44 protein-coding genes and 1 tRNA gene (1 of these 45 only partly in view) are annotated in these 44756 nt (G+C 69.8%); 19 read left to right on the top strand and 26 right to left on the bottom strand.

The features are described from left to right. Positions 1 to 254 precede the first annotated feature (254 nt). The 4 genes from ON31_RS15540 to ON31_RS15525 form a co-directional block, all read right to left on the bottom strand. Positions 255 to 1103, bottom strand: coding sequence for a TAXI family TRAP transporter solute-binding subunit (locus tag ON31_RS15540; RefSeq protein ID WP_255222123.1), 849 nt, complete (start codon positions 1101 to 1103; stop codon positions 255 to 257). Between the two features lie 516 nt (positions 1104 to 1619). Next, positions 1620 to 3215: a sensor histidine kinase gene (locus tag ON31_RS15535; protein ID WP_039814349.1), complete on the bottom strand. Its 1596-nt coding sequence runs from the start codon at positions 3213 to 3215 to the stop codon at positions 1620 to 1622. Further along, positions 3216 to 3878, bottom strand: coding sequence for a response regulator transcription factor (locus ON31_RS15530; protein ID WP_039814347.1), 663 nt, complete (start codon positions 3876 to 3878; stop codon positions 3216 to 3218). A 104-nt stretch (positions 3879 to 3982) separates the two neighbouring features. Then, on the bottom strand, positions 3983 to 5383 hold the full coding sequence (locus ON31_RS15525) for an MFS transporter (protein WP_039814345.1): 1401 nt from the start codon (positions 5381 to 5383) through the stop codon (positions 3983 to 3985). 199 nt (positions 5384 to 5582) lie between these two features. On the opposite strand from ON31_RS15525, the gene fadD11 reads away from it, so the two are divergent. Next, a complete protein-coding gene (fadD11, locus tag ON31_RS15520; RefSeq protein ID WP_039814344.1) occupies positions 5583 to 7400 on the top strand; it encodes a fatty acid--CoA ligase FadD11 in 1818 nt (605 codons plus the stop codon). A gap of 29 nt (positions 7401 to 7429) precedes the next feature. On the opposite strand, the gene ON31_RS15515 is transcribed toward fadD11, so the two are convergent. Next, entirely contained in the window at positions 7430 to 8326 is an 897-nt protein-coding gene (locus ON31_RS15515) for an alpha/beta fold hydrolase (protein ID WP_039814343.1), read from the bottom strand. 195 nt (positions 8327 to 8521) lie between these two features. Then, positions 8522 to 11485, bottom strand: coding sequence for a crotonase/enoyl-CoA hydratase family protein (locus ON31_RS15510; RefSeq protein ID WP_255222122.1), 2964 nt, complete (start codon positions 11483 to 11485; stop codon positions 8522 to 8524). A 193-nt stretch (positions 11486 to 11678) separates the two neighbouring features. Here ON31_RS15510 and ON31_RS15505 point away from each other — a divergent pair, with 193 nt between their 5' ends. Then, positions 11679 to 12257: an NADPH-dependent F420 reductase gene (locus tag ON31_RS15505; protein ID WP_081592469.1), complete on the top strand. Its 579-nt coding sequence runs from the start codon at positions 11679 to 11681 to the stop codon at positions 12255 to 12257. A gap of 18 nt (positions 12258 to 12275) precedes the next feature. On the opposite strand, the gene mshC is transcribed toward ON31_RS15505, so the two are convergent. The 5 genes from mshC to ON31_RS15480 form a co-directional block, all read right to left on the bottom strand. After that, positions 12276 to 13514 (bottom strand): cysteine--1-D-myo-inosityl 2-amino-2-deoxy-alpha-D-glucopyranoside ligase, encoded by a 1239-nt coding sequence (gene mshC, locus ON31_RS15500; RefSeq protein ID WP_039814342.1) that lies wholly within the window; start codon positions 13512 to 13514, stop codon positions 12276 to 12278. A gap of 246 nt (positions 13515 to 13760) precedes the next feature. Further along, complete coding sequence (locus ON31_RS15495) at positions 13761 to 14534, bottom strand: SCO1664 family protein (RefSeq protein ID WP_039814341.1); 774 nt, start codon at positions 14532 to 14534, stop codon at positions 13761 to 13763. A gap of 4 nt (positions 14535 to 14538) precedes the next feature. Next, positions 14539 to 15123, bottom strand: a complete 585-nt coding sequence (locus ON31_RS15490; RefSeq protein WP_029927805.1) for a DUF3090 domain-containing protein — start codon at positions 15121 to 15123, stop codon at positions 14539 to 14541. 35 nt (positions 15124 to 15158) lie between these two features. Next, positions 15159 to 15902, bottom strand: coding sequence for a histidine phosphatase family protein (locus tag ON31_RS15485; protein ID WP_029927803.1), 744 nt, complete (start codon positions 15900 to 15902; stop codon positions 15159 to 15161). A gap of 39 nt (positions 15903 to 15941) precedes the next feature. After that, positions 15942 to 16880: an undecaprenyl-diphosphate phosphatase gene (locus ON31_RS15480; protein ID WP_039814340.1), complete on the bottom strand. Its 939-nt coding sequence runs from the start codon at positions 16878 to 16880 to the stop codon at positions 15942 to 15944. Positions 16881 to 17117: 237 nt separating this feature from the next. Between ON31_RS15480 and ON31_RS15475 the strand changes: the two genes are divergently transcribed. The 6 genes from ON31_RS15475 to ON31_RS15450 all read left to right on the top strand — a co-directional run bounded on the left by ON31_RS15475 (position 17118) and on the right by ON31_RS15450 (position 21982). Continuing rightward, on the top strand, positions 17118 to 18077 hold the full coding sequence (locus tag ON31_RS15475; protein WP_039814339.1) for an aldo/keto reductase: 960 nt from the start codon (positions 17118 to 17120) through the stop codon (positions 18075 to 18077). A 20-nt stretch (positions 18078 to 18097) separates the two neighbouring features. Then, complete coding sequence (locus tag ON31_RS15470) at positions 18098 to 19129, top strand: heme/hemin ABC transporter substrate-binding protein (protein ID WP_039814337.1); 1032 nt, start codon at positions 18098 to 18100, stop codon at positions 19127 to 19129. 53 nt (positions 19130 to 19182) lie between these two features. Then, positions 19183 to 20271, top strand: coding sequence for a FecCD family ABC transporter permease (locus ON31_RS15465; protein WP_051037305.1), 1089 nt, complete (start codon positions 19183 to 19185; stop codon positions 20269 to 20271). A gap of 197 nt (positions 20272 to 20468) precedes the next feature. Continuing rightward, positions 20469 to 21314, top strand: a complete 846-nt coding sequence (locus tag ON31_RS15460; RefSeq protein WP_039814336.1) for a heme ABC transporter ATP-binding protein — start codon at positions 20469 to 20471, stop codon at positions 21312 to 21314. A 147-nt stretch (positions 21315 to 21461) separates the two neighbouring features. Further along, the gene (locus ON31_RS15455; RefSeq protein WP_039814335.1) at positions 21462 to 21671 is read left to right on the top strand and encodes a hypothetical protein; all 210 of its coding nucleotides are present in this window, start codon (positions 21462 to 21464) and stop codon (positions 21669 to 21671) included. After that, a complete protein-coding gene (locus ON31_RS15450; RefSeq protein ID WP_039814333.1) occupies positions 21668 to 21982 on the top strand; it encodes a hypothetical protein in 315 nt (104 codons plus the stop codon). Before ON31_RS15455 ends, ON31_RS15450 begins: the two co-directional genes overlap by 4 nt. Positions 21983 to 21994: 12 nt before the next feature. Here the strand turns inward: ON31_RS15450 and ON31_RS15445 are convergent, their stop codons facing one another. The 3 genes from ON31_RS15445 to ON31_RS15435 all read right to left on the bottom strand — a co-directional run bounded on the left by ON31_RS15445 (position 21995) and on the right by ON31_RS15435 (position 25065). Then, positions 21995 to 24097, bottom strand: a complete 2103-nt coding sequence (locus ON31_RS15445; protein WP_039814331.1) for an MMPL family transporter — start codon at positions 24095 to 24097, stop codon at positions 21995 to 21997. 3 nt (positions 24098 to 24100) lie between these two features. Continuing rightward, positions 24101 to 24637: a WKL family lipoprotein gene (locus tag ON31_RS15440; RefSeq protein ID WP_029927784.1), complete on the bottom strand. Its 537-nt coding sequence runs from the start codon at positions 24635 to 24637 to the stop codon at positions 24101 to 24103. A 74-nt stretch (positions 24638 to 24711) separates the two neighbouring features. Next, positions 24712 to 25065: a hypothetical protein gene (locus ON31_RS15435; RefSeq protein ID WP_244961943.1), complete on the bottom strand. Its 354-nt coding sequence runs from the start codon at positions 25063 to 25065 to the stop codon at positions 24712 to 24714. Positions 25066 to 25225: 160 nt separating this feature from the next. Here ON31_RS15435 and ON31_RS15430 point away from each other — a divergent pair, with 160 nt between their 5' ends. From ON31_RS15430 to ON31_RS15420, 3 genes are read left to right on the top strand one after another with little or no spacing between them, the layout of a single operon-like run. Further along, entirely contained in the window at positions 25226 to 26242 is a 1017-nt protein-coding gene (locus ON31_RS15430) for a YncE family protein (protein WP_039814329.1), read from the top strand. Beyond that, positions 26242 to 26502, top strand: coding sequence for a DUF5703 family protein (locus tag ON31_RS15425; protein ID WP_029927778.1), 261 nt, complete (start codon positions 26242 to 26244; stop codon positions 26500 to 26502). The genes ON31_RS15430 and ON31_RS15425 overlap by 1 nt, the downstream gene beginning before the upstream one ends. 14 nt (positions 26503 to 26516) lie before the next feature. Beyond that, entirely contained in the window at positions 26517 to 27599 is a 1083-nt protein-coding gene (locus tag ON31_RS15420) for a quinone-dependent dihydroorotate dehydrogenase (protein WP_039814412.1), read from the top strand. A gap of 275 nt (positions 27600 to 27874) precedes the next feature. Here the strand turns inward: ON31_RS15420 and ON31_RS15415 are convergent, their stop codons facing one another. The 3 genes from ON31_RS15415 to ON31_RS15405 form a co-directional block, all read right to left on the bottom strand. Further along, positions 27875 to 28282: a hypothetical protein gene (locus tag ON31_RS15415; RefSeq protein WP_174385107.1), complete on the bottom strand. Its 408-nt coding sequence runs from the start codon at positions 28280 to 28282 to the stop codon at positions 27875 to 27877. Between the two features lie 112 nt (positions 28283 to 28394). Further along, on the bottom strand, positions 28395 to 28679 hold the full coding sequence (locus ON31_RS15410) for a hypothetical protein (RefSeq protein WP_039814327.1): 285 nt from the start codon (positions 28677 to 28679) through the stop codon (positions 28395 to 28397). After that, positions 28676 to 28969 (bottom strand): hypothetical protein, encoded by a 294-nt coding sequence (locus ON31_RS15405; protein ID WP_039814325.1) that lies wholly within the window; start codon positions 28967 to 28969, stop codon positions 28676 to 28678. Before ON31_RS15405 ends, ON31_RS15410 begins: the two co-directional genes overlap by 4 nt. 441 nt (positions 28970 to 29410) lie before the next feature. Here ON31_RS15405 and ribA point away from each other — a divergent pair, with 441 nt between their 5' ends. From ribA to ON31_RS15385, 4 genes are all read left to right on the top strand, one after another. After that, positions 29411 to 30067 (top strand): GTP cyclohydrolase II RibA, encoded by a 657-nt coding sequence (gene ribA / locus ON31_RS15400; RefSeq protein WP_051037299.1) that lies wholly within the window; start codon positions 29411 to 29413, stop codon positions 30065 to 30067. 76 nt (positions 30068 to 30143) lie between these two features. Beyond that, positions 30144 to 31667 carry a carbohydrate kinase family protein gene (locus ON31_RS15395; protein WP_051037297.1) on the top strand — a complete coding sequence of 508 codons (1524 nt, stop codon included), beginning with the start codon at positions 30144 to 30146 and terminating at the stop codon, positions 31665 to 31667. Between the two features lie 143 nt (positions 31668 to 31810). Continuing rightward, the gene (locus ON31_RS34700) at positions 31811 to 32740 is read left to right on the top strand and encodes a GTP cyclohydrolase II (protein ID WP_255222124.1); all 930 of its coding nucleotides are present in this window, start codon (positions 31811 to 31813) and stop codon (positions 32738 to 32740) included. Positions 32741 to 32881: 141 nt separating this feature from the next. Next, positions 32882 to 34714, top strand: coding sequence for an AMP-dependent synthetase/ligase (locus ON31_RS15385; RefSeq protein ID WP_039814324.1), 1833 nt, complete (start codon positions 32882 to 32884; stop codon positions 34712 to 34714). Positions 34715 to 34802: 88 nt separating this feature from the next. Here the strand turns inward: ON31_RS15385 and ON31_RS15380 are convergent, their stop codons facing one another. The 4 genes from ON31_RS15380 to ON31_RS15365 form a co-directional block, all read right to left on the bottom strand. Then, on the bottom strand, positions 34803 to 35339 hold the full coding sequence (locus ON31_RS15380) for a YbhB/YbcL family Raf kinase inhibitor-like protein (RefSeq protein WP_039814323.1): 537 nt from the start codon (positions 35337 to 35339) through the stop codon (positions 34803 to 34805). A gap of 19 nt (positions 35340 to 35358) precedes the next feature. Beyond that, on the bottom strand, positions 35359 to 36708 hold the full coding sequence (locus ON31_RS15375) for a M20/M25/M40 family metallo-hydrolase (protein WP_051037294.1): 1350 nt from the start codon (positions 36706 to 36708) through the stop codon (positions 35359 to 35361). 69 nt (positions 36709 to 36777) lie between these two features. Further along, complete coding sequence (locus ON31_RS15370; protein WP_051037292.1) at positions 36778 to 37992, bottom strand: hypothetical protein; 1215 nt, start codon at positions 37990 to 37992, stop codon at positions 36778 to 36780. Positions 37993 to 38222: 230 nt separating this feature from the next. After that, positions 38223 to 38582: a winged helix-turn-helix transcriptional regulator gene (locus ON31_RS15365; RefSeq protein WP_029927757.1), complete on the bottom strand. Its 360-nt coding sequence runs from the start codon at positions 38580 to 38582 to the stop codon at positions 38223 to 38225. A gap of 139 nt (positions 38583 to 38721) precedes the next feature. Between ON31_RS15365 and ON31_RS15360 the strand changes: the two genes are divergently transcribed. After that, the gene (locus ON31_RS15360) at positions 38722 to 39591 is read left to right on the top strand and encodes an NAD(P)-dependent oxidoreductase (RefSeq protein WP_039814322.1); all 870 of its coding nucleotides are present in this window, start codon (positions 38722 to 38724) and stop codon (positions 39589 to 39591) included. A 184-nt stretch (positions 39592 to 39775) separates the two neighbouring features. On the opposite strand, the gene ON31_RS15355 is transcribed toward ON31_RS15360, so the two are convergent. Both ON31_RS15355 and ON31_RS15350 read right to left on the bottom strand, forming a co-directional pair. Continuing rightward, on the bottom strand, positions 39776 to 40999 hold the full coding sequence (locus ON31_RS15355; protein WP_051037290.1) for a hypothetical protein: 1224 nt from the start codon (positions 40997 to 40999) through the stop codon (positions 39776 to 39778). Then, complete coding sequence (locus tag ON31_RS15350; RefSeq protein ID WP_039814321.1) at positions 40999 to 41220, bottom strand: hypothetical protein; 222 nt, start codon at positions 41218 to 41220, stop codon at positions 40999 to 41001. Before ON31_RS15350 ends, ON31_RS15355 begins: the two co-directional genes overlap by 1 nt. A 152-nt stretch (positions 41221 to 41372) precedes the next feature. Between ON31_RS15350 and ON31_RS15345 the strand changes: the two genes are divergently transcribed. Then, a complete protein-coding gene (locus ON31_RS15345) occupies positions 41373 to 41873 on the top strand; it encodes a nitroreductase/quinone reductase family protein (RefSeq protein WP_218007327.1) in 501 nt (166 codons plus the stop codon). A gap of 44 nt (positions 41874 to 41917) precedes the next feature. Here the strand turns inward: ON31_RS15345 and ON31_RS15340 are convergent, their stop codons facing one another. Together ON31_RS15340 and ON31_RS15335 are read right to left on the bottom strand one after the other, a co-directional pair. Further along, positions 41918 to 42232 (bottom strand): hypothetical protein, encoded by a 315-nt coding sequence (locus ON31_RS15340; RefSeq protein ID WP_029927746.1) that lies wholly within the window; start codon positions 42230 to 42232, stop codon positions 41918 to 41920. A gap of 107 nt (positions 42233 to 42339) precedes the next feature. Then, positions 42340 to 43185 (bottom strand): tetratricopeptide repeat protein, encoded by an 846-nt coding sequence (locus tag ON31_RS15335; RefSeq protein ID WP_039814319.1) that lies wholly within the window; start codon positions 43183 to 43185, stop codon positions 42340 to 42342. Between the two features lie 378 nt (positions 43186 to 43563). Between ON31_RS15335 and mihF the strand changes: the two genes are divergently transcribed. Both mihF and ON31_RS15325 read left to right on the top strand, forming a co-directional pair. Further along, positions 43564 to 43878: an integration host factor, actinobacterial type gene (gene mihF / locus ON31_RS15330; RefSeq protein WP_029927743.1), complete on the top strand. Its 315-nt coding sequence runs from the start codon at positions 43564 to 43566 to the stop codon at positions 43876 to 43878. 194 nt (positions 43879 to 44072) lie between these two features. Continuing rightward, positions 44073 to 44157 (top strand) — tRNA-Leu (locus ON31_RS15325). 77 nt (positions 44158 to 44234) lie between these two features. Here ON31_RS15325 and ON31_RS15320 read toward each other — a convergent pair. Next, positions 44235 to 44756 carry the 3' end of a BCCT family transporter gene (locus ON31_RS15320; protein WP_255222121.1) on the bottom strand. 1119 nt of this gene lie beyond the right edge of the window, so 522 of the gene's 1641 nt are visible here — the last part of the coding sequence; the start codon falls outside the window, past its right edge; it ends in the stop codon at positions 44235 to 44237.

The following is a 44756-nucleotide window of genomic DNA, read 5'->3' as shown; positions in this document are numbered from 1 at the left end:
CCCCGCACGCGGCGTCGGCATGTGCCGTTCGGGTCGGCGCTTCCCGTGTGCCCGCCGCCGATTCGGCGGAGATCGCCGCACGGGTCGCCGTCGCGCCCCCGGCCGTCGCGTGGGCGGCGTGTGGGTCGTGTTCGGGCCTCGACCGGTGATGTGCGCCCTGCGCGGATGCCCCCTGTCTACGGTCCGCGCTCACCCGTGTCGGTCGCGGTACACCCGCGCCGCGCCCGGATGCAGGGCGATGCCGGCGGTGTCGATCAGGGAGCGCACGTCGAGGAACTGGGTGCCCGCCGCCTCGGCGGGCACCAGTGCGTCGGCGTCCCGACCAGCAGGTCGGTCAATGCCGCGGTCGCGGTGTCCGACAGGGTCGGGGCGGCGACGAGGAGGTTGGCGATGCCGATGGTGCGCACGGCTGGGGTGTGCGGGTAGGCGTCGGCGGGTACCAGCACCGGGTCGTAGAGGTAGCCGAAGCGGTCGCGCATGGCGGCGGTGACGTCGGCGAGGTCGACCAGGCGCATGGTGGCCGGAATGTCGAGGGCGGCCGTGGGGACCCCGCCCGCCCACAGCAGCGCGTCGAGCCGCCCGGCGACCAGCGCGGTGGCCGCGTCGGACAGCGGCAGGTGGGTGGCCGTCACCTCGGTCGCGGGGTCCACCCCGGCCGCGCGCAACAGCTTCTCCCCCGACGCGGTGGCCCCGGAACCGGTGTTGCCCAGATTGATCCGCGCCCCGCGCAGATCCGCGACCCGCCGGACCGGACTGTCGGCCCGCACCACCAGTTGCAGATAGTTCTCGTACACCCGCCCGACCGCCAGCGGTCCCGGCGCCGCGGCGACCACCGAATCGGCCAGTGCCAGTGCGGTATCCACCTCCCCGCGCATCAGCAACTCCAGATTCGCCAGCGACCCGGCCGTGGTCACCGGTTCGATCCGCACCGTCCCCGCCCGCTCCGCCGTGGCCGCCAGCAGCCGCGCGAACGCGTCGTAGAAACCGCCCGGCTCCCCCGCCGCCATCCGCACGGTCGGCACATCGCCGCCCCCGCACCCACCCACGGCGGTGAGCCCGACAGCGACGGATACGGCGGTCAGGAATCGCCGCCGCGTGACCATCACGGCACCTCCCACTCGAGCATGGCCGCATGCGGCCGGGGTGTCAGCCGGGAAGTCGGTTGCGGGAGGTGGCGCGTGGACATCACGGCACCTCCTGCTCGAGGCGCTCACGTGTGCCCGGGATGTCACTCGGAGTGCGGATGGCGGCACGTGCGCGACGGTGGCCCCCGTGCGGGGGAACTCTCGCCGCCGTGCCGTGCGTGTCGCACCCGGCCGTGTGGGTGTCGCTGGAAGTAGTTGAGCCGCGCGCGAACTTCCGCTGGAGCGCGGGCATCGTCGAGGCCGTGACCGTGCCGATGTCTGCCGTATCGGTGCCGGGCCCGCTGGACGCGGCCGTCGAGGTCGGTCGCGGCAGGTGGCCGCCTGGTGTGCCGCACGTGTCATCGCCGGGTACGGCGGCCGCGATCCACGTGCGTCTCCCATCCATCGCCGGATCGAGCCGTGGAGCGGCAGCGGGAGCAGCGGGGCGGGTGGCCGCGCCGCTGTCGTGTTCCGACTTCGTCTGGTGGCATCCGGTCATGGGCGCACCGCCGTCGGGAAGCTGACCGTCAGCGCCAGGCCGTGTGGTTGTTCGGCGGTGATGGACAGGGTGCCGTGGTTGGTTTTCGTCAACGCGGCCGCGATGGGCAGGCCGAGGCCGGAACCGCCGGTGCCGCGGGCGGATTCGCCGCGGAAGAAGCGGGTGGTGAGGCGCTCGAGTTCGCTGTCCGGCACGCCGACACCGTTGTCGGCGACAGTGACGCTCACCCGGTTCGCGGGTGGGCCGTCGGTGCGCGGGGGCATCGTGGTGCCGAAACGAAGAGCTTCGGGGCGAAGGGATCCGGTACGAAGAGATTCAGGGTGAGGAGACCCGGCGCGAAGGGATTCAGGGCGGCGGGAGCTGCGGTGGTGAGAGCTGCCGGGGCGCGAATCGAGGCCGTGCGTGTCCAGCCGGTGCGGGTCGATGGCCGCGTCGGCGTCTGTCGTCACCGTGATGCGGGCGTGTGCGCCCGCTCCCGCATAGCGGCACGCGTTGCTCAGTGCCACATCGAGAATCTGTGCCAGCGCCGTGGCGGGGACGGCCGCCTCCGCGGCGGCGGGGACGTCGGCGGTGAGGGTGAGCCCGGCGTGGTCGAAGGCGGTGTGCCAGGCGTCGACCCGATCCCGCACCACCTGCACCGCGTCGCAGGCGGGTGCGTCGGCGGGATCGAATTCGGCTCCCTCGGCGACGGCCAGGCTCAGCAGGTCGTCGAGCAGTCCGGTCAGCCGCTCCACTTCCCGGCTCGCGCCCCGGAAGGTGGCGGCCGCCGCGTCGGGAATCGCGGGCTCCAGCGAATCGAGTCGAATAGTCAAGGCGGCGAGTGGATTTCGCATGGCGTGCGCGGTGTCGGCGATCAGGCGGTGCTGTGCCCGGATGGAGTCGCGCACCGCCGCGGCCATGGTGTCCACCGATTCGGCCACCGCGCGCACCTCGGGCGGTCCACCGTAGCGGCGGGTCATGGGTGCGGCCGCGCGGGGTTTGGGCAGACTGGCGGTCAGCGCGGTCACCGCGTCGGACAGCCGCGCCAGCGGGCGCAGCACCCACCGGCTCACCACCAGGGCCAAGGCGGTGAACACGGCCATGGCGAGCAGCGCCCCGGCGGCCACCAGCAGCCACACCCGGGTGATGTCGGCGCGGGCGTGCGCGGTGCTCGCCACGATCACCACCGCGCCGTTCACCTGCGCTCCGGTGCCGACCGGCCGGGCGATGAGCAGTTCCTCGGGCCCCCACGGCGCGAGTCGGCCCACCAGTGGCGGTCGCTGGTTGCGCCGCGCCTCCACGGCCGTGGCCGCCAGCCGTGGGTCGTCGAGATCGGCGCCCGCGTTCACCACCGGCTCACCGCGCGCGTCCACGATCAGCACCGCCTCGCCGTACAGTTCGCGGTAGCGCAGCGCCTCACTGCGCAACGCCCGCGCGTCTCCAGTGGCGGCGGCGGTGTCGGCGAGGGTGGCGAAGCGGTCGGCGTCGCCGGTGCGGCCGAGGATCAGCCGCTGGGTGCTGCTGGTCGCCGCCGTCACGCACAGCGGTATGGCGAACGCCAGCACCGCCAGCGTCGCGAAGACGGTGAGCGCGATGAGCAGCCGTCGCCGCATTCACGCACCCCAGCGGTAGCCGTAGCCGCGAATGGTGGTGATGAGTCCCGGCCGGTCGAGTTTGGCGCGCAGCCCGGTCATGTGCACATCCAGGGAGCGAGAGACGGCGACGAACGCGTCACCCCAGATACGGTCCATCAACTGCTGGCGGCTCACCGCCGCCCCGGGCCGCTCCACCAGCGCTTCGACCAGCTCGAATTCCTTGGTGGTCAACGCGATCGGCCGCCCGGCCACCTCGACGCGCCGCGCGGCCAGATCCACCCGCACATCCCCGGTCTCCACGAGGTGCGGCGCGGGTTCGGCGGCGGTGAGCGCGGCGCGGCGGGTGACGGTCTCCAATCGGGCCGTCAGTTCGGCGATGCGCGGCGGTTTGATCACGTAATCGTCCGCGCCGCCGCGCAATCCGCGCACGATGGAGCGTTCGTCACTGCGCGCGGTGAGGATCACCACCGGCACCGCGGACACCTCGCGCAGCTGCCGCAGCACCTGGAGCCCGTCGGCGTCGGGCAGTCCGAGGTCGAGGATGACAGCGTCGTAGCCGCGGTGCGCGGTGAGCAGGTCCGCGCCGCGGCGCATCCGGTCGGCGGCGTGCCCGCGGGCATTGAGGGCCTCGACGAGCGCGTCGCCGACCCCGTCGTCGTCTTCGACCACTGCCAATCGCACGGATCCGATTCTCTCCTGAACGGGTGGGGCACCGAGACTGTGGGGTCACGGGATGCGGAGTCGCCGGGCGGTGAGAGCGCCCGGCGACACCGCGGTCGGCCGATCTAGCGCGCGGTGACGGTGGCGCGAGCGGATGCGACCGGCCCCTCGGCGGCCTCGTGGGCGTCGAGGGAGTTTTCGGTGGTCTCGGCGTCGATGGCCTCGGCGTCGATGGTGGACGCCGCGGAGGTCTCCCGCATGAACCAGTAGGTGAGCAGCGACAGGGCGATACAGCCGGTCACGTACCAGAAGTACACCGACTCGTGGCCCGCCTTCTTCAACGCCAACGCGATCATCTCCGCGGTGCCGCCGAAGATCGCGACGGTCAGCGCGTAGGGCAGCCCCACCCCCAGCGCCCGGATGCGGGTCGGGAACAGTTCCGCCTTCACGATCGCGTTGATGGAGGTGTATCCGGTGATGATCACCAGCGCCGCCATCATCAGCCCGAACGCCGCCACCGGATGGGTGGTCTGCCCGAGCACGGTCATGATCGGCACCGTGCCCAGCGTGCCCGCCACCCCGAAGAAGATCAGCAGTCTGCGCCGCCCCACCCGGTCCGACAGCGCGCCCGCGATCGGCTGCAACACCACGAACACCAGCAGTGCGGCGAAGTTGATCCAGGCCACCGTCGACTTGGAGATCCCCGAGGTGTTCACCATGAACTTCTGCATATAGGTGGTATAGGTGTAGAACGCCACCGTCCCGCCCATGGTCAGGCCGACCACCAGCAGACATTCCCGCGGATACCGCAGCAGCACCCGCAGGGAGCCGCGCTTCTCGGAACCGGCGGCGGCAGTGGCGTTCCGGGCGGTGGCCTCGGCGCGGAACGACGCCGACTCGTCCATACCGCGCCGCAGCAGCATCACCACGACGGCGCCGGTCGCGCCGATCACGAACGGAATCCGCCAGCCCCAGGCGTGCATCTGCTCGGTCGACAGGAATTGCAACAGCACGATCTGCACACCGAGCGCGGTCAGCTGACCGGCGACCAGGGTGACGTACTGGAAGCTGGAGTAGAACCCGCGCCGCCCCGCCGAGGCCACCTCGGACAGGTAGGTGGCGCTGGTGGCGTACTCGCCGCCGACCGACAGCCCCTGCAACAGCCGCGCCAGCAGCAGAATCACCGGCGCGGCCAGGCCGATGGTCTGATATCCGGGTGTCAGCGCGATGAGCAGCGATCCGGCCGCCATCACCGTCACCGACAAGGTAAGCGCGCTGCGGCGGCCGAAGCGGTCGGCGTAGCGGCCCAGCGCCCACCCGCCGATGGGGCGCATGAGGAAGCCGACCGCGAAAACGGCAGCGGTGGACAGCAATTGCGCGGTGGCGTCGCCTTCGGGGAAGAACGCTTTCGCGAAGTACACGCTGAATGCGGCGTAAACGTACCAGTCGTACCATTCGACGAGATTGCCGATGGAGCCGCGCAGTACATTGGCGACGACCCGGCGTTCGTTGACGGGTGAACTCACGGTGGATCTCCTTCTCGGGGATGCCTCATCACATCCCGACCGTGAACCACTGTGTCGGCAGCCACACCCGCGACGGGAGGGGTGCGGCCGTTTCCTAACGCTCCCTTAGGACGATCGCCGATGTACGCAAATCGGTCACGCGGGGGCCGGGCTCGCTTTACGGTCAGGGAAAGTCGGGCCGAGCGAAGCGAGATGTGTGATGGCCGAAGCGAAGACCTCCTGTGCCGCGTTCCAGCGGGTGGCCGCCATCGATCCGGAGGCGGTGGCGGTGCGTTCGGTGGGCGGGACGCAGACGTTGACGTGGCGGGAATACGCCGACCAGGTGCGGGCGGTGGCGGCCGGGTTGTCCGCGCTGGGAATCGGGCGCGGCGACACCGTCGCGCTCATGATGGCGAACCGGGTGGAGTTCTATCCGCTCGAGGTGGGCGCGCAGCACACGGGGGCCACCTCGTTCTCGGTGTACAACACGCTCTCGGCGGAGCAGTTGGCGTACGTATTCGCCAATGCGCGCAACCGGGTGGTGATCTGCGAGGAACAGTATGTGCGGCGGGTGCGGGCGTCGGGGGTGGATATCGAGACCATCGTGTGCGTGGACGGGACCCCGGAGGGCACCATCGGGGTCGCGGAGCTGATGGCGTCGGGGCGCGCCGATTTCGATTTCGACGCCACCTGGCGGGCGGTCGGCGAGGACGATATCGTCACGCTCTGCTACACGTCGGGGACCACCGGCAATCCGAAGGGCGTGGAGATCACGCACGCGAACCTGGCGTTCGAATGCGAAACCTACGCATCGGTCATGCCCATCGAATTCGGCGACCGGATCACCTCGTATCTGCCGACCGCGCATATGGCCGACCGGGTGACGGCACTGTACCTGCAGGAATTCCGCGGCACCCAGATCACGGTGGTGCCGGATCGGACCCAGCTGCCCGCGGCCCTGGCCGACGTGCATCCGACCATCTGGGGCGCGGTGCCGCGGGTGTGGGAGAAACTCAAGGCGGCCGTGGAATTCTCGGTGGCCAGCGAAACCGACGACACCCGCAGGGCGGCCTTGACCTGGGCATTGGAGGTGGCCGGACGCAAGGCCGCCGCCCAGTTGGCGGGCACCTCCCTCGATGAGGTGCAGGCCGCGGAATGGGCGAAGGCCGATGAGCTGGTGCTGTCGACACTGCGCGCGAAACTCGGCCTGGATCAACTGAAATGGGCGCTGTCGGGGGCCGCGCCGATTCCGCCGGAAACCCTCGGATTCTTCTACGGCCTCGGCATTCCCATCTCCGAGGTCTGGGGCATGTCCGAACTGACCTGTGTGGCGTCGGTGAGTCCGCCCGAACAGGCGCGGCTGGGCACGGTCGGAAAACTGCTGCCGGGTCTGGAGGGACGCATCGCCGAGGACGGTGAGTACCTGGTGCGCGGACCGCTGGTGATGAAACGCTACCGCGACGAACCGGAGAAGACGGCCGAGGCGCTCGACGCCGACGGCTGGCTGCACACCGGCGATATCGTCACCGTCGACGACGAGGGATATCTGCGGGTGGTGGACCGCAAGAAGGAAATCATCATCAATTCGGCCGGAAAGAACATGTCCCCGGCCAATATCGAGAACACCGTCAAGGCCGCCACCCCGCTCATCGGAGCCATGGCGGTGATCGGCGACAACCGGCCCTACAACACCGCCCTCATCGTCCTGGACGCCGAATCCGCCGGACCCTACGCGGCCGGGCGCGGTCTGGCCGACGCCTCCGCCGCGGCCCTGGCCGTCGACAAGGGCGTCATCGAGGACATCGCCCGCGGGGTGGCGGCGGGCAATGCCAAACTCTCCCGCGTCGAACAGGTCAAGCGGTTCACCATCCTGCCCACCTTCTGGGAGCCCGGCGGCGAGGAGATCACGCTCACCATGAAACTGCGCCGCACCCCCATCGCGCAGAAGTACGCGAGCGAGATCGAACGGCTCTACGCCGACGAACTCGCCGAACACGTCCACGAACCGTCCGACCCCCACGCGGCCACCATGCCGTAGTCGCGTGGTCGGTCGGGCCGGGCGTGCGGTCACGGGGTGGCGGCGCGCAGGTGCGGCAGCAGCTGCGCGGCCACCACGTCCGGCCGTTCGGCGTGCAGGAAATGCCCGCAGTCCGGCAGTTCGGCGTGGGTGACCCCGGCGCGTTCGGCCAGCACACGCTGCAGGTCCGCCGACAGCGCGCCGTCGCGCGCACCGGCCAGTGCCAGGGTCGGCAGCGCGGGCAGCGGGGCGAGCAGCAGACGGTGGAATTCGCGGGTGGCGGACCGGTGCACGGTGACCAGCGACCGGTAGTAGCGGGTCGCCGCCCAGGCCAGCAGGGGGTCGGTGAAAACCCTTGCGGTGGGCGCGAACTGGGTCTCGCTGAAATCCCAGCCCGGTGACCAGCGCCGCCACAGCCGCCGCACGAACGCCGCGTCGTCGCGCACCAGCAGCCGCGGCGACGCACCCGACTGCATGAGCGGAATATAGGAGGACATGAGCAGCTGGCGCGGCAGCAGCGGCAGCGACCGGCCGGCGAATCCGCCGCCGAACGGCGGTATCGCCAGTACCGACAGGGAAAGCCACTGGCGGGGATACTGTTTCGCCAGCACCAGCGCGACGAAAGCGCCCCAGTCGTGCCCGACCAGATGGGTGCGCGGCGCGCCCAGCGCGTGATACCAGGCGGCGATGTCCGCACTCACCGCCATCAGGTCGTAACGTGCCGACCGTGCCGCCGAACCCGGCGTATATCCGCGCAGCCACGGCGCGAGCACCTGAAATCCGTTGTCCACCAAGGCCGGAATCACACCGTCCCAGGTGTGCGGTGTATCGGGGAACCCGTGCAGCAGCAGGACCAGCGGTGCGTTGTCGGGCCCGGCGTGCCGGGCCGACAGCTCCAGGCCGTCACGGCGCAGGGTCAGGGTGCTCTCGGGGATGGACGATGCCATGAACCAACCTCTCATCGATACGCTCCGGCCGCCGACAGCGCGGCCGGGAACGCCGCCGACGGACCACCGGTCCGCCGACGGCGGAGAAGTTCGTGGCCCCCAACCGAGCCAGGAACGATACGAGTGTGCCGCGTCCCGCTCGGCCCCGGCAGCGGATACGGGGGCGCCGCACGCACCGACGGCGTACGCCTCCGGTCAGCGACCCCGCCACACCGGCGGCCGCTTCTCGGCGAAGGCGCGCACCCCTTCACCCGCGTCCTCGCTGGACAGTGCTGTGGCCGCGATCCGCCCCTGTCGGTCGAACGCTTCGTCGCTGGGCCAGTCCGGGCTCTCGTCGATGATCCGTTTGGAGGCGGCCACGCTCAGCGGGGCGTTCACCGCGATCCGTTCCGCCAGCGCCAGCGCGGTGTCGAGTGCGCGGCCGGGTGCGGCGATCTCGTTGATCAGACCGAGGTCGGCGGCGCGGGCGGCGGTGATGGGGTCACCGGTGAGCGCCATCTCCATGGCGACGGCGCGGGGAATGCGCTGCGGCAGCCGCAGCACGCCGCCGCCGACGGCGACCAGACCGCGCTTGACCTCCGGAATGCCGAAGGTCGAATCCTGCGCTGCCACGATGAGATCCGCGCACAGGGCGAGTTCGCAGCCGCCCGCCAGTGCCGGACCCTCCACGGCGGCGATGAGCGGTTTGGCGGGCGGTCGGCCGACGATGCCGAGGATGCCGCGCTGCTCGGTCACCGGCACCTCACCGCGCGCGGCGGCCTTGAGATCCATTCCGGCGCTGAAGAATCCGCCCGCCCCGGTGAGCACGGCGATGCGCGCGTCCGGATCGGCCTCGTAGGCGTCGAGGGCGCGTTCGATACCGAGCGCGGTGGCCAGGTCGATGGCGTTGCGGGCGTGCGGCCGGTTGATGGTGATGACGGTGATGTGGCCGCGCCGCTCCACCAGCACCGGCGCGGGCGGCGGTGCTGGCAGCTGCACCCGGGTGGTGTCGGTGACCTGTACCGAATCCCCGGAGACGGTGACCGGCAGCCCCAGCAGATCCCCGTCGGTGAGCTCGGTGAGCAGCCGGGAGTCGGTGCTGCGCACCAGCACTCGCGCGCCCTCGGGGGTGAGCAGCGACAGGATCGCCGCCTCCGGCCGCCCGTCTCGGTCGTAGGGCAGCGTGTACGCCTCCACCACGGCTTCCCCGTCGTAGCCGGTGCGGGCCGGACGCGCCGGCGGATGGTCGATGACGGGTGTCAGATGCCGGTATCCGGCGCTCGGCGGGGTGGTCGAGTACACGCCGACCGCGTGTTTGGTGAGGTACCAGCCCAGCGACGTCGCCAGCCCGAAACTGCCGGGTTCGGCGCGCAACCGCTCCACCAGCGTCGCCACCGCGTGCCCGCCGTAATTGTTGCCCGGCCCGCCGCCGAAGGTGAGACCGCCGGTCACCGACAGCGGCCGCTTCGGGTCGTCGACGGGCAGGCCGAGTTCGCGGGCCGCGATCTGCACGGCCACCGGGAAGCAGGCGTACAGGTCCACGTGCGCGAGGTCGTCGGCGGTGATCCCGGCATGGTCGAACACCGCCGCGCCCAAGGTCCGGATGGCCGGGGAGGCGGCCAGTTCCGCGCGCTCGCTGACGAACCATTCGTCGTGCCCGGACGCCCCCGCGTGCAGGAACACCCACTGGTCCTGCGGGATGCCGGCGGCTTCGGCCGCCGCGGCACTGCACACCACGATGCCCGACGCCATATCGACGGTCAGGTTGGCGCATTCGAGTTTGGTGTAGGGCGCGGAGATCATCCGATTGTCGGCGGTGACGGTCGCGATCTCCTCGGCGCTGATCTCGCGCGGCTGCCAGGCGTGCGGATTGCGCGCCGCCACCGCCGACAGCCGCGACCACAGCTCGGCCACCGCGCGAGCGTGCTCGGCGGGGCCGCGGCCCAGTCGATGCCGGTTCGCGGACTCCAACAGCGCGTACATGTTGATCGGGGCGAGCAGCCCGGCCGTGGTCTCGGGCGCGTTGTTGGCGGGTTTGTCCACCCCGACCGCGCGGGTCGGGCGCACCTGCTCGCCCTGCACCGGCCAGTCCAGCTCGACCCCGGCGCGCTGGGCGGCGGCCTGGGTGGCACCGGCCTCCGCGCCGGTCACCAGCACCACGTCGTACTCCCCGGCGGCCACCGCCGCGGCCGCCTCGTTGAGCACCAGCTGCCCGCCGTCACCCCCGAACGGACTGGACTGCACGGTGTCCACCGCGTCCGCGCCGACCGCCGCGGCCACCAGCGCACCCAGATCCCGGTACTGCCAGGAGGTGGACGCCACCGCGAACACCGCGTCGGCCTGCCGCAGCAGCGCCTCGCCCGGACCGGCGTCCGCGGCGGCCCGTCGCAGTGCCGCCACGGCCAGCTGCGCGGGATCGCGGTAGGCCGGGTCGGGGGTGCGCTGCACGATCTGGCCGACGCCCACCAGCACCGGGGTGGTCGGTGCGAGCACGGTGCCGGATGCCTGATGCCGCACCGCCTTCCGCGGCACGTGCGGTGCGGCGGGGGCCGCGTCGGCCAGGATCGCGGGCAGTGCGCCCAGCGAATCCCGCAGCGCGTCACCGAGACTGCGCGCCACCGACCCGCCCAACGGCCCGTCGATGGGCGGCCCCGCCAGTCCGGCGTCCACGGCCACCAGGGCCCCGCTCCCGGCGGGCACGACGGTCAGCCAGAACGCCAGCCGCAGCCCCTGCGGCCCGGTGCCGCGCAATTCCACCCCGGTGTCGGTCACCGCGGCGACGGTCCAGTCCAGATCGGCGGGTATGCCCATGAACCGGGCCTGCTGGGTGAATTCCAGGCCCGGTGCGGCCGGTCCGGGCGGGTCGCCGCGCCAGCCCGCGTGGAACGACATCCACTCCGGAATCCGGTCGAGCCGCACCAGGTAGGCCAGCGCCTGCGGTGCGGAGACCTCGACGGGCTGCCGGGCCTGGGCGGTGCGCGCGAATTCGGCCAGCCCCTCCGGCGGCGTGTGCGTGCCGTCGTCGACCGGCGGCTCCGGTCGCGCCCCCGTGCCGGTGAGTCCGGCGATCAGGTCGCGCACGATGCGCGGATCCCTGCGCACCGCCCCCAGCAGTTCACCGCCGGCGCGAATCTGCTTGCGCACCATACGGAACCGATCGAATCCGGGCACCGCCGTCACCGTCCTACCTCCTCATCGAGGGTGAGAGCCTTGGAGACTCACCGTATCGCCATCTACGTTCCAGCGGGAGGGTCGATCCGGCCGCACCGCCGCGCGGTCGCAAACACGACCAATCGGGCAATCTTTCGGTTACCCTCGGTGGTGTTGTGTCCTCGTCTCGTCGTCCGTCCGATCGGCAGGAAGCGAGCGCACCATGCGAGTGGGATTCATCGGCACCGGCCGCATCGGCGGCGCCCTGGCGCGACTGCTGATCTCCGGCGGCGACCACGTCATCCTCAGCGCCGCCCACCCCGACGGCCCCGCCGCCCTGGCCGCCGAACTCGGCCCGCACGCCACCGCCGTCGCCTCGCCCGAGGAGATGCTCGCCGCCACCAATGTGGTGGTCATCGCCGTCTGGTGGGAGGCGTTCGAGACGCTGGCCCGCGACTACGGCGACGCGCTGCGGGGCAAGATCGTCATCGACACCAGCAATCCGCTCACCGAACGCGACGGACAGGTGGTGCCGGTACCCATCCCCGACGGGCTCACCAGTGCGGAGTACCAGCACAAGCGGCTCGGGAACGTGCGACTGGTGCGCACCTTCGGCGACCGCCTCGCCACCGACCTGCTCGCCGACGGACTGCGCGGTCAGCGCACGGGCGAGACCTCCGAGATGTGGTACTGGAGCGATGACCGGGAGGCCGCCGCCACGGTGGTGCCGCTCATCCGCGACGCCGGATTCCACCCCGTCGACGGCGGCGGACTGGCCCAGTCCAAGAACGCGGGCGAGTAGTCCGCGGATTCGTCCGCGCTACAGTCGAATTCCCAGCAGCGCGTCCACGGCGTCGCGCACCAACCCCGGCGCGGCGGTGTCGGAGCCACCGTAGTTCACCGCCTGCTGTGCCCAGCTGTCCACGGCGGCAAGCGCTTTCGGGGTGTCCAGATCGTCGGCCAGATGCTGCCGCAGCCGGGCCACGGTGTCCTCGGCGGCCGGACCGGAGGTCAGCGCCGTCGCCGTCCGCCAGCGGTCCAGGCGGGAAAGCGCTTCGGCGAGCACGGTATCCGACCATTCCCGGTCCTGGCGGTAGTGCCCGGCGAACAGCCCCAGCCGAATGGCGGCCGGATCGGTGCCCGAGCGGCGCAGCTTCGAGACGAACACCAGATTGCCGCGCGACTTGGACATCTTCTCACCGTCCAGGCCGATCAGCCCGGCATGCACGTAGTGGCGGGCGAACCGGCGGCCCTTCACCAGTGCCTCCGCGTGCGCGCTGGAGTACTCGTGATGCGGGTAGATGAGGTCGCTGCCGCCGCCCTGGACATCGAACTCGGTGCCGATGCGGTTGAGCGCGATGGCCGCGCACTCGATATGCCAGCCCGGCCGCCCCTCGCCGAACGGCGCGGGCCAGGACGGTTCACCCGGTCGCACCGCCCGCCACAGCAGCGGGTCGATCGGATCCCGCTTGCCGGGCCGCTGCGGATCGCCGCCGCGCTCGGCGAAGAACCGCTCCATGGTCGCGCGGTCGTATCCGGACTCGTAGCCGAACTGCTCGGTGGCGTCGTGGCGGAAGTAGATATCCGGATGGTCCGGGTCGTCCACCACGTAGGCCGCGCCGCAGGCCAGCAGCTTGTCGACCAGTTCCACGACCTCCTGCACCGATTCGATCGCGCCCACGTAGTGCCGCGGCGGGATCACCCGCAGTTCGCGCATGTCCTCGCGGAACAGGTCGATCTCGCGGCTGCCCAGCTCCCGCCAGTCGATACCGTCGCGCTCGGCCCGCTCGAACAGCGGATCGTCCACATCGGTCACGTTCTGCACGTAGTGCACCTCGTGCCCGCCGTCGCGCCAGATCCGGTTGACCAGGTCGAAGGTCAGGTAGGTGGCGGCGTGGCCGAGGTGGGTGGCGTCGTAGGGGGTGATGCCGCAGACGTACATGGTGGCGGTCCGCCCCGGCGTCACCGGGCGCACCTGCCGATCGGCGGTGTCGTACAAGCGCAACGCCGGTCCGGATCCGGGAACGGTCGGGACAGCGGTATCGGACCAGGACTGCATGATTCGAGGGTAAAGGGACGATCGAGGCAGCTCCGCGCCGCCCCCGCGCGAGGAGACCCGCACCACCCACGGCGATATGCGCGGACCTGCATGAAAGCCGCGCCGGCGCGGTCGTCAAGCATTGGAATCATGATGCACGCAACGATGTCGGCCGTGGATGGCTGGATTCGCCGGTAGCACCACACCGGGGGTCGAACGGCCGGTGCCTCCACCGAGACGCCGATCGGCCGGTGTGCGGTACGGGAGTCAGAACGCGGGCCAGGGAATGGGCCGGGTACTGCTGGGCAGCGGCAGCACCGGATCATCGAGTAGTCCGCGCGCCCGCGTCTCCAGCGCGTCGATCTCGGTGTCGGTGATCAACTCCGCCAGCCCGTCGCCCAGCTCACCGGGCAGCGCCTTCACGAAAACCGTGATGTCGGAGAGCAATTCGTCCTCGATCGGCTCCCCGGCCCACCCCCACAGCACGGTCCGCAACTTGGGGTCGGTGTGCAGGCAGATGCCGTGGTCCACCCCGTACACCCGTCCGTCGACGCCGTCGAGCGCATGTCCGCCCTTGCGGTCGGCATTGTTGAGCAGCACGTCCAGGACGGCGAGCCGCCGCAGCCGGGGATCGTCGGCGTGCACCAGCGAGACCGGACGCCCCGAGCCGTCCAGCGCGCGCAGCACCTCCCGGAACCCGTCGGGCACCTGCCCGGCCGGGCACAGATCCACCAACTCCGGCCGCCCGTCGACCGGCTCGATCTGATCGACCCACCGCTGCACCATGCCCGGACCCACCGGCCCGTCACGCAGGATGGTCTCGGGTATCAGCCCCCACCCCAGTGCCTCCGACACCCGATAGGACGCCACCTCGCGCCCGGCCAGGGTGCCGTCCGGGAAATCCCACAGCGGCCGCTCCCCGCGCACCGGCTTGTACACCACCCGCACCCCGTCGGCCTCGCACACCAGCGTCACATTGCTGGCCGTGGTCACCTGTCCGACCAGCGTCAGATCCGCGGTCCGGAACGGGTCGCCGGTCATGGGCTCAGTCCTCGGCCTCGGTCGCGCCGAAGATGTCGCCGCGCTTGTAGCCGTTGGTGCGCACGCACATGTGCCCCTGGGGTGAGAGCGGCTCCCCGCACAGCGGGCACGGCGGCCGTCCGGCGGCGATCACCCGCGCCGACCGTAGCGCGAACTCGCGCGCCTGGATCGGGGTGAGGAACACCCGGACCGCGTCGGGCCCCTCCTCGGTATCGTCGAGCACCACCGACTCGTCCACCTCGGTGTCGGTGATGGCCAGCAGCTCCACCACCACCGCGCCCGCGTCGGCGTCCCAGCCCAAACCCATGGTGCCGACCCGGAATTCGGCGTCGATCGGGGTGACGAGCGGGTCGGTGTCGGCGACATCGGCGGGCTGCGGCGGCACCGGGGTGCCGAAGCGGCGGGCCACCTCGTCCAACAGCAAGCCCATCCGATCGGCCAGCACCTTCACCTGCTGTTTCTCCAACAGCACGCTGATCACCCGCGGTTCCTGCACGGCCTGCAGGTAGAAAGCGCGGTCGCCCGGCTCGCCGACGGTGCCGGCGATGAATCGATCGGGGGTGCGGAAAATGTGGATTGCTCGTGTCAATCTGCACCTCCTGACTGCCCTACACGGGATGAGAACTACTCGGCATGAGAATCGGGGCGTTCCGCATCCCCATTATCCGTACTCGCGGTATTGCCTGTCTCTCCACCGGGAACCGGACCGGTGGCCGCGGCGTCGCCGCGGCGCGGGGAAACCGCTGCCAACGTGGACAAATCCGTACCCGTGTCGTTCACCCGCCACACGTACGGGGCGGTCGGTGTGTACCGGACCACGCTGATCGACGCGGGCTCCACGACAATGCGCTGGAACAGGTCCAGATGCATGCCGTACGCGTCCGCGAGCACGGATTTGATGACGTCGCCGTGGGTGCACGCCACCCACAACGCGTCACCCCCGTGTTTTCGTGCCAGCGCCGCATCGTGTTCGCGCAGAGCGGACACCGCACGGAACTGCACCTGCGCCAAGCCTTCTCCGCTCGGGAACGCCGCCGCCGACGCGTGCCGCTGCACCACCTTCCACAGCGGCTCGGACAGCAGCTCGCCCAGGGGTCTGCCGGTCCAGTCGCCGTAGTCGACCTCCAGCAGCCGCTCGTCGGGCTCGGGCTCGATACCGAGCTTGTCGGCCAGCGGGGCGACCGTGCGCTGACAGCGCAGCAGCGGCGAGCACACGATGTGCTCGATGGGCAGCGAACCCAACCGCTGCACCAGCGCCTGCGCCTGTTCGCGGCCACGGTCGGTCAGATCGACCCCCGCACTGCGACCGGCCAGCGTGTGGGCGGCATTCGACGTGGACACGCCGTGCCGCAACAGGATCACCGTCACCGGGCCAGCCTACTGGCTACGCGGAATGCCGACATGTGATCACGTCGCCGAGATGACGCCGCCGGCCAGCAGGCCCATGACCGCCAGCCCCAGCACGATGCGATAGCCCACGAACCAGTTCAGCGAGTGATCGGCCACGAATCGCAGCAACCACGCCACCGACGCGTACCCCGCCGCGAACGCGATGAGCGTCGCCACCAGCAGCTGCGGCCCCGAGGCGTTGAGCCCGGCCCCGGCCGGTTCGAAGGCGTCCGGCAGCGAGAACAGCCCCGACGCGGTGACCGCCGGAATGGCCAGCAGGAACGAGAACCGCACCGCCGCCTCGCGGGTCAGACCGCAGAACAGACCGGCCGTCGAGGTCGCCCCGGAACGCGACACGCCCGGGATGAGCGCCAGGCACTGCGCGAAACCCATGATGAGGCCGTCGCGGGTGGTGAGCTGCTCGATCGGCCGCTGCTTCTTGCCGTAGTACTCGCCGGCGGCGATCACCAGCGCGAAGGCGATGAGCATGAACGACACCAGCCACAGATTCCGCGCGCCCGTACGGATCTCGTCCTTGAACAGGAAGCCGATCAGGCCGATCGGAATGGTGGCGATGATCACGTACCAGCCGATGCGGTAGTCGAGCTCGCGCTGCGCGTCCGCGTCCAGGCCGTACCCGGTGTCGCGGTAGACCGGCAGCTGGGTGGTGGGCTGATCGTGCAACGGCACGGTCTCGCGCTGGCGGGCCTTCAGTTTCATGCCCACGGTGGTGAACCAGGCGACCAGGATCCGCCAGATGTCCTTGGCGAAGAACACCAGAACGGCCGCCTCGGTACCCAACTGGGTGACGGCGGTGAACGACGCGCCCGCGTCGTCGCCGAAGAACACAGACGACACGATTCGCAGATGCGCCGACGACGAAATCGGCAGAAACTCCGTCAAGCCCTGCACCAGCCCCAGCACCACCGCCTGCAGCCACGTCATCGACTCGCCCACACACCACTCCTGTCCACACCGAATCCTCTGCTGCCGGTGGACAATTCGCCCACCGTCGACGGCCTGCCCCGCACCCGGCCCCGCCGCGATATCGTTGGCGACCCTACCCGCCCGCCCGCGCGGGCTGGTAGGGGTCCGCCGCAACCGTGATGTGGTGAGGTCGACGGCGAGGCTTGCACCCTGGGAAACCACCTGTGCGCCTAGGCTGACGCGTGTGACACGAGGGTTTGCACGGTGATGGAACAGCGGACGGTGGGCCGCAGTGGACTACGGGTGTCCCGAATGGGGCTGGCCACGCATACCTGGGGTCGGGAGACCGACGCCGACGACGCGGCCGCCCAGCTCATGGCGTTCGTGGAGGCGGGCGGCACGCTCGTCGACACCTCCCCCGCCTACGCCGACGGGACCGCGCAGCGCATTCTCGGCGAACTGCTGCGCGAGATCGGCAGAGACGAACTGGTGCTGTCGGGCAGCGCGGGACGCACACCGGCGCTGGCCGATCCGGCCGCGCCCGCGCCCGCACCCACCCGCTGGACGGTGGACGCGTCGCGGCGCACCATGATGCGCCAGCTCGACGCCACGCTCGCGACGCTGGGCACCGACCATCTCGACATCTGGACCGTGGACGCCTGGGATCCGCACACTCCCCTGGAGGAGATCGCGGCCACGCTCGAATACGCGGTGCGCACCGGGCGGGTGCGCTACGCCGGGGCCCGCGGCTACGACGCCTGGCAGTTGGCGACGCTGGCCGCCGCCGCGCCGATCACCGCCGCCTACTCTCCGTACTCGCTGTTGGCGCGCGGGGCCGAGCACGAGTTCGTGCCCGCCGCACAGCATCACGGCATCGGAGTGGTCGCCACCGCGCCGCTGGCGGGCGGCATCCTGACCGGCAAGTACCGCGACGGGGTGCCCGCCGATTCGCGCGGCGCGGACGAGGCCACCGCCGCCGAGATCCGGGCGCGGCTCGACGACCGCGCGGTGCGGGTGGTGGACGCGCTGGTCACCGCCGCCGACGGGCTCGGGGTGTCACCGCTGGCGGTGGCGCTGGCCTGGATCCGGGATCAGCCCGCGGTGGCGAGCATGATCGTCGGCGCGCGCGATATCGGGCAGCTCACCGGCGTACTGGCCGCCGAAACCCTGGAACTGCCACGGGCCATCGCGGCCGCACTCGGTGACGTGAGCGCCCGCACAGAATGAGCCAGGCTAGCCTTGCCTGCATGAGGAGTCTCGTGCGTGCTCGAACGGTGACGGCCCGGCGCATCCTGCTAGTGCTGCTGGGCGTGAGCCTGGTCGCGGGCGTCACCGCGTGCGCCGGACCCGAGACCGCGGGCGCCGGACCCACCACCGCCGAGGTCGGCGACCTCGACCCGGTGCCGATCGGTCCGGAGCCCACGCCGGTGCTGCCCGCCACGGTGCGCTCCTTCGACGGCAGCGAGGTCACGGTCACCGACACCAGCCGCATCGTGGCGGCCGACCGGTACGGGACGCTCGCGCAGACCGTGGTGGCGCTCGGACTCGGTTCGAACCTGGTGGGCCGCTCCAACTCCGCGTCCTTCCCGGCGGTGGCGGACCTGCCGACCGTGAGCGGCGGCGCGGGCACGCTGAGTGTGGAAGCCGTCGCGGCCCTGCGGCCCACCGTCTTCCTCACCGACACCACCGCGGCCACCCCGGTCATCCGCGATCAGCTGCAGGCCCTCGGCATCACCGTGGTCTACTTCGATCCGCAACGCACCCTCGACGGGGTGGTCCCGCAGATCGAGGCCGTGGCCGCCGCGCTCGGCGTGCCGGATGCGGGCGCGGCACTCGGCGAGCGCACCCGCGCCGAGATCGAGGCGGCCCGCACCGCCGTTCCGCCGCAGGACGACCCGCCGCGCATCGCCTTCCTGTACCTGCGCTCCACCGCCATCACCATGATCGCCGGACCCGGATCGGGCGCGGATTCGCTCATCACCGCCATCGGTGGCGAGGACGCGGGCACCGCCTCCGGCATCACCGAAGAGTTCCTGCCCATCACCAGCGAGGCCATGATCGCCGCCGCCCCCGACGTGCTGCTCGTCATGAGCGACGGCCTCGACTCCGTCGGCGGCGTCGACGGCGTGGAGAAGATCCCGGGCATCGCGCAGACCCCGGCGGGCCGCAACCGCCGCGTGGTCGACATGGCCGATGCGGTCCTGCTGTCCTTCGGCCCCAACACCGGCCGCGTCCTGACCGCCCTCGCGGAGGCCGTCTACGGCGACCACGCGGCATGAGCGAGCGATCGGAGGAACCCGACCGACGTGCGGACGCGGCTTCGAATCCGGCCATGCCGCACGAGGTTTCGGTGAGCGCCGTCGATCCCGAGCCGGTCGGCCGCCCGCGCCGGTCGCGGACCGCGCTGATCTTCGCGGGGGCGTTGGCGCTCATGGTGGTGCTGGCGGTCGTGTCGGCGGCCGTCGGGCAGGTGCCGACCAGCCCGGCCGAGGTGGCGGGCAGCGTTTTCCACCGCATCGGGCTCGACTGGGGGCCGATGCCCGCGCACCCGGCCGGGGATGTGACGCTGTGGGAGGTGCGGTTCCCGCGCGTACTGCTGGCCGCGCTGGTCGGTGCCGCGCTGGCGACCGCCGGTGCGCTCTTGCAGGGCGTGTTCGCCAATCCGCTGGCCGAACCCGGTGTGATCGGCGTATCCGCCGGGGCCGCGGTCGGTGCGGGCGTGGTCATCGTGGTGGGTGGCGCGTTCGCGGCCGCCTGGTCGGTGGCGGGTGGCGCGTTCGCCGCCGGGTTGGCGACCACGGTGCTGGTGTACGTGCTGGCCCGCTCCAACGGCCGCACCGAGGTCGTGACGCTGGTGCTCACGGGTGTGGCCATCAATGCCTTCGCCGGGGGCGTGCTGTCGTTCCTGCTGTTCACCGCCTCCCCGGCGGCGCGCGATCAGATCGTGTTCTGGCAGTTGGGCAGTCTGAACGGGGCCACCTGGCAGGCGGTGGCGGTGGTCGCGTCGCTGACCGCGCTGGGTGTGCTCGCCGCCGTGCTCATGGCCCCGAAACTGGACCTGCTCGCCCTGGGTGAATCGGCGGCCCGGCATCTGGGCGTGGACGTGGAACGGCTGCGGCGCAACGTGATCGTGGTCGTGGCCGTGCTGGCCACCGCCGGGGTGGCGTTCACCGGCATCATCCTGTTCGTCGGCCTGATCGTGCCGCATCTGGTGCGCATGCTGGTCGGACCCGCCCACCGGGTGCTCATCCCGCTGTCGGCGTTGCTGGGCGCGGTGGTGCTGCTGGCCGCCGATATCGGGGCGCGCTCGCTGGTGCAGAACGCCGACCTGCCCCTCGGCATGCTCACCTCCCTGGTGGGCGGCCCGTTCTTCTTCTGGCTGCTGCGCCGCACCCGCGCCCGTGCGGGAGGCTGGGCATGAACGGCCGGGTGCGCGGGACGGCAGCGAGCCGTCACCACGCGGCAGCGCCCGGCCGAGGCCCCGAAGAACACAGCACGAGCGGTCAGGCGTGGACACGACGACGGCGCGGCGCGAGCCATCCGACCGGATGTCGGCTGCGGGCGGCGATGGGAGCCGGGCGGGCCGTGCGGCGTGCCGCATGCGCGGAAGGATAGGGCATGAGCGGAAAGCTCGGTTTCGCAACGGTTTTCGGCCGCGCGCCAGCGCTGCCGGAGGCACCCCGGCCCGGCGCGGTCACCCTGAGCGCGCGCGGGGTGGTGGTCGAGCGCGGTAAGGGCCGCCGGGTGCTGGACGGGATCGACTTCGAGGTGCGGGCCGGGGAGATCGTCGCCCTGGTCGGCCCGAACGGTGCGGGCAAGTCCACCCTGCTCGCCGCCCTCACCGGAGAGCTGGACCTGCTCGGCGGCACCGTCGAACTCGACGGCCGTCCGCTGAGCGACTGGGCGCCCGTCGAGATGGCCCGCCGTCGCGCTGTCCTGCCGCAATCGCATACGGTCGGCTTCCCCTTCACCGCCCGCGAGGTGGTCGCCATGGGCCGCGCGCCCTGGGTGCGCACCGAACGCCAGCACCGCGACGACGAGTTCATCGCCGCCGCCATGCGCGCCACCGACGTCACCCACCTGGCGGCCCGGACGTTCCCGGCCCTGTCCGGCGGCGAACGGGCCCGCGTGGCCCTGGCCCGCGTACTCGCCCAGGACACCCCGACCCTGCTGCTCGACGAACCCACCGCCGCCCTGGACCTGGGCCACCAGGAGCAGGTACTGGCCCTGGCCCGCGACCGCGCCGCCACGGGCGCGGCCGTGGTGGTCGTGGTGCACGACCTGGGCGTGGCCGCCGCCTACGCCGATCGGGTGGCAGTGCTGGATGCCGGGCGCATCGCCGCCGACGGCTCACCTCGCGACGTGCTCACCACCGAGCTGCTCTCCCGCATCTACCGCCATCCGGTGGAAGTGCTCGACCACCCGGTCACCGGTGCGCAGCTGGTGCTGCCGGTGCGCGGATAGGTCCGCGAATCCCGCTGTGGCACGGCGGGGTGCCCGCACCAGAACAACCCAGCCCGGCGTTCCGCAACCCGACCGATCACACCGACGCGCCGACGGGTCCGGCCCCGTCGGTTGCCCCGGTAAAGCGTCACGCTTTACCGTGGTGGCATGGCGAAACTCAACATCAGCCTCCCGGATGCGACCGCCGAGGCCCTGCGCGAGAGCGCCAACGGTAACGTCAGCGCCGAGATCAACCGGGCTGTTCTGCAACGGCTCGCGGACAAGGAGTTGCGGCGCATTGCCGCGCACGAGCAGCAGAATCCTCCGAAGTACAGCGATGCCGACTTGGTGCGTATCGGCATGGGCATGCCGTTGTGAGGGAACTGCGCCAAGGCGATATCTACACCATCGCCGCCGGTGACGGCTATCTGACAGTGGTGATCGTGGACGGCCAGACGCTGCTCCGCCATCGCGACGTCGCGCTCGCGGTGCCGGTGGTCGATGCTCGCGAGATGCCTGCGGATCTGCGCATATTCTCCGTGGGCTGGGACGAAGGCCGCGTGCTCGCCGTTCACCGATTCATCCCCTGCGTGAGATCGGTGCTCGAAGCCGGCGCCTACGACGGGACCGTGAGCACCGAGATGCTCGACTTCATCAAGATGGTGCTGTCGGTGCGATTCGACCTCTGAAGGCAGGGCATCTCACCGCCACACCAGTTTCAACACCGCCGGAGTCAACAGCATGCGAATCACGGTCGCGTCCAACAACAGTGCCGCGATCATGCCGTAGGCGATGTACTTCATCAAGACCAGATCGGAGAAGCCGAAGGCCCCCGTCACCACGATGAGAATCGCCGCGGCCGAGGTGATCACACCGCCGGTGTGGGCGATGCCGTAGCGGATGGCCTCCGCGGGCGGCGCGCCGTCCGCGCGCGCCTCGGCCATCCGCGATTGCAGGAACACCTCGTAGTCGGTGGACAGGCCGAACAGCACGGTCACGATCAGCACCAGCACCGCGAACATGAGCGGGCCGGGGGTGAAGTCGAACAGCTCCGCACCGTGGCCCTCCACGAAGATCCAGGTCAGGATGCCCAGGGTGGAACCGAGGCTGAGCGCGCTCATGAGCACCGCCTTCACCGCCAGCACCAGCGATCGGAAGGCCGCGTACATGAGCGCGACGGCCGCGCCGACCAGAATCAGCGCCAGCAGCGGCAGCCCCTCGATGAGGCCGTGGATGCTGTCGCGCTCCAGCGCGGGCACCCCGGCGACCAGCACCCGCACCCCGGGCGGATCGGGAATGTCGCGCAGGGCCGCGATGACGGTATCGGCGTCGGCCTTGTCGATCAGCCCGGACCCCAGCACGGTGACCCCGTCCTCCGTCGGCGCGAACGGATCGAACGGACCGGTCATCAGCCCCGCCGTGCGCTGATTGGCCTCGTACCGGATATCCGAGAGCTGCTGCGGATCCGCGTCCACCACAACCAGTTTCAGCGGTTCGGTGCGGAAGCTGGGAAACCGTTCGTCGAACTCCTGCTGCGCCGTCCGGGCCGGATTGTCCGCCGCCAGATAGCGTTCGCTCAGCCCGCCGAACTCGATATGGCGGAACGGCAGGATCAATGCCAGCAGCATCAGCACCACCGGCACGATCACCAGCCACGGCCGCCGCATGGCGAAGACCGCCAGCCGCGAGAAGAACCCGGCGTCGATCTGTTCGGCGGTGCGGATGCTCGCGAACCGATGCCAGCCCCACAGGTCGATGCGCTCGCCGACGATACCGAGCACCGCGGGCAGCGCCGTCACCGACAGCACCGCCGCCAGCAGCACCGAACTGATACCGCCCAGCGGCACCGAGCGCAGCACCCCGTTCGGGTAGATGAACAGCGCACCCAGACTCACCGCGATGATGGCCGCCGAGAACAGCACCGTGCGCCCGGCCGTGGCCACCGTGCGCGCCGTGGCCTCCTCCACGCCGCGGCCGTTCGCCAGTTCCTCCCGGAATCGGGTCACCGCGAACAGTCCGTAGTCGATGGCCAGGCCCAGACTCACCAGGGTCACCACGGCACTGGCGAAGACGTTGACCTCGATGTGGTCGGTGAGCATCCGCATGATGCCCTGGCTGCCCAGAATCGTCATTCCGCCGATGAGCACCGGCAGCAGTGCGCCGATGACGCCGCCGAACACGAAGTACAGCAGGATGGCCACGATCGGCAGGGCGATGAGCTCGGCCCGGTGGATATCCCGCTGCATCCCGGTGTTGATGCCCTCGACCACCGGTTGCAGCCCCGCCAACTGCACGGTGGTGCGGCCCGGCCCGGCACCGGGCGCGCCCGCCCCGAACTCGTCCTTGATGGCCAGATAGTTGTCGACCGTCTCGGTGCCGCCGTCGCCGTGCAACCCGATGGAGGCGAACGCGTGCGTGCGTGACGCGTCGGCGAACCGCCCCATGAGTGAGCCGTCCCAATACGAGTCGATCTTGAGAATCCGGTCCGGGTGCTGCTCGCGCAGCCGCTCCAGATCCGCCGCCACGGCCGTGCGGACCTCCGGATCGTCCACCGTCCGCCCCGGGGGCGCGGTGTATAGCACGATCAGATCCGAATCGGTGTCGCGCCCGAAGGTGCTGTCGGCCAGTTTCGCCGCCGCCACCGATTCACTGGATTCGTCGAACCAGCCCTCCTGCGACAGCCGGTCGCCCAGATCCCGCCCGTAGAACCCCGACGCCAGCACCGCCAGCGCGAATACGGCGAACACCAGGTACCGGTTGCGGTGGATCATGCGCCCCCACCGCAGGGAACCGGTCTCGATCATGGGTCAGCCGCAGGCCGCGGTCGTGTAGTCGGCCGACCGCAGAATGCCGCACAGATCGGTGCGCGAGATCTTCCAGCGACCGTCGGTGTACACGAAATGCACCACGGTGGTGCGCACGTTCGTGCCGGTGCCGTCCTTGTCCAGGCTCAGGGTGGCGGTGAGGGTGCCGTCGCGATTGTCGAATACCGGGTCCCGCACGCCGTAGATCGCTCGCGGGTTGTCCTGCAGCGCCTTGTACATGTCCGGAATCGCGTCCCGGAAGGCTTCGCCGTCCTCGATGAGGGCGGTGCGCTCGGAATCGGGCAGGTTCGGGTCCAGCGCGGATTTGATCTGCGCGTCCAGTTCGGCCGCGGTCGGAATGGCCGCCCGCACGGCGGCGCTGCTGCTGGCCGCGGCCGCCGAACTCGACGATTGCGCCGCGTAGGCCGAGGAGCGGGCCGCCGACACCGACTCCTCGTCACCGCCCCCGCCGCAGGCCGCGAGCGCGGCGGCGAGCACGGAGACGGTGAGCGCGGTGGCTGCCGAACGTCGAAGTGCCATCAACTTCCTCGCGTCGAACTGATGTTGCTTGCCCCTAGTCAATCATGCGCGAGCGGGACCGACCGGTCGGCAGGTCATATTCCGTCGATGACGGCGCTCAGACGGCCCAAAAACGCTCGTACCGTGGTGGTTTCGCGCGGCTGCGCGGCCGCCACCGGCGTGGCCTGCGGGATCAGATCGCGCACCAGCGCCACCACGCTGCGCTCGTCGTCCAGATCGATATCGGCGACGGTGGCCTGCGCGACCGCGACCACATCGGCCGCGTCGGGGACATCGGTGTCGAGATCCTCGCGGTAGATCTCCAGCACGAGCATGGAACGGACCGTGCGGAAGGCGAAGGTCCGGCCGTCCCCGGTGACGCCGAACCCGTGCGCGTAGCGACCCACGGTCACATCGTCCACGGCGAATCCGGATGTGTGGTCTGTCACCAACCGCTCTCCCTGATGCTGCTCGGTGTTCACTTCCACCGTAACCTTTGCCGCCGACGGCGCGCCGCCGCGAACACCCCCGCCCGGCGGGCACGGCAGCGCATCATGGTCAGATGAAGAGGAACGCATGGGTTCGTCGGAGGACAAAGGAGTTCGGTGCATGCGCCGTCGCGGCTGGATCCGTTGCGCCCTCGCGGGCGCGGCGGCGGTAACCCTGCTCGCGGGTTGTTCGTCCGGAGGCGACACCTCCGACAAACCGACGCGGGAACCGGCCGCCCCCGCGAGCGCCCCCGCCGCCACCGCCACCCCCACCGGTGAGGTGAGCCCGAGCGCGCCCGTCACGGCGCTGCTGGCCGAGCCGGAGACCGGTGTGCTCGCCGTGCTCACCGACGACCGAAAAGCGTTGCGGCTCATCGATCGTGGCCGCTCCCCCGCCGCGGAACGCACCATTGCGCTGCCCGTCGCGGCAGCGTCGCTCGCCGCGGGCGCACCCGGTGAGATCCTCGCCCCCGCGCCGGATCGGCTGCTGCGCGTGAACGCCGCCACCGGCGCGATCACCGAACTCGCGGTCGACGGCGACGCCCGCACCGCCGCACCGCGCCCCGGCGGCGGGTACGCGGTCGGCCTCGCCGACGGACGCGTCCAGATCCTCGACGCCGCGGGCACGCTCAGCCACACCGTGCGGGGCCTGGTCTCCGCCGACACGGTGGTGGCCGTGAACGAGCAGGTCGCGGCATTGGACCGCCGTCAGACCCTCGTCACCGAACTCGACCTGGACGACAACCGTCCCGGGTTGATGCTGCGCACCGGCGACGGTGCCGGCGCCATGATCGGCGACCACTTCGGTCGCCTCCTCGTCACCGACACCGCGGGTGGTGAGCTGCTGGTCTACACCGTCGATCCGCTCGTGCTGCACCAGCGGTTCCCGGTAGGCTCGTCGCCCTACGCACTCGCCTACGATCAGCGGTCCGAGACCGTGTGGGTGACGCTGACAGGCACAAACGAGGTCGTCGGCTACGACCTGTCGACGGGTATACCGGAAGAGGTGGGACGCTACCCGACGGTGCGCCAGCCCGACACGGTGACCATCGACAGCCGGAGCGGCGACATGTTCGTGGGATCCGGGACCGGTGACGGTCTCCAGCGGATCGCCGCGGATCAGCGAAAGGGGCAGTGATGGCCGGGGCCTCACGATCGGCGCGACAGCGCTCACTACCGGCGGGCTGGGAGGACACCAGCGACGAGTACGAATACATACCGTTGCGGTTACCTCCCGACGTCACCCGGGTCACCGCCTCCATGCGGTTGGCCATCCAGGCCGAATTCGGGGGGTGGGAACTGTCGCGCGTGCGCGCCTACACCGACGGCAGCCGCCGCGTCCTGCTGCGCCGCCGCAAGACCGCTCTATCCACGGCCGCCCCCGAGGCGGCGATGTGACCATGGGGGCCTTTCTGTACTCGCTGCTGCTCAAGATGATGTTCCTGCTCCCGCCGGAACGCATCCACCACCTCGCGTTCGGGGCCATGCGCTGGGCCACCCGATTCGCGCCCACCCGCTGGGCGGTGTCGAAACTGCTCGTCGTCGACGATCCGATCCTGCGCACCACCGCCTTCGGCGTCGACTTCCCGTCGCCGCTGGGCCTGGCCGCGGGCTTCGACAAGAACGCCGACGGTGTCGACACCTGGGGACCGATCGGCTTCGGGTACGCCGAGATCGGCACCGTGACCGCGCAGGCGCAGCCGGGCAATCCCGCCCCGCGCCTGTTCCGGTTGCCCGCCGACCGGGCTCTCATCAACCGCATGGGTTTCAACAACCACGGTGCCGTCGCGGCCGCCGACAATCTGGCGCACCGGCGCACCGGCGGCGTGCCCATCGGTGCGAACATCGGCAAGACCAAGGTGGTGGAGGCCGCCGACGCCGCCTCCGACTACGCGGTCAGCGCCAAACTGCTCGGTCCGCTCGCCGACTTCGTGGTTGTGAACGTCAGTTCCCCCAACACCCCCGGCCTGCGCGATCTGCAAGCGGTGGAATCGCTGCGTCCGCTGCTGCGCGCGGTCCTCGACAGCGTCGAGGTGCCGGTGCTGGTCAAGATCGCCCCCGACCTGTCCGACGACGATATCGACGCCGTCGCCGACCTCGCCGTGGAACTCGGCCTGGCCGGAATCGTGGCCACCAACACCACCATCCGCCGCGACGGCCTGCACACCCCCGCCGCCGAGGTGGAGCCCCTGGGCGCGGGCGGTCTCTCCGGTCCCCCGGTCGCCGACCGCTCCCTCGAGGTGCTGCGCCGCCTCTACGCCCGCGTCGGCGACAAGCTGGTGCTCATCTCGGTCGGCGGTATCGAAACCGCCGACCAGGCGTGGGAGCGCATTCTCGCCGGAGCGAGCCTGCTGCAGGGCTACACCGGGTTCATCTACGGCGGTCCGTTCTGGGCCCGCCGCATCCACCGCGGCCTCGCGGACAGGCTGCGCGCCAACGGGTATGCGAACCTGAGCCAGGCGGTCGGCGCGGGGCACGGCGCGCGCAACGCCTGAACCGGCCGCGCGGCCGGTTCAGGCAGCACCGACCGGTGATCGCGTCTCGGTGCCCGCAATCACACGGAACGGATCGCCCTGACCGGTACGATCTGCCGAGGGCGAATCGCTCTGGCGCGGTGGGGCTTTGCCGAGCGTTCCGGTCACACGGCGGGGGCCTTGCCGGGTCGTCGGGTCACTCTCTGCCGAGATGTGCCTGGGCCCGCGGCACGATCGGCCGGGCCGTCCTCGCAGCGGCGTCGCATGCGTGCGATGCGAATGCGCACCGCGTGCAATCACATCCAGCGATGGCGTGAGCGCGCTCCCGTCACCGCCGGGTGCCGACGCGCCCAGCCGGACAGCACCGGTTCCGGGCGTCCGGGCGAGGCCGCGGGTGGGTCACCCGGGGCGGCGGTCAGGCGTTCGGCCATCCGGCACGCGAGCGTGAGCACCGCCTGCTCGACCAGGACGCCCACCGTGTCGGCCAGGTCGGCGGCGCGACCGTGCGCTCCCCCGTCGTACACCACCTCCGGATCCGAGAGCAGTTCGTCCAATTCCATCCCCGCCCGGGCCTGCTCCCGGGTGAGCCGGTGTTCGGGCAACCAGCTCAGGCGCCACGCCCGCGCATCACCCTCGGGTACACGGAACGCGTACTCCGGGGTGATATCGCTGGTCATGGCCCATTCTGTGTTGTCGATTGCCACTGGGTCCTCCCATCGACACCGCGGGTGGGCGGGTTCCCCGCCCACCCGCCGTGTGTATCCGGCACGAGCGGTCGCCCGTACCGGGGCTGTCGCGCCCACATCGGCACGGGACTCATGCCCCGCGCCGCCGCATGAGCACGTACATCGCTTCCTCCACGGCTATACCGAGTTCGTCGGCGCTCACGATCGCCCGCGCGGCCACGATCACATCTCGTCGGTAGTGATCCCCCGAGAAGATCTCCGCAAGCTCCATCCCCGCCACAGCCTGCGCCCGCGACACCAACCGCTCCGGCAGCCAACTCAACCGCCACGCCAACTCCCACCGATCCGCCAGCCTGTGCGCGACCTCGCCGGTGAGATCACTGGTCATCTGCCAGTCCGCCACATAAATCGTCATGCTTCCCCCCGCTCCAGTCTGCGCCGGTAAAGAACGGACACCGCCTCCGCCACGGTGATCCCGAGTTCGTGCGCGATCTCCGCACTCCGCCGCCCCGCCCCGGAATCCCGCTGATCCTCAGGCTCACTGAGCAATTCGGTGAGCTCCATCCCCGCCCGCGCCTGCTCCCTCGTGAACCGCCGCTCCGGCCACCAACTGAGCACCCACGCCGGTTCCACCGCATCGGCACTCCGGCGCGCCCACTCCTGGGTGCGGCTGCTGGTGATGGATCGGCTGCTCTCGTAGATCATGGTGCATTTCCTGGCCGGTTGGGATCGGGCAAGTCGTCGCCGCGACCGAATACGGGTACGCGCGAGACCGGTCGATCCCGAATCGGTGATCCACCGGCAATGACGAGCGGGAGAAGCGGGTCCGGACGAGTTCCTACCGCGCGAGGACGCCGAAGGTATTCGCGCCTTGCTCGGTCTCGGATTCTCTGTGTGCCGACCTGCGGCACCGTCGGACACGTCGCGCGAGGAGCTGCACTCTCAGCACCAGGACCTCCCGACCGTCTTGGTGGGGGCGTTGTGTCGCCTAATTCAGGATGGCATTTGTCGGCAGTTCCGGCAATTGCCGTTGCCACAAGTGAATTGACCGTTCCCCTGTGCGTTAAACCTCGGCACCGTAACGCTACGAGTACCCGTTGCACCGCCGCAGCCGATAGACCACGCGCAACTGTCATCATTCCACTTGTGGGTGGAGACGGACATCGCTGTGTCGCGGACGAGTCGGATTCCAACGCGGCCGGATCGATGACCGTGGCGGCCGAGCATCCGATCACTCGGAAGGGACGTGAGATACGGGTGCGCGTGCTGGAGATGACCGGAAGTGACCACGAGCTCGGCCACATCCTGGTCTTCGGTGAACTCGGGCCGAATCCGCTCGTGCGCTTGCACTCTCGCTGCCTGTATGGTGACGTGCTCGGCTCTCAGGACTGTGACTGCCGCGCTGAACTGGAACTGTCACTGGACCGAATTCAGGCCGAGGGCGGCGGGGTCCTGGTGTACCTCGAACAGGAGGGGCGAGGCGCGGGGCTGCTGGTCAAGGCGCAGGGGTTGCGGTTGAGCGAGGAGTCCGGGGTCGACACGTTCACGAGCTACCGCATGCTCGGCGTCGATGTGGATTCCCGAACCTATGAGCACGCTGCCCAAAGCTTGCGCACCGGACTGGATCTCAGCGCCGTACGGCTCATGACCAACAATCCCGACAAGGTCACCGCGCTGCGTCGCGTGGGACTCGCGGTGGAGATCGTGCCGCTGAACACGCGACCGAGCAGTGAGCGCGCCAAGCGTTACATGGAGGCCAAGCGCCTACATGCCGGTCATCTGCTGCGCGGGCACAACTACTGACGGCAATTGCCTTCGCAACAATGCAATTGCCGATTCGCCTGGAGGGAAAGTGCCCCCATCGGTATCGTACGAACGAATGGCAACGCAGCGCAGCCCCAAAGCCGCCGACCCTGCCCCCGCCTCGCAGGACCCCGGCGTGGTCGCGGTGCGCGGCATTCTCACTCGCCTCAGCAAACGATCCGGCTTGAGCTCAGATCGTCTACGGGGCACCGAGATCGATATCGCTGCGCTACTCGATCTGCCGATCGTGCGCGAGAACGTCTTGCGAACCATGCGCTCGCGCGAGGAAGTCGTGCAGGACGTGATCGAGAACGCCGCGCGCCTGCTGCAACCCACCGATCGCCTGATCGTCGACGCGGAGCTCTCGCTGGGTTTGCTGCGGGGAAACACCGAGGCAGGCATCGATCCCGCGCTTCTCTACGCCGCCGAGCTGGGTGACCGGCGCGCCTACCTGACCAGGAACTGGCGGCAGCTGCACGAGGCGTTCGGGGCCGACGCCATTCCGCCCGCGCCGTCTTCCGTGCGAACGCTGCGTGGCGAACCCGAACGGCGTGCGTTCTCCGCACTTGCTCATCTCCTTACCACGGCAACCGCTTTCGGTGCGGGACCGGTCGTCCGTCGTGCTCATGCCGAGCGAGGGGTCCGAGGCAGGGTGACCGTGCTCGGCGACGCGGTGGTGGATCACAACTATGTGGTGGATCGCGTGCCGGTGCCCGGTTCCTCGACATGGTGCGATCTCGAACGCTCACCCGGTGGCAAGGGGCTCAACCGTGCCGTCGCGGTGGCGAAGTTGGGCTTGGGGGCGCAACTGATCGCAGCCGTCGGCGACGATGCCGAGGGCCGGGAATTGCTATCCCACCTGCGGTTGCGTGGCGTCGACACGAGCCTGGTCACCACCGTCGCGGCGGCGCGGACACCGGTCACGGCCGTGATCCTGCCGCACGGCGAGCTTCCGATGAATATGGCCTACCGGGACGATCGCCTCCGACTACACGCGAACGACCTCGACGAGCGGTCACGTCATGTTGCCTTGTCGACGGCGGACGCCGTCCTGCTGACCTTCGAACAACCGGTGGAAGTGATCGTCCGGGCACTGGAGATCATCGATGCCCGCGCATCGCCCTGCTGGGTGGTGGTCAACGCTTCGCCGCCCCTGCGCGATTCGATATCGCCTCGAAAGCTGTACCGCCACCTGCGTTCGGTGGACTACATGATCGGCACCTCCGCTGAACTGGAACAGCTGGCCTCCGCACACAGCTCCGCCATCGGCACGGCGGCGGAGCGGCTGCTCGGCCTCGGGGTCGACACGGTCTGTGCCATCGACGGTTTTCAGGTGACCGTCAGCTCCCGCAGCGGTGAGACGGTGGTCGGCTCGGTCGCGACGGCCATGGCTGGGACGTCTGGTGCGTACGCGGCGTTTTCGGCGGCGCTGACCTTCCGTCTGGTGACCCGTGGGCAGCCGGCTCGTGATCCGGACTTCCGGTGGGCGGCTCGAGCGATGGTCGCCACGCAATCGGTGGGAACCGTATCGGACGCGCTGCCATCGGCTGCGGAGATCGACGCTCTGATGAACGTGGATATGCCTCGCAATCGTGAGTAGTCCGGCGTCGCCGTCGTCGCTGGCACACACTTGGCTATCGTTGCGGTCTGTGCTTGCCCACCGGGGTGAGACGCATCGAGCAGCACCTTTCCTTGTGCATACGTTGACACACCACCGACGTTCTTCTCGAAAGGTTGACCGCTGTGCCCAACACAGGTGATAACTTCGCACCTCACGAAGTTCGCCACCGTTTCACCCGGCGAGGCCGCACCCTCGGGGTGCGAGTGTTTCGGGTTTCGGGCTCCGGTGACAGCGGCTATCTCTTCGTCTTCGGTGATCCCGGTGACGGATGTCTGGTCCGCATCCACTCCCAATGCCTCTACGGCGAAGCGATGGGGTCCGACAGCTGCGACTGCGGGCCGGAACTGGACCTGGCCTTGGATCTGATCTATTGGGAGCGGGCCGGTGTCCTCGTCTACCTGGAACAGGAGGGCCGGGGCGCGGGCTTGATGGTGAAGGCGGCCGGCTACGCGTACAGCCAGGCTCACCGCACCGACACCTTCGAGAGTTACGAACGCCTCGGCTATCCGCACGATTCACGCAACTACGACGCCGCCATCGAAAGCCTGCACGCCCTCGGGTTCTTGCGTTCGATCAAGCTCCTGACCAACAATCCGTGCAAGGTACAACGCTTGCGAGACGCGGGATTCCGGGTCGAGAGAATTCGGCTCTACTCCAAGCCCCGTGGCCCGGTCGCCGCGGCATACTTGGACGCCAAACGCCGCCGCACGGGTTTCGCGCACGGCTTGCCGGCGTCCCGGGTATGGATGTGGCTGACCGTCGCGAAATGGGGTGCACGTCTGGCCATCGGCTGCGCGGTCGCATGGACCGCGTGGCACGCGGCCACCCGCCTGACGATGAATTCGGACGCGGCGGCCGCGGTGATGGCTTTCGTCTTGGCCATAGCCTCCACGCGGGTGCGCTGGAGTTGGCGCTCGTCTCGGCCGATATCACCGGCGGTGGCGGCACGCTGGGATGCCTATCGCGCCGGTTTCCGGCTGGCGCGCCATCGCGCGCCGGGCGTGAATACACCTGCGGACGGGGTAGCACGCGACACGGCACCCCCGATGTGATTACGATGAGTGAGCCGTGCCACATGTGGGGCGTGTCACCAGGCGTGGGTCGGAGTCGACCGGTAGCGGATCAGCTCCGGGGGCGAGGGCCCGCGTGGGGGCGCGTCGGGCGCGGTGGTCATGAGAATCGGAAGCAGGGATATGACGACAGACATCGGCTATACGCACAAATCGGGCAAAACGGTCTACACGATTCCGGAGGCGTTTCAGGAGACGCTGACGGTGCGGCCGGACCAGGTCGCGTTGCGGACCGTGGGTGGGACTCAGCAGATCACCTGGAAGCAGTACGGGGAGCGGGTGCGCAGCATCGCCGCCGGACTGGCGGGGCTCGGGGTGGGGCACGGTGACACTGTCGGGATCATGCTGACCAACCGGCCGGAATTCAATCTCGTGGACACCGCGGCGCTACATCTGGGCGCGACGCCGTTCTCGATCTACAACACCTCCTCGCCGGAGCAGATCAACCACCTGTTCACCAATGCCGAGAACAAGGTGGTCATCACCGAGCCGGTGTTCCTGGACGCGGTGCGCGGCGCGGGCGTGGAGCTCGAGCACATCGTGCTGGTCGAGGGTGCGGCGGCGGGCACCGTCTCGCTGGCCGAGGTGGAGGCCGCCCCGCTGGAGGGCTTCGACTTCGACGCCGCCTGGCGTGCGGTCAAGCCCGACGATGTGGCGACCCTGATCTACACCTCCGGCACCACCGGCCCGTCCAAGGGCGTGGAACTCACCCACAGCAATGTGGTCGCGCAGATCAAGGGTCTGCTCACCGGTCCCCTGATCGTCGGCTTCGACGACCGCTCGGTCTCGTACCTCCCGGCCGCGCACGTCGCCGACCGCATCTCCGGACACTGCGCCAACCTGTTCACCGGCGTGCAGATGACCACCGTCCCGGACCCGCGCGAGATCGCCGCGGCGCTGCCGGACGCCCGCCCGACCGCCTTCTTCGGCGTGCCGCGCGTCTGGCAGAAGATCAAGGCCGGTATCGAGGCCAAGATCGCCACCGAATTCAGCGGCGCCAAGCAGTCGCTCGCCAACTGGGCCATCGCCACCGGTGTCCAGGCCGCCCGCGCCGACCTGGCAGGTAAGGGCCGCGGTCCGGTGCTGTCGGTGCAGCACAAGCTGGCCGACGCGCTGGTGCTGTCCAAGCTGCGCCACGCGCTGGGCCTGGACGAGCTGAAGGTCGCCGCCTCCGGTGCGGCCGCGATTCCGCCGGAGACCCTGGAGTACATGCTGGGCCTGGGCTTCACGGTCACCGAGGTGTGGGGCATGTCGGAGACCTCCGGCGTCGGCACCTTCACCGAACTCGACAAGCCCCGCCCCGGTTCGGTGGGTCGCGTGCTCGACGGCGCCGAGATCAAGCTGGGCGAGGACGGTGAGCTACTGATTCGCGGCCCCATCGTCACCCGCGGCTACCGCAAGATGCCGGAGAAGACCGCCGAGGCCATCGACGCCGACGGCTGGCTGCACACCGGCGACGTGGCCACCATCGACGGGGACGGCTACGTCCACATCGTGGACCGCAAGAAGGAACTGATCATCAACGAGGCGGGCAAGAACCTGTCCCCGACCAATATCGAGAACACGGTCAAGGCCGCGTCCTCGCTGGTCGGCCAGGTCGTCGCCATCGGTGACGCCAAGCCCTACATCGCCGCGCTGGTCGTTCTCGATCCGGACACCGCCGCCGTGCGCGCCAAGAACCTCGGCACGCCCGACGCCGATGTCGCGTCCCTGACCACCAAGCAGGAGATCATCGACGAGATCCTGGCCGCGGTGCAGGTCGCCAACTCCAAGCTGTCGCGCGTGGAGCAGATCAAACGGTTCGTCATCGTGCCGCAGGCGTGGGATCCGGGTGGCGACGAGCTCACCCCGACCCTGAAGCTCAAGCGCAACCCGATCGCGACCAAGTACGCGACCGAGATCGCCGAGCTCTACACCACTCCGCCGCCGGAGAACGTGGTCAACGTGCCGTCGTAAGCGGAGCGAATAGACGTACGCGGAGCGAATAGACATGGGGCCCGGAACCTTTCGGTTCCGGGCCCCGGTCAGCGCGGTGCGCGTCCGCTCACTTCTGCTCGTAGGTCGCCACGATCGTCGCCCGCGCGATGGCATGCGAGAACAGGTTGAACCCCAGGTAGGCCGGGCTGGCACTGCCGTCGATGCCCAGCGATTCCACATCCACCGCGTGCACCACGATGAAGTAGCGGTGGTAGCCGTGTCCCGGCGGCGGGGCGGCGCCCACGAATCCGGCGAAGCCGCCGTCGTTGCGCAGCTGCACCGCACCCGCGGGCAGGGTGCCGCCCTCACTGCCCGCCCCGCTGTCGAGCGAGGTGACCGCGGCCGGGATGTCGGCGACCGCCCAGTGCCAGAAACCGGAGGCGGTCGGCGCGTCCGGATCGAAGACGGTGACCGCGAAACTCTTGGTCTCGGCCGGGAATCCGCTCCACGACAGCTGCGGCGACACATCCTTGCCGCCCGCGCCGAACACCCCGCTCACCTGATCGTTGCCGAACGGCTGGCCGTCGGTCACATCGGAGGAGGTGAGGGTGAAGCCCGGCAGGTCGGGCAGCGGCGCGTAGGGGTTGTAGTCGTAATCGGGCACGGGTGAATCCTTTCGCGAGTCAGCTGTGCAGCAGGAAGTGTTCCAGCACGCGGGTGCCGAATTCGAGGGATTCCACCGGAACCCGTTCGTCGACACCGTGGAACAGTGCGGTGAAGTCCAGCTCCGGCGGCAACTGCAGCGGTGCGAAGCCGAAGCACCGAATTCCCAAGGTGGCGAACGCTTTCGCGTCGGTACCACCGGAGAGCATATAGGGCACGGTACGCCCGTTCGGGTCGTGGGCGACGATGGCGGCGTTCATGGCGTCCACCAGGTGTCCGTCGAATGTCGTTTCGTAGGAGTCGAGTTTGGTGATCCATTCGCGCTCCACATCCGGACCGATGAGCGCGTCGACCTCGCGCTCGAATTCGGCCTGGCGACCCGGCACCACCCGGCAGTCCACCACCGCCTCGGCGGTCTGCGGGATCACATTGGCCTTGTAGCCCGCCCGCAGCATGGTCGGATTGGCGGTATCGCGCAGCGTCGCGCCGATGATGCGGGAGATGGTGCCCAGCTTCGCCAGCTGCCCTTCGATATCCGGGCTGGCCGGATCGAATTCGAGCCCGGACTCCTCGGCGACGGCGGCGAGGAATTCCGCCACCGAATCCGATACCACCAGCGGGAAGGTGTGCGTGCCGAGCCGCGCCACCGCCTGGGCCAGGATGGTGACGGCATTGTCCTCGTGCAGGAACGAGCCGTGTCCGGCGCGGGCCTTGGCGCGCAAACGCATCCAGCCCAAACCCTTTTCGGCGGTCTCGACCAGGTACAGCCGCCGGTCGGTGCCGTCGGCCCTGGGCACGGTGAGCGAGAAGCCGCCGACCTCGCCGACCGCCTCGGTGACGCCGTCGAACAGGTCGGGCCGGTTGCGCACCAGCCACTGCGACCCCCACTTGCCGCCGTTCTCCTCGTCGGCGAGGAAGGCCCACACGATATCGCGCGGCGGTACGGTGCCCGCCATCTTGAACTGGCGGGCGATGGCCAGCATCATGCCGACCATATCCTTCATATCGACCGCGCCGCGCCCCCACACGTAGCCGTCGCGCACCGCGCCGGAGAACGGGTGCACACTCCAGTCGGCGGCCTCGGCGGGCACCACGTCGAGGTGCCCGTGCATCATGAGCGCGCCGCGCGAGGAGTCCGCGCCTTTCAGCCGCGCGAACACATTGCCGCGGCCCGGCGCACCCGATTCCACGTATTCGGTGACGTATCCGGCCTGTTGCAGCTGATCGGCCACCCATTGCGCGCATTCACGCTCGCCCTTGGTGGTTTCCAGTTCGCCGGTGTTGGAGGTGTCGAAGCGGATCAGCGTGCTGACCAGATCGACCACTTCGGAGACGGCGCGTGAGGTGCTGGGTTCGACGGTTTCGGACACGTCCCCTTTCCTACCACTCCGGTAGGGGTGGATGCTGCGCGGTGGCCGCGTCCACGGTGAGCCGCCGCGTCAGTGATAGAGCCGCAGCGTGGCGGTGAGCGCGGCCAGCAGTGGTTCCAAGCGCTGGTCCTGGATGCGTCGTTCCAGCACCTCGAGATGCAGTCGGGGCGCGCGGGCCCAGCGTTGCGCCATCAGGGCTTGGGCGTCGACGTCGGCCCCGGCCAGCACCCACAGCAGCGGCGGCCACAGCCGCGCGGCCTGCGCGATGGTCGGCAGCATGTGCAGGGTCGCCGGATCGAGTTGGGAGAGTCGGGCGCCCGCGTGGCGGCGCACCTCCCCGGGGGTGCGGGCCAGCAGTTCCAGCATGCCCCGCCAGAGCGCCACCTCGGTGCAGCCCTCGCAGGCGGTGACGAGCTGTTCTGCCACGTCCCCGATTCCGGGGTTGAGCGCCAAGCGCAGCAGCGCGGGCGTATGCAGCTGTCCGGTGAAGCGCAGCACGTCGGGCGTGCCGCCGGCGGCGACGACGGTGGTGATCAGGTCCGCGATGGCCGAGGGCGGCGTCGAGGCGAGCAGGATGTCGCCCACGGCCGCGATCACGTCGTCGTCGCAGCGCGCGAAGACCGACAGCGCCGCCAGCCGCAGTTCCTTGGACCCGTCCACGACCGTGCCCAGCATGGCGGGCAGCCGGGTCCCCCCGTCCAGCAGTTGCCGCACGACGGCGCTGACCGCCGCGCCCGAGTACGCGTAGGCGGCCGAGCGGATGAGGCCCTCGTCGTCGGGCACCCCCTCCTCCACCGCGCGCACCAGTTCCGGTGTGGCGTAGGCGAGGAACGGTCCCGCGGTGACGTAGTCGCGTCGCACCAGCATCTCGTTCACGATGCGCACCACCGGTTCCGGCGGTGCGACGTCGGCGAGTTGTCCGACGGTGCGCGGGTCCAGATACGGTGCGCAGTCGGCGGCGTAGGACACCTCGAGCAGCCGCACCGCTTCGGCGGCCTTGCGCGGATAGCGTACTCCCACCGCGCCCGCCGCCCGTCCGGTCATGACCGGTGGCACCACGTGCTGCACGATCGGAATGGAGATGCGCAGCGGAATGATGGGTACCAGCTTGCTCATGCGGTCGAAGACCGGGTTGTGCTGTTCGAACAGCGTGCGCGAGATGCGATCTTGCAGTTCGTGCAGGCGTTGCGCGCCCAGCTTCTCGAGATGGGCCAGCCGTTCCACGGGGACGTGCAGGGTGCGGGCGAGCAGGATGAGCTGGGCGCGTACCACGAAATCCGTCATAGGCCGAGCGGGGTCGCGCGTCGTCGGTCGAATTCGACTGTGGCGGACATCGTTTCCCCGTCCTCCGACCGTCTGGGTCGGTTCCCGTCGGCAACGGCCCCGATCATAGATCCGCCCGTCGCCGAAAATGCCCGAACCGCCCAGACTTGGCATTCATCACTAACCGCCCGCTCGGTCCCTGGGCGATATGCCGCTGGCGAACCGCCGCCGATCCCGCCCGCCGACCACGCTCAGGAGGCCAGATGCGGTACGCGCTCCGCGCCGATGCGGTCGATGCGGCGCCGCCCCCAGTCCGCGAGCGGGGCCAGTGCGATGTTGAGCGCGGTGCCCTCGGCGGTGAGGGTGTATTCGACCCGGGGCGGGATCTCCGCATACACCTCGCGGTGGATCAGCCCGTCCTCCTCCATCTCACGCAACTGTTGACCGAGCATCTTCTCCGAGACGCCGGGCAGGCCACGGCGGAGCTCGCCGAAGCGACGGGTGCCGTGCTCGGCGAGCTCCCACAGAATCAGCGATTTCCATTTGCCGCCGACCACGTCCATGGCGGCGTCGATACCGCAGAAATATGGTCCGAATCTCTTTTCACCCATGCCTGGCCTCGCTACCTCGTCACCTACCTACAGGTAGGTGCCTGACCGAATAGTGCGTTCTTGTGGGCCAACGCGGGCGGGAGCAGTCTGGATTCCGGCGCGCCGACAACCACAGTCGAATCTAGTGAGGAGAGCCGCGATGGCGGACAACCAGCACACCCCGGTCACCGTTCTGGGCCTCGGAGCCATGGGCTCGGCCCTGGCCGGCGCCCTGCTGAAGGGCGGGCGCGCCACCACGGTGTGGAACCGCAGCGCGGGCAAGGCCGCCGAACTGGTGGCCCGGGGCGCGACCGAGGCGGCCTCGGTCGCCGAGGCGGTGCGGGCCGGTGAGGTGATCATCGCGGTCCTGCTCGACCACGCCTCCGTACACGAACAGCTCGATCCGGTGGTGGCCGAACTGCGCGGCAAGCAGCTGATCAATCTGACCAGCACCGCGCCCGCGGAATCGCGGGAACTGGCGCGGTGGGCGGCCGCGCACGGCATCGACTTCCTCGACGGCGGTATCATGGCGATTCCGCCCATGATCGGCCAGCCGGGGTCGGCGCTGCTCTACAGCGGGTCGCAGGCGGTGTTCGACCGCCATCGCGAGACCCTGGAACTGTTCGGCTCCGTGGAGTACTTCGGCACCGACGCCGGAATGGCGGCGCTGTTCGACTTCGCCCTGCTGGCGAACATGTACGCGATGTTCGGCGGTTTCTTCCATGCCGCGGCCATGGTCGGCTCGGCGGGCGTCTCCGCCGAGGAGTTCGGCCACCGTGCCCAGGCGTGGCTGACCGCCATGGCGCACGGGCTGCCGGAGTTCGGCCGAACCATCGACTCCGGCGACTTCCGCGCCGAGGTGCAGCAGCTGGCCTTCCAGAAGGCCGCCGTCGACGCCATCGCCCGCGCCAGCCGCGACGCCGGTGTGGCCCCGGATGTCATCGCCCCGCTGCGCAACCTCATCGACCGCCAGGTCGCCGACGGCAACGGTGCGCTCGCCTTCGAGCACACCATCACCCAACTGCGCTGAACCCCGACTGCGCTGAACCCCGACGTCGAAGCGCCGACACCGAAGCGCCTGACGGCGATGCGTGCGCCCCGCCGACGTGCTCGCGCGCCGCGGCGGCCGAGCGGCCCGCATCCGAATGGGTCCGGGCGGCACCCGACCCGACTGCGGAGGGTGCTCGACGCGGGCGGGGGCAGCGGCCGCGCTGTCAGTGCACCAGATGCAAGGTGGCGGTCAGTGCCGTGAGCGCGTCGTCCAGCCCGTGCTCGCGAATTCGCTGCTCGAGTCCGCGGCGTTCCGATTCCGGTAGCGTCGACCAGGTTTCGCCGATGCGGGACTGGGCGCTGGCCTCGGCCGCGGCCAGCAGTCGCAGCAGCGGCGGCCACAGTTCGGTCGCGGCGGTGACGGCCGGGAGCCGCGTGAGCGTCGCGGTGTCGAAGTCACCGAACCGGGTGCCGATGCGACGGGCGGTATCCGGCTCGACATGCTCGGCCAGCACCAGCAGGCCACGCCACTGATCGTGGTCGGCGCACCCGTCCAGTACGTCGACGACGGTCGCGACGGTGGAGGTGTCCCGCATGATCGGATTGGCCGCCAGCACCGCCAGGGCTGTCGGGCTCAGCTGGGCGATGAAGCGCAGCGTCTCCGGTACCGCCTCGGCCTCCAGGAAGGTGGTGACGAGGTCCGCGATCTCCTCGGGCGTGCCGAGATCGAAGAGCACATCGCCGATGGCGGCGATCACGTCGGGATCGGTGCGCGCGAACACCGACAGCGCGGCCAGCCGCAGTTCGTCGGGTCCGCTCACGATCGTCCGGATCAGGCGGGGGATGCGCTGTGTCGGGCCGTCCAGCAGATGCCGCACGATGACGCTGATGCTCTCGCCCGAATACGAGTAGGCCGCCGACCGGATGAGCCCCTCGTCATCGTGCACGCCGTGCTCGACCGCCTCGATCAACTGCGGTGTGGCGTAGGCGAGGAACGGCCCGGCGGTGACATAGTCGCGCCGCCGCAGGATCTCGTTGACGATGCGCACCACCGGCTGCGGCGGCGCGACATCGGCGAGCCGTCCCACCGTGTGCGGGTCCATATAGGGCGCGCCGTCGGCGGCGTAGGCCGGATCGAGGATGTCCAGCGCCTCGACCGCCTTGCGCGGATGGTCCACGCCGATCGCGCCCGCCGCGCGCCCGGCCATCACGGGCGGCACCAGCCGCTGCACCAGGGGCAGCGAAATGCTCAGCGGGACAACCGGTACCAGCATGCTCAGCCGCGAGAAGGTGGCATTGTGCCGTTCGAAGATGACGCGCGCCATGCGTTCCTGCAGTTCGTGCAACCCCTGTGCGCCCAGCTTCTCCAGGTGGGTCAACCGTTCCGCGGGTACGTGCAGGGTCCGGGCCAGCAGGATGGTCTGCGCCCGGGTGACCAGATCACTCATCAGCCCAACCGATTCCCGAACATGATCTTCTTGGCCGCGGTCTTCAACGGCCACGGCAGCGCGCTGACGGTCTTGTCGACGGCCTCCACCATGGCGGCCTGCTCGGTCCGCTGCGCCTGCTTGAACAGCTCCAGCAGATCGGCGATCTCCGCCTCCGACAGGGCGTCGAGCGCGGCCAGCGGCCCACCCAACTCCCGCTCGAGTTCGGCTCTGGCACTCATATCATTCCCCGTTCCCCGATGAACCGGATCACTCCGTGCCCTTACTTGATCACAAAACGATCGCGCCGACAATCGCTGCGCGCACCGGCGCGATCCAGCGGTACGAGTGATACTGGGTTGCGTCCGAACCGATTTCGCACAGGAGCGCCGCGATGAGCTCACCGTCCGAGAACCCCTACGGAACGCCGACCACCGACGGCCCGCGGCCGCTCGGCAAACACCAGGCCCGGTTCAACAGCATCGTGCGCGGCCTGCTGCGGGTCCCCCTGCTGTCCAAGCTCGTCGGCAAGCGGTTGGCCACGCTGCATGTGAAGGGCCGAAAGTCCGGCAAGATCTACGACGTCCCCATCGCCTACACCCGCCACGACGGCCAACTCCTGGTCGGCACCAATCTGCGGCCCTGGGTCAAGAACCTGCGCGGCAATGTCCCCGTGGAGGTTTCGATGGGTGGCTCCCCCACCCCGATGCTCGCCGACGTCGCCGGGGACGAGCGGTCGGTCATGGAGCTGTATGAGATCGTCGCCCGCGACAACAAGCAGAACGCCGCCTTCAACGGCATCGGCTACAACCCCGACGGCTCCCCCTGCAAGGCCGATATCTACCAGTCCTGGCAACAGGGCGGCGTCGTCATCCGCCTCACGCCGCTGGCGTAGCCGGGCACGGTCGCCCGCGCCCGCGCCGGATCACTGTCGCCGGATCACTTGTTGAAAAAGATGCCCGCGATATCGGCGTTCTTGATCGGGGTGTCGGCATTGGCTTGCACCGAGCAGAGCGCCTGGACGGCGGCCATGGTGAAGTCGACCGAGGTGCCGGTGGGCTCGTTCTCGGTATTGGTCTGCTGCTTGATGAATTTGGTGACGGTCACGCGCTGCGTGTCGGCGTCCTGGGCGAGATAGTCGCTGCATTTGGTGTCGCCGCCCTTGTTGAGGGCCCGTTCGACGTCGGAGCAGCCACTCAGCAGGGTGACGCCGAGAACGAGGGCCGCCGCGGCGGCCGTCGTCGTGGTCTTCATGTTCGTTCCTCTGGTTCACCGCGCGGCGGTAGGGGTCCCGCCACGATCGCCCGCCAGCGTAAACGCACCTCGCCCACCCGTGCGCGCACGCCGCGCCGTGCGCCGGTTCAGGGGCGGGGGCTCTGCGATTCGGCGGCGCGGGCGGCGCGCCAGACGCGGGCTTCGCTGGTGTTGCCCATCCGTTCCAGCACTTCGGCGAGTCCGCTCATGGCGCGGGCGTCACCGTGGTCGGCGGCCATGCGCCACCAGTGCGCGGCGTCGGCGTATTCGCCGCGGCGGTAGCGGACGACGCCGAGATCCCAGGCGGCTCCGATATGGCCGAATCCGGCGGCCTGGGTCCACAGTTGGCACGCCTGGTCTTCCTCGCCGCGCCCGTGCATGGCCACGCCCAGGTCGTAGAGGGCGTCGCGGTAGCGGCTGGCGTCGGCGGCCGGGCGGGGTTCGGGGAGGGCGGCGGCGGTGCCGGTGCACAGTTCCACGACGAGTTCGGTGAAGTTCGGCGCGCCGACGCCGGTGCTGCACCGCAGCACCGTGGCGGTAGGCGTGCGTTCGACGAGCATGCCGTAGTTGCCGGTCCAGGACACGGTGGCGTCGGTCTCGTCGACCCAGACGGGGGTGAGCGAGAACGCACCCGCGCCGTCGGTGCGGCACAGCCGCAGCGCGACTCCCCCGGTCATGGCGTCGCTCCACACATCGACGCCGGGCAGTTGCCGCCCGTTCAGCACGACGTGCCCACCGGTCACGGACAGTCCGACGCCGAGGCTGCGCACGCCCTCCGGCGGTGCGGACGAGCGCAGGGTGAGCGTGACGATGCACGGATCGGTGTCGAGCGGTTCGCTGTGCACCGGGTACACGGTGCGGCCGTTCCATTCCAGGGGTTCGGCGCTGTCGTATCGGTCCGCCAGGGGTGGCGCCGTGGTTCTCCACTCGGCGTACGGATACGACCTGCTCATGCGCCCGCCTTCCACCGGTGCTCGTCGCGATACCGGCACACCGTAGTACCACCGCGCGCCGGTATGTCCCGCATTTGCCAGGAGAGGTCGCCGGCAAACGGCTGGTCGCCTGTCCGAACAGTCCGAACGGCCGGTCGCGGTCGGGGCGGTGATCAGCGAAAGATCAGTTACCCCTGCGCTTTTCGATGATCATGTGGACCCGCCGAATTCCCGTCAACCCCACCTGAAATGCCGTCCCCACTCGTCCCGGCCGCCGCACCCGCATCGACACGCCCATACGAGACTCCCAGGTCCGCGCGGTGTGTCGAACTTGCGCCCGGCCAGTCGTGATGTTGAATCGACGCCGACGTACCAGCGACGAGTGAAAGGGAACTACATATGGCTCTGCCTACCATGACCCCCGAACAACGCTCCGAGGCGCTGGCCAAGGCCGCCGCTGTTCGCAAGGCTCGTTCGGAGCTCATCGCGCAGGTCAAGAAGGGCTCGGTCAGCCTGGCCGAGGTGCTCAAGCGCGCCGATAAGGAAGACCTGGTCAAGAAGACCAAGGTCGCCGCCGTCATCAAGGCGCTGCCGGGCATCGGCCCGGTCAAGGCGGCGAAGCTGATGGACGAGGCCGAGATCCCGGCCGACCGTCGCATCGGTGGTCTGGGCTCGCGCCAGCGCGCCGCGCTGCTGGAGGCGCTCAACAACTGACGCCCGGCGTCAACCGGACGGATGGTGGCGACCCCTCGCCACCAATACCGTCAGCCTCGGGGGGCCGCCCGGTCGCCACGCAATCCGACCCGGCGGCAACCACTCCCGACCACCGCTCCACCGGCGCCACACGCCCCGCTCGGGGCCGATTTGGTCCATACGGTCCGATCCGATAACCTTGCTGAGCACCACCGGTCCGGGTGGCGGAATGGCAGACGCGCTAGCTTGAGGTGCTAGTGCCCGTATTAGGGCGTGGGGGTTCAAGTCCCCCTCCGGACACAGAGTATATGTAACCGGCGGTTACATATAAAAAGTCCCCGACCGCGGTCGGGGACTTTTCGCATTTCCGCCGTCGATCACGACCCGCGCGAATCCGCACCGAACTCGCCCGCGCGGGGCCGCACCTCGACCACTTCGACATCCCGTCGCAGGGCGCGCACCAGTGCCCACATCATGAAGAAGGTCAGTACATGGAATGGCAGCCCGGCGATGGTGATGGTCTGCTGTAGCGCGGCCAACCCGCTGGCTCCCACCGTGGCGACCAGCAGCGTGGCCCCGACCACACCCTCCAGAATCGCCCAGAACACGCGCTGCCGCACCGGGCTCTTCTTCTCCTGCTCACCCGTGCACAGCATGTCGACGACCAGGGAGGCCGAGTCCGAGGAGGTGGTGAAGAAGATGACCACGATCAGTACCGCCAGCGCCACCATCAGGGTGGGTAGCGGAAACTCCTGCAGGAAGGTGAACAGGGCATACGGCGCACCGCGGCCACCGGACTCGGTATCCATCTCCGCGACCAGCCCACCGGAACCGTTGATCTCGATATCGAAGGCGGACAGCCCGAAAATGGAGAACCACACGACGGTGAAGGCGGTCGG

Source organism: Nocardia otitidiscaviarum NBRC 14405, assembly GCF_000308635.1.
GTDB classification, from domain to species: Bacteria; Actinomycetota; Actinomycetes; order Mycobacteriales; family Mycobacteriaceae; genus Nocardia; species Nocardia otitidiscaviarum.
Note: the sequence above shows the minus strand (reverse complement) of the source record. Positions and strands in the feature narration are given on the sequence as shown.

Bases quoted from the DNA above. Each gene is read 5' to 3' on its own strand.
- ON31_RS15495 (WP_039814341.1), bottom strand. From the start codon at position 14,534: ATGACCGGCGACCCGTTCCGGACCGCGGATCTGACGCTGGTCGGACAG.
- ON31_RS15440 (WP_029927784.1), bottom strand. From the start codon at position 24,637: ATGGCACTTCGACGTTCGGCAGCCACCGCGCTCACCGTCTCCGTGCTC.
- ON31_RS15410 (WP_039814327.1), bottom strand. From the start codon at position 28,679: ATGACGATTTATGTGGCGGACTGGCAGATGACCAGTGATCTCACCGGC.
- ON31_RS15430 (WP_039814329.1), top strand. From the start codon at position 25,226: ATGCGCCGTCGCGGCTGGATCCGTTGCGCCCTCGCGGGCGCGGCGGCG.
- ON31_RS15365 (WP_029927757.1), bottom strand. From the start codon at position 38,582: ATGGGTGAAAAGAGATTCGGACCATATTTCTGCGGTATCGACGCCGCC.
- ON31_RS15370 (WP_051037292.1), bottom strand. From the start codon at position 37,992: ATGACGGATTTCGTGGTACGCGCCCAGCTCATCCTGCTCGCCCGCACC.
- ON31_RS15425 (WP_029927778.1), top strand. From the start codon at position 26,242: ATGGCCGGGGCCTCACGATCGGCGCGACAGCGCTCACTACCGGCGGGC.
- ON31_RS15515 (WP_039814343.1), bottom strand. From the start codon at position 8,326: ATGGCATCGTCCATCCCCGAGAGCACCCTGACCCTGCGCCGTGACGGC.
- mihF (WP_029927743.1), top strand. From the start codon at position 43,564: ATGGCTCTGCCTACCATGACCCCCGAACAACGCTCCGAGGCGCTGGCC.
- ON31_RS15335 (WP_039814319.1), bottom strand. From the start codon at position 43,185: ATGAGCAGGTCGTATCCGTACGCCGAGTGGAGAACCACGGCGCCACCC.
- ON31_RS15350 (WP_039814321.1), bottom strand. From the start codon at position 41,220: ATGAGTGCCAGAGCCGAACTCGAGCGGGAGTTGGGTGGGCCGCTGGCC.
- fadD11 (WP_039814344.1), top strand. From the start codon at position 5,583: ATGGCCGAAGCGAAGACCTCCTGTGCCGCGTTCCAGCGGGTGGCCGCC.
- ON31_RS15340 (WP_029927746.1), bottom strand. From the start codon at position 42,232: ATGAAGACCACGACGACGGCCGCCGCGGCGGCCCTCGTTCTCGGCGTC.
- ON31_RS15475 (WP_039814339.1), top strand. From the start codon at position 17,118: ATGGAACAGCGGACGGTGGGCCGCAGTGGACTACGGGTGTCCCGAATG.
- ON31_RS15465 (WP_051037305.1), top strand. From the start codon at position 19,183: ATGCCGCACGAGGTTTCGGTGAGCGCCGTCGATCCCGAGCCGGTCGGC.
- ON31_RS15535 (WP_039814349.1), bottom strand. From the start codon at position 3,215: ATGCGGCGACGGCTGCTCATCGCGCTCACCGTCTTCGCGACGCTGGCG.
- ON31_RS15505 (WP_081592469.1), top strand. From the start codon at position 11,679: ATGCGAGTGGGATTCATCGGCACCGGCCGCATCGGCGGCGCCCTGGCG.
- ON31_RS15445 (WP_039814331.1), bottom strand. From the start codon at position 24,097: ATGATCGAGACCGGTTCCCTGCGGTGGGGGCGCATGATCCACCGCAAC.
- ON31_RS15395 (WP_051037297.1), top strand. From the start codon at position 30,144: ATGGCAACGCAGCGCAGCCCCAAAGCCGCCGACCCTGCCCCCGCCTCG.
- ON31_RS15360 (WP_039814322.1), top strand. From the start codon at position 38,722: ATGGCGGACAACCAGCACACCCCGGTCACCGTTCTGGGCCTCGGAGCC.
- ON31_RS15460 (WP_039814336.1), top strand. From the start codon at position 20,469: ATGAGCGGAAAGCTCGGTTTCGCAACGGTTTTCGGCCGCGCGCCAGCG.
- ON31_RS15470 (WP_039814337.1), top strand. From the start codon at position 18,098: ATGAGGAGTCTCGTGCGTGCTCGAACGGTGACGGCCCGGCGCATCCTG.
- ON31_RS15385 (WP_039814324.1), top strand. From the start codon at position 32,882: ATGACGACAGACATCGGCTATACGCACAAATCGGGCAAAACGGTCTAC.
- ON31_RS15540 (WP_255222123.1), bottom strand. From the start codon at position 1,103: ATGGTCACGCGGCGGCGATTCCTGACCGCCGTATCCGTCGCTGTCGGG.
- ON31_RS15345 (WP_218007327.1), top strand. From the start codon at position 41,373: ATGAGCTCACCGTCCGAGAACCCCTACGGAACGCCGACCACCGACGGC.
- mshC (WP_039814342.1), bottom strand. From the start codon at position 13,514: ATGCAGTCCTGGTCCGATACCGCTGTCCCGACCGTTCCCGGATCCGGA.
- ON31_RS15355 (WP_051037290.1), bottom strand. From the start codon at position 40,999: ATGAGTGATCTGGTCACCCGGGCGCAGACCATCCTGCTGGCCCGGACC.
- ON31_RS15455 (WP_039814335.1), top strand. From the start codon at position 21,462: ATGGCGAAACTCAACATCAGCCTCCCGGATGCGACCGCCGAGGCCCTG.
- ON31_RS15405 (WP_039814325.1), bottom strand. From the start codon at position 28,969: ATGATCTACGAGAGCAGCCGATCCATCACCAGCAGCCGCACCCAGGAG.